The 43,303-nt window shown below is 62.0% G+C and carries 34 protein-coding genes (1 of these 34 only partly in view); 15 read left to right on the forward strand and 19 right to left on the reverse strand.

The window, feature by feature from the left end:
* The 9 genes from PV375_RS04245 to PV375_RS04285 all read right to left on the reverse strand — a co-directional run.
* A protein-coding gene (locus tag PV375_RS04245) for a response regulator transcription factor (RefSeq protein ID WP_332106271.1) crosses the window boundary here: on the reverse strand, window positions 1-140 show its beginning. 544 nt of this gene lie to the left of the window's left edge; the window shows 140 of its 684 coding nt (coding positions 1-140); it begins with the start codon at window positions 138-140; its stop codon lies off the left edge, out of view.
* Between the two features lie 16 nt (window positions 141-156).
* Window positions 157-1,812 (reverse strand): cytochrome c biogenesis protein DipZ, encoded by a 1,656-nt coding sequence (locus PV375_RS04250; protein ID WP_332106272.1) that lies wholly within the window; start codon window positions 1,810-1,812, stop codon window positions 157-159.
* A 35-nt stretch (window positions 1,813-1,847) separates the two neighbouring features.
* Window positions 1,848-2,081, reverse strand: coding sequence for a hypothetical protein (locus PV375_RS04255; RefSeq protein WP_332106273.1), 234 nt, complete (start codon window positions 2,079-2,081; stop codon window positions 1,848-1,850).
* 65 nt (window positions 2,082-2,146) lie between these two features.
* On the reverse strand, window positions 2,147-4,198 hold the full coding sequence (locus tag PV375_RS04260; RefSeq protein WP_332106275.1) for a D-alanyl-D-alanine carboxypeptidase: 2,052 nt from the start codon (window positions 4,196-4,198) through the stop codon (window positions 2,147-2,149).
* A complete protein-coding gene (locus tag PV375_RS04265; protein WP_332106276.1) occupies window positions 4,191-5,036 on the reverse strand; it encodes a serine hydrolase in 846 nt (281 codons plus the stop codon). The genes PV375_RS04260 and PV375_RS04265 overlap by 8 nt, the downstream gene beginning before the upstream one ends.
* Complete coding sequence (locus PV375_RS04270; RefSeq protein WP_332106277.1) at window positions 5,033-6,703, reverse strand: ABC transporter ATP-binding protein; 1,671 nt, start codon at window positions 6,701-6,703, stop codon at window positions 5,033-5,035. The genes PV375_RS04265 and PV375_RS04270 overlap by 4 nt, the downstream gene beginning before the upstream one ends.
* Complete coding sequence (locus PV375_RS04275; RefSeq protein ID WP_201517863.1) at window positions 6,703-7,614, reverse strand: ABC transporter permease; 912 nt, start codon at window positions 7,612-7,614, stop codon at window positions 6,703-6,705. The genes PV375_RS04270 and PV375_RS04275 overlap by 1 nt, the downstream gene beginning before the upstream one ends.
* Window positions 7,611-8,654, reverse strand: coding sequence for an ABC transporter permease (locus tag PV375_RS04280; protein ID WP_332106278.1), 1,044 nt, complete (start codon window positions 8,652-8,654; stop codon window positions 7,611-7,613). The genes PV375_RS04275 and PV375_RS04280 overlap by 4 nt, the downstream gene beginning before the upstream one ends.
* A 9-nt stretch (window positions 8,655-8,663) precedes the next feature.
* The gene (locus PV375_RS04285; protein ID WP_332106280.1) at window positions 8,664-10,490 is read right to left on the reverse strand and encodes an ABC transporter substrate-binding protein; all 1,827 of its coding nucleotides are present in this window, start codon (window positions 10,488-10,490) and stop codon (window positions 8,664-8,666) included.
* Between the two features lie 437 nt (window positions 10,491-10,927).
* Here PV375_RS04285 and PV375_RS04290 point away from each other — a divergent pair, with 437 nt between their 5' ends.
* Genes PV375_RS04290 through PV375_RS04305 form a run of 4 tightly spaced genes read left to right on the forward strand, consistent with a single transcriptional unit; the run spans window position 10,928 to window position 14,731 of the window.
* On the forward strand, window positions 10,928-11,614 hold the full coding sequence (locus PV375_RS04290; protein WP_201517860.1) for a MurR/RpiR family transcriptional regulator: 687 nt from the start codon (window positions 10,928-10,930) through the stop codon (window positions 11,612-11,614).
* Between the two features lie 35 nt (window positions 11,615-11,649).
* Window positions 11,650-12,738 carry a dipeptidase gene (locus PV375_RS04295; RefSeq protein ID WP_332106281.1) on the forward strand — a complete coding sequence of 363 codons (1,089 nt, stop codon included), beginning with the start codon at window positions 11,650-11,652 and terminating at the stop codon, window positions 12,736-12,738.
* Window positions 12,739-12,740: 2 nt separating this feature from the next.
* Complete coding sequence (locus PV375_RS04300; protein WP_332106282.1) at window positions 12,741-13,457, forward strand: type 1 glutamine amidotransferase; 717 nt, start codon at window positions 12,741-12,743, stop codon at window positions 13,455-13,457.
* A complete protein-coding gene (locus tag PV375_RS04305; RefSeq protein WP_332106283.1) occupies window positions 13,454-14,731 on the forward strand; it encodes an NAD(P)/FAD-dependent oxidoreductase in 1,278 nt (425 codons plus the stop codon). The genes PV375_RS04300 and PV375_RS04305 overlap by 4 nt, the downstream gene beginning before the upstream one ends.
* Before the next feature lie 78 nt (window positions 14,732-14,809).
* Here the strand turns inward: PV375_RS04305 and PV375_RS04310 are convergent, their stop codons facing one another.
* From PV375_RS04310 to PV375_RS04335, 6 genes are read right to left on the reverse strand one after another with little or no spacing between them, the layout of a single operon-like run.
* Window positions 14,810-15,121 carry an antibiotic biosynthesis monooxygenase family protein gene (locus PV375_RS04310; RefSeq protein ID WP_201517857.1) on the reverse strand — a complete coding sequence of 104 codons (312 nt, stop codon included), beginning with the start codon at window positions 15,119-15,121 and terminating at the stop codon, window positions 14,810-14,812.
* Between the two features lie 53 nt (window positions 15,122-15,174).
* Window positions 15,175-16,251: an FUSC family protein gene (locus PV375_RS04315; protein WP_332106284.1), complete on the reverse strand. Its 1,077-nt coding sequence runs from the start codon at window positions 16,249-16,251 to the stop codon at window positions 15,175-15,177.
* A gap of 40 nt (window positions 16,252-16,291) precedes the next feature.
* On the reverse strand, window positions 16,292-16,645 hold the full coding sequence (locus tag PV375_RS04320) for a cupin domain-containing protein (RefSeq protein WP_332106285.1): 354 nt from the start codon (window positions 16,643-16,645) through the stop codon (window positions 16,292-16,294).
* A 50-nt stretch (window positions 16,646-16,695) separates the two neighbouring features.
* A complete protein-coding gene (locus PV375_RS04325; protein ID WP_332106286.1) occupies window positions 16,696-18,066 on the reverse strand; it encodes an NAD(P)/FAD-dependent oxidoreductase in 1,371 nt (456 codons plus the stop codon).
* Between the two features lie 31 nt (window positions 18,067-18,097).
* A complete protein-coding gene (locus PV375_RS04330) occupies window positions 18,098-19,762 on the reverse strand; it encodes a hydantoinase B/oxoprolinase family protein (RefSeq protein WP_332106287.1) in 1,665 nt (554 codons plus the stop codon).
* Window positions 19,759-21,798, reverse strand: coding sequence for a hydantoinase/oxoprolinase family protein (locus PV375_RS04335; protein ID WP_332106288.1), 2,040 nt, complete (start codon window positions 21,796-21,798; stop codon window positions 19,759-19,761). Before PV375_RS04335 ends, PV375_RS04330 begins: the two co-directional genes overlap by 4 nt.
* A 109-nt stretch (window positions 21,799-21,907) precedes the next feature.
* Here PV375_RS04335 and PV375_RS04340 point away from each other — a divergent pair, with 109 nt between their 5' ends.
* From PV375_RS04340 to PV375_RS04350, 3 genes are all read left to right on the forward strand, one after another.
* The gene (locus PV375_RS04340; RefSeq protein WP_332106289.1) at window positions 21,908-23,635 is read left to right on the forward strand and encodes an ABC transporter substrate-binding protein; all 1,728 of its coding nucleotides are present in this window, start codon (window positions 21,908-21,910) and stop codon (window positions 23,633-23,635) included.
* Between the two features lie 75 nt (window positions 23,636-23,710).
* Window positions 23,711-25,045: an APC family permease gene (locus tag PV375_RS04345; protein ID WP_332106290.1), complete on the forward strand. Its 1,335-nt coding sequence runs from the start codon at window positions 23,711-23,713 to the stop codon at window positions 25,043-25,045.
* 251 nt (window positions 25,046-25,296) lie between these two features.
* On the forward strand, window positions 25,297-26,796 hold the full coding sequence (locus PV375_RS04350; RefSeq protein WP_201613349.1) for a CoA-acylating methylmalonate-semialdehyde dehydrogenase: 1,500 nt from the start codon (window positions 25,297-25,299) through the stop codon (window positions 26,794-26,796).
* Window positions 26,797-27,060: 264 nt separating this feature from the next.
* Here PV375_RS04350 and PV375_RS04355 read toward each other — a convergent pair whose 3' ends face one another.
* Both PV375_RS04355 and PV375_RS04360 read right to left on the reverse strand, forming a co-directional pair.
* Window positions 27,061-28,182 (reverse strand): class II histone deacetylase, encoded by a 1,122-nt coding sequence (locus tag PV375_RS04355; RefSeq protein WP_311479170.1) that lies wholly within the window; start codon window positions 28,180-28,182, stop codon window positions 27,061-27,063.
* Window positions 28,183-28,370: 188 nt separating this feature from the next.
* Complete coding sequence (locus tag PV375_RS04360; RefSeq protein ID WP_201517852.1) at window positions 28,371-29,288, reverse strand: siderophore-interacting protein; 918 nt, start codon at window positions 29,286-29,288, stop codon at window positions 28,371-28,373.
* 70 nt (window positions 29,289-29,358) lie between these two features.
* Between PV375_RS04360 and PV375_RS04365 the strand changes: the two genes are divergently transcribed.
* From PV375_RS04365 to PV375_RS04375, 3 genes are read left to right on the forward strand one after another with little or no spacing between them, the layout of a single operon-like run.
* A complete protein-coding gene (locus PV375_RS04365; protein ID WP_442903925.1) occupies window positions 29,359-30,180 on the forward strand; it encodes an ABC transporter ATP-binding protein in 822 nt (273 codons plus the stop codon).
* 56 nt (window positions 30,181-30,236) lie between these two features.
* Entirely contained in the window at window positions 30,237-31,265 is a 1,029-nt protein-coding gene (locus PV375_RS04370; protein ID WP_332106292.1) for an iron-siderophore ABC transporter substrate-binding protein, read from the forward strand.
* A gap of 6 nt (window positions 31,266-31,271) precedes the next feature.
* Window positions 31,272-33,365 (forward strand): iron ABC transporter permease, encoded by a 2,094-nt coding sequence (locus tag PV375_RS04375; RefSeq protein WP_332106293.1) that lies wholly within the window; start codon window positions 31,272-31,274, stop codon window positions 33,363-33,365.
* Window positions 33,366-33,375: 10 nt separating this feature from the next.
* Here the strand turns inward: PV375_RS04375 and PV375_RS04380 are convergent, their stop codons facing one another.
* The gene (locus tag PV375_RS04380) at window positions 33,376-34,869 is read right to left on the reverse strand and encodes a PucR family transcriptional regulator (RefSeq protein WP_332106294.1); all 1,494 of its coding nucleotides are present in this window, start codon (window positions 34,867-34,869) and stop codon (window positions 33,376-33,378) included.
* A 128-nt stretch (window positions 34,870-34,997) separates the two neighbouring features.
* Here PV375_RS04380 and PV375_RS04385 point away from each other — a divergent pair, with 128 nt between their 5' ends.
* The 3 genes from PV375_RS04385 to PV375_RS04395 all read left to right on the forward strand — a co-directional run bounded on the left by PV375_RS04385 (window position 34,998) and on the right by PV375_RS04395 (window position 38,700).
* On the forward strand, window positions 34,998-36,308 hold the full coding sequence (locus tag PV375_RS04385; RefSeq protein WP_332106295.1) for an aspartate aminotransferase family protein: 1,311 nt from the start codon (window positions 34,998-35,000) through the stop codon (window positions 36,306-36,308).
* 64 nt (window positions 36,309-36,372) lie between these two features.
* Entirely contained in the window at window positions 36,373-37,755 is a 1,383-nt protein-coding gene (locus tag PV375_RS04390; RefSeq protein WP_332106296.1) for an NAD-dependent succinate-semialdehyde dehydrogenase, read from the forward strand.
* 390 nt (window positions 37,756-38,145) lie between these two features.
* A complete protein-coding gene (locus PV375_RS04395) occupies window positions 38,146-38,700 on the forward strand; it encodes a hypothetical protein (RefSeq protein ID WP_332106297.1) in 555 nt (184 codons plus the stop codon).
* A 308-nt stretch (window positions 38,701-39,008) separates the two neighbouring features.
* On the opposite strand, the gene PV375_RS04400 is transcribed toward PV375_RS04395, so the two are convergent.
* On the reverse strand, window positions 39,009-40,385 hold the full coding sequence (locus tag PV375_RS04400; protein ID WP_332106298.1) for an NAD(P)/FAD-dependent oxidoreductase: 1,377 nt from the start codon (window positions 40,383-40,385) through the stop codon (window positions 39,009-39,011).
* A gap of 232 nt (window positions 40,386-40,617) precedes the next feature.
* Between PV375_RS04400 and PV375_RS04405 the strand changes: the two genes are divergently transcribed.
* Together PV375_RS04405 and PV375_RS04410 are read left to right on the forward strand one after the other, a co-directional pair.
* Window positions 40,618-41,163: a TetR/AcrR family transcriptional regulator gene (locus PV375_RS04405; RefSeq protein WP_332106299.1), complete on the forward strand. Its 546-nt coding sequence runs from the start codon at window positions 40,618-40,620 to the stop codon at window positions 41,161-41,163.
* 139 nt (window positions 41,164-41,302) lie between these two features.
* A complete protein-coding gene (locus tag PV375_RS04410; RefSeq protein ID WP_332106300.1) occupies window positions 41,303-42,826 on the forward strand; it encodes an APC family permease in 1,524 nt (507 codons plus the stop codon).
* The last annotated feature ends 477 nt before the right edge of the window (window positions 42,827-43,303 follow it).

Consider the following 43,303-nt stretch of genomic DNA (forward strand, 5'->3'; position numbering starts at 1 on the left):
TCGATACCACCCGCGAGCACCCGCTCAAGCACACCCGGACCATCCCCACGCACCACCGACTCATGTCCGGCGGCGGCAAGATAATCCGCGACGACGGCACGCACAGTGGTGTCATCATCGGCGACGAGGATGCGAGACACCCCCAGATCATACGCATCACCCGAAGGTGAACGCATTTGCCGTCACACCCTTCGGAAAAGTCAGTGTCACCAGCAGACCCTGCTCCGACTGCTCAAACTTCACTAGCCGGTATAGTCGCGCATCCGACACCTTGGCCACACCGTCCATCACATCGGCACCGCCGGGCGGCCTGCGGCCCTCAACCTCAACCCGCACCTCGGCCCCACCATCGGCCTGCATCACCAAAAACATTTGCTGGCCAGTAAATCGGTACGACAGAGTGGCGCCATCACTGAGCGCGGTGATCGACTCACCCTCAACCCGCCACTTACCGCCGAGCGTCCACTGCGACACCCCAATGTTCTCGGGTGCGGCAGCGGTGAACTCGCGCTCCCCGGTTTCGTAGCGCCCCGAACCAATAAACCCGCTGGCTCGCGAAGCACCGAGATAGGTTTCGGGTGAGCGCTGCCGGGCGCCCTGTTCGCCGGCAACCGCGTCGGCGCGGTCACCTTGCGCGCCCACGAGTTCACGGATGCGTTGCTCGGCCTCATCGTAGCCACCCTCGCCAAAGTGCGACCACACAATGTTGCCGTCCTGGTCAATCAGGTATTTCGCCGGCCAATACCGGTTCTGGTAGGCGTTCCAGGTGGCGAAATCATTGTCGAGCGCCACCGGATATTTAATATCGGCGTCACGAACCGCTTTTTCAACGTTCTCGGGCACCCGCTCAAAAGCGAACTCGGGCGCGTGCACACCAATAATTTCAAACCCATCATCGTGATAGCGGTCATACCACGAGTTCAAATAGGGCTGGGTGCGGATGCAATTAATGCAGCTGTAGGTCCAAAAATCAACCAACACCACCTGCCCGCGCAACTGCTTGAGCGTCACCGGATCCGAATTAATCCACTCACTAATACCGGTGAGTTCAGGAGCCGCAACCGGCTGACCATCTGTGGCCTGCCGCGACTCGGCTTCGGGAAGCAGCGCCTCTTCAACAGCGGTGAGTCCGGGGACACGCTCGGCGATCCACGCCTGCGCCTGCCGGTCAACGCCGGTGCTCACCGCAAGCCCCACGATGATGAACATCACGGCAACTACACGCTGGAACCAGCCGCGCGGATTCGCCGCCCACCCGAGCTTTTTCACCAGTTCGCGGCCCAGCAGCGAGATCGCCAGCAGCATCGCCGCCATCCCGATGCAATAGGCAGCCAAATATACGGATGCAGCCAGCGGCTGTGCTGGCAGCACCGTTGCAATCACCCAAGCATAGGTGGGGCTGCAACTTGAAAACACCGGGCCGAGCGCGGCACCGATCAATAGCGGACCGGCCACGCCCTCATGGTCACCCGCTTTATCGAGCAGTTTGTTTGAACGTTCACCCAGCCGCAGTCGACTTTCGATCCACGACCAGGCTCCGGGAAACAGCATGCTGCAACCAAGTGCGATCACCAACACACCGGATGCGATCGACCACACGCGCGGGTCGATACCAATGAATGCGGTGGTGGTTTTGAGCAGCAGCGTAAACAGCAGCAGCGAAACAACAAGCCCGGCGGCGATGAGATACGGCCGGCGCTTTGACTCGGTCGCACTCACGCTGCCGCCGACGATCACGGGCAGAAATGGGAGCACACAGGGTGCGAGCACCGAGAGCGCGCCGGCGAGCAGCGAGAGTACGGCAATAAACATGAGAATAGAAATGAACTACACGAAACGGATCAGAACTAGTTACCGGCGTCTTCGGTCATCATCGAATCGTGATCGTGCGACATCGAATCGTCGGTCATCATGCCGTCTTCCTTCGACATCGAATCTTCAGTCATCATCGAGTCTTCGGTCATCATGCCGTCTTCGGTTTTGGGTGCCATTTTGTCTTCGGCACTGTCACCACCACATCCGGTGAGCAGCAGGGCAGCGGTAGCGGCGGTTGACAGGGCCAGGAGCATTTTTTTCTTCATGCTCCTAGCCTGGCCGGCGAATAATTATCGGCGACAGCGAAAATTCTTACGAAAGTGTGACGGCACTACTCGAGTGCGTCACCGTGCAGATGCAGCGCCGTCACCAGGCGGTCGACGGCGAGTCGAGCTTCACGGTCTACCGGTGTGTCCAGATCACACGCAAACACTGCAAACACGAGGTTGCGCTGACCCCGAGTTGTCACGATGCCGGCGAGGGAATGCACCGAGTTAATAAATCCCGTTTTCGCGCGCACCGAGTTACCAACCACGCGGTTCGCCCCGGTAAACCGCGCCGGCGACATGGTCTGGCTCGAGACCGTCAACAGCGGCACCAGCGACGCAAACGGTTCTTCACCGAGATAGCCGCGCCGCAGCAGTTCGGCCACAAAACGCGGGGTCAACCGGTTATCCTCGCTCAGCCCCGAGCCGTCCACGAATTCGCAACCGGATGCATCCAGACCAAGATCTGCAACCGCGGCCCGTATCTCGCGCTGCAACGAGTCCCACGAGGCATCGCCACCGCGCGCAATTGCCACCAACCGCACGAGCGCTTCCGCGAGCGCGTTGTCGGAGCTGCGCAGCATTTCACGCACCAGCTCGGTCATCGGCGCCGACTGGACCCGGGCCACTTCGTCTCCCGCACCTTCCGGAGCACTCCCCCGGGCAATATCCACATCCCCCAGCAGCGCGCCAAGCCCTGCCGCCACCCGCCCCACGGGGTTTTCGCTGCGCGCGCTGTCATCCATGAGCGGATCATCACGGTCACCGTCCACCTGTAGCGCGCCAATAAAGGGGATGTAGTTTTCGGGCGATCGGCCCGCCGGGTCCCATGTGGGGTGCCACTGGGATGCGGCAAATAGCTCATCGTCAAGCAGCAACCGTTTGAGCCCGGGCATATTCGTGCGCAGCTGATCGGCCAATGCATCCAAATGGGCCGGATGCGGATAAAACGTTGGCTCACCCGTTGCGGTGCGCGAGAGCGTCACATCACCGCCACCGATCAGTACCGCCTCAGTATCGCCGGCGCGCACCACGCGAGTGGGGATGCGGTGGTCGGCACCCAGATTCGCCAGCGCGAGGGTGCCGGTAACCGTTTTCATTACGCTCGCCGACGGGCTCGGCTCATCTGGCGACCGCTCCAGCAAGGGCGCGCCGCTGTCACCGTCAAGCACCAGATAGCGCACATCGCGCAGCGCGGCATCGTTTGCGGCCGCTGCAATCGCAGCGCGCGCATCCGCCGCCGAAACCGATGCCGAGACCGATGCCACCGCCGGCACCGCCGCGGCACGAGCCGCCGAGCGTTTCGGTCGCGGATCCTGCCAGCCAATCGCCTCACCGATCAGCTGGCCCACCTCGGCCATCGTTTCAAGCACCGGTCCGCGGGCATCCGCGCCCGCATCCCACTCGGCGAGCACCGCATAAGCCACACGTCTGCTTCGTCCCATCGCCACACCCACATCGGCTCGCACGGTCGAGATGGTGCCGGTTTTGTTCCACAGCCAAACGCCGCCGTCGAAACAATCGTGGTCGAGGCCATCGAAATCAAACACCGACGCCACCATCGACATATCGGCACTGGCACCGAGCCACTTGCGGAAAATATCGCCGCTGCCTGGCGAAAGATCCCGGTCGAGCTGCAGGCGCGACACAAAATCAACCATTTCGCTCGCGTTCGCCTCCGACAGCCGCGACGGGTGGCCGGGCGGAATTGGCCAGCGAATCGCGTCGTTCAGGCGGGAATGCTGATAGCCAAGTTCGCGGGCGTGCTCACGCACCGCGTCGATCCCCACCACGCGCAGCAGCGCGTTCGTGGCGTCGTTATCGCTCACCGCACCCACGAGCGCCGCCAGATCATAGATCGACAGCGCATCCTGTTGCAGTTTTTGCCACAGCCCCGAGCCGCCAATCACATCGCTCGGCAGGCGCGTCACCAGCTCGTCCAGCGACCGCGTGCCGGCATCCACCTCAGTCAGGATGCGGTGCAGCAAAAAAAGCTTGCCGATGCTGGCGGTGCTGAGCACCCGTTCGGGACTGTGCTGCAACAGCACCTGCTCGCTGTCGATATCGCGCACCAGCACCGACCAGCGGCAACCATCATCGGTGGGGAAATCAATCACTGGGGTTTTCTCCGGGGTCGTCACGGTCAAGATCGGTCACATAGTGGCGAATTTGCTCACCAATTTCGCGCATCACATCCAGCGCCAGCGCGCGCTGATCGGGCAGCTCTTCGGGCCAGTTGGCGGCCACCGCGTAGGCCACCGAACGTTTCGGCCCCCGCAACACACCAACATCGATGCGCGCCTCGGCGATCGTGCCGGTTTTGTGGCGCAGCACCATCGATTGATATTCGGGGTCAACATGCGCGAGCGGGTCGAGCAGCAGCGCATCGGCAACCATCGAGGTGTCAGCGCCCGATGCGAGCCAGTCGAGCACCTGCCTCGAAATTTCTGGCGACAGCACCTCGCCAAGGGCGAGCCGCCGCATCACATCCGCAAGTTCTGCAGCGGTGCCATATGAAGGGGTCCAGGGATGCTCGAGGCCACGATCATCGCGGATGTAGTCGAGCTGCGCGGTCTGGGTATAGCCGAGCTCCTCGGCGATCGCCCGCACCCGCTCGAGCCCGCACACATCGATGAGCGCGTTCGTCGCCAGGTTGTCGCTCATCGTGCCCACCAGCAGCGCCGCATCCGCAACGGCAATCGAGGGATTCGTGAACCGGTAGGCAAGGCCCGAGTCGGCAACATAGAGCGTTTTTGACAGGTCGATCAGTGCATCCGCAGCCACCGCACCGTCGCTGATCTGCCGCGCGAGTTCAATGAGCACAAACACCTTGCCGACGCTGGCGGTTTTGCTCACCCGGTGCGGTTCGTGCTCGGCAAGCACCTCCCCCTCGAGGGTGGTGATACGGATGCCCCACTCGATCGGCTCTGGAAGCTGCGGTAATACGATGCTCATTGCTGCGGTTCTGGCTTCACATCACCGATGCTCGGGGCTGCCGCCAACAGTGTCTTTGTGTAGCTGTGCTGCGGGTTCAGCAGCACTGCCTCGGTGGGGCCATACTCGACGAGCTGACCGCGGTGCATCACAGCCACCGAATCGGCAATATTCCACGCCAGCCCAAGATCGTGGGTGATCACCAGCGCCGCGAGCCCCAGCTGCCGGCGCAGTGAAAGCAGCAGGCCGAGGATTTCGCCGCGCACCGATGCATCCAGCGACGCCACCGGCTCATCGGCAATCAGCAGCTCGGGTTGTAGGGCGAGCGCACCGGCGATCACCACGCGCTGGCGCTGGCCACCCGAAAGCTCCTGCGGAATCGCACCGAAGAAGTCTTCGGGCGGAGTGAGCTCGGCCTCGATCAGACTCTGGCGCACCCGCTGCTCTTCATCACCGTCGTATCGCTGCACTCGCAATCCCTCGGCAACCGACTCATAGACGGTCAACTTCGGGTTGAGCGCCGCCGACGGGTCTTGAAACACCAGCTGCACGCGCTTGTGAAACTCGCGCAGCTGCGCTGGCTTTGTGGGAATCGGGGTGCCATCAAACAGGATTTCTGCGCCCGGATCGGGTTCTTGCAGACCGATCAGAGTGTTGGCCAGGGTGGTTTTACCCGAGCCCGACTGCCCCACCAGCGCCACGATCTCACCGCGTCGAATCTGCAGGTCAACCTCGCGGATGGCCGGCACTTTTCGGCCGCCGGTGCGGTAGGTGACGCTCACCCGGCGCGCATCCAACAGCACCGGTGCATCGTCGGGAACCCCCGCCCGATCCTGCGCATCCTCGTCGCTGCGCTCGTGGCGACTCACCGGCCGCATCCGCGAAGCCGGGTCGCCGATAGTGGGGAATGCGTGCGCGAGCTTCTGCGTGTAGGGCGCGCGGGGAGCGTGGCAAATCTGCCCCGCCGGGCCCACCTCGATGAGTTCGCCATTGCGCATCACCGCGATGCGATCACACGCGGTGGCCAACACCGACAGGTCATGGCTGATCATCACCAGCGAAATTCCGCGCTCCACCACGAGCTGCGAAATCATCGTCAAGATTTGCTCCTGCACGATCACGTCGAGCGCGGTGGTGGGCTCATCAGCAATGATGATCTCGGGATTACAGGCGAGGGCCATCGCGATCATCACGCGCTGGCGCTGCCCACCCGAAAGCTCGTGCGGATACACGTTCGCTTTTTCGGCCGGCAAATCAACGTTGCCGAGCAGCTCGACAACACGCTCCTTGCGCGCCGCCTCGGTTTTCCACTCGTCGGTCACGTGCAGCTCGAGCGCCTCAATAATTTGCTGACCCACCGTGCGCACCGGGTTGAGCGAGTGCATCGCCCCCTGAAAAATGATCGACGCCGAAGTCCAGCGCACCGCGCGCAACTCACCGAAACTCAGCTCGGCCACATCGGTGTTATCAAGCAGCACCCGGCCGGTGAGTTTCGACGATTTTGGCAGCAGCCGCAACACGCTCATCACCAGCGTCGACTTACCCGAACCCGACTCGCCCGCAATACCGAGCGTCGAACCCGCCGGCACGTCGAGGCTGACGTTTTTAACCGCGTGTACCTCACCACGATCATTCCGGCCCGAGGTGCGGTAGATGATCGATACATCCTCAAATTTCAGATCGGCCATTATCGCTTCCTCAGAGTCGGGTTCAGAATGTTTTCAACCGCGCGGCCAATGAGGGTGAAGGCGAGCACCACAAACAAAATCGCCAGACCCGGGATGAGGATGTACCACCAATAACCGTTCGAGGCACTGGAAGCATCCGTCGCGTTTTTCAGCACGGTGCCCCACGACTGCGTGAGCGGATCACCGAGCCCCAAGAACGCGAGCGTCGACTCGGCGATGATCGCCGAACCAACCATCAGCGTCGTATTTGCCAGCACCAGCGGCATCACGCCCGGCAACACGTGCTTAGTCAGCAGATGCCAGTGCCCGGCACCCAGCACCCGCGAACGCCGGATATAGTCGCGCGACTCAACGGTGAGGGTTTGGGCCCGCACCACGCGCGCCGTACCCGCCCACGAGGTGAGCCCGATCGCAATGATGATGGTGAGGGTGCCGCGCTCGAGCACACTCGACAGCACGATGGCCAGAATCAGCGACGGCAGCACCAGAAAGAAGTCGATGACGCGCATCAGCAGGCCACCCACCCAGCCGGTGAAATGCCCGGCCGCCATACCCACGATGGTGCCGATGACCATCGACATTCCGGTGGCGGCAAGACCCACCAGCAGTGACGATTGAGCACCCCACACCATGCGCACCCACAGCTCACGGCCCTGGTTGTCAGTGCCGAACAGGTGCTCAGCCGATGGTGGAGCGAATCGATCCGGGTCACCGATTTTGGTGACATCGAGCATCCAGGATGGGGCGATCACCGGCGCGAGAATCGCGATGATGCCCACCACGACCAGGAAGATGAGCCCCACCATCCCGGCCCGATAGGTGGCGAAGTCACTGCAAAACTGCCGGAATGCTTTCCAGCGACGGGCACGAGCAAACTGTGCCGGTGTGCGTGTGGCAGTCGCGGTGGTCATGCGCGCCTCACTCTCGGGTCGAGCTGGCGATAGGCGAGATCGGCCAGCAGGTTCATGACGATGATGATGGTTGAGAACACGACGAAGCTGCCCTGCAAGAGCGGCAGATCGGGGCCCTTAATCGCCTCGAAGGTGAGTTTGCCGAGGCCCGGCCACGAAAACACCGTTTCGACGGTGACGGCACCGGCGATCAGGCCACCGATATGCATAAACACGAGCGTCACCGTTGGCAGCAGCGCGTTCGGCACCGCGTGACGTTCGCGCACGAGGTCTTCGCGAAGCCCCTTAGCGCGCGCGGTGGTGAGATAGTCGGCGTGCATTTCTTCGATGAGCGATGAGCGCATCACCATCAAATACTGCGCAAACACCACCGCCACCATCGTGATCACCGGTAGTACGAGGTGTGCCACCACATCCCCAACCGCTCCGAGCGGATCGGTTGGCGCATTAGCCGAGCGCATCCCGCCGGTGGGGAACCAGTGGAGGGTGCCGCCGAAAAACATCAGCAGCAGCAGACCCAACCAGAAGGTGGGCACCGACCAGAACACGAGCGATACGCCGCTGGCGATGCGGTCGAACAGCTTCCCGTGTCGCCACGCAGCCCGCTGCCCGAGCCAGAGGCCGAGCGTGATGGCGACGATGGCGGCGGTGCCGGTCAACAGGATGGTGGGCCAGAAAAACTCACCGATGAGTTCAGCAACGGAGCGCTTATACACATAGCTCTCACCGAAGTTCAGGGTGAAAACATCACCGATGAACTTGATGAACTGTTCCCATAGCGGCTTGTCGAGCCCGTATTGGGCGCGCAGGCTCGCAATTTGTTCGGGGCTCATCGGCCGTTCCCGGGCGATCTTGGCGACTGGATCGCCCGGGAGCAGTTTGAACGCGAAGAACCCGAGCAGCACAACCATCACCAGGCTGATCGCCGCACCGCCGAGCTTGGTCGCCAAATAGCGCCAGAACGACGAGTCGCGCTGCGGTTCCTCCGCGTCGGCGGAGGTTTGGATCGCGGATGTTGACGGTGGTACTGAGTTCGTCATGGTCTTGCGCTATTCGATATCGGCCGACTTCTTGCGACGGTTCGCGGCCACACCGACACCGATGGCACCGGCAACCACGACCACGCCGAGAATCACCCACAGACCGGTCTGCGAGCTACCGGCGCCGCCGCCCTCGCCCACCGACTTCACGGTTCGGAAGCCCCAGTAACCCGACTGGTTAGCGATGATGCCGTTTTCGGTGGGCATCTTCGAAAAACCTTCAAAGCGGTCGGAGCGGTAGGCCTCGAGCTGGTTCGGGTAGTAGAGCACCACGCTGACGCTGTCTTCGTAGTTCATCGCCAGCATCTCGTGCACCAGTTCGATGCGCTTCGCCTCGTCGAGCTCAACCTGCTGCTGTGCGTAGAGCTTGTCGAACTCGGGGTTACAGTAGCCGTCCTGGCTCGTACCGCCGCTGCCATCAGGCTTGGTTGGCAGCTGGCCGCAGGTGTTGATACCCAGCTGATAGTCGGGGTCGGGGCCCAGCGACCAGCCCGAGAAGTACATGTCGTAGTTCGCGGCGTTCGCCTCGGTGCTCAGCGTGTCACCGTCGGTTGAGACCACCTTCACGTCGATCCCCACATCACCCAACCAGGGCTTGATGTATTCCGAAAGCGCCTGCTCGGTTGATGAGCTGCCGTCGATCTGCAGCCGGAGGCTGAGCTTCTTGCCGTCCTTTTCGCGCACTCCGTCGCTGCCGAGCGTCCAGCCGGCTTCGTCGAGCTTTTTCTTGGCGGCTTCGGGATCAAAGTCGACCAGCACCGGATCGTCTTCGGGCAGCATCCATTTTTCGTAGGATGCGGGCACAAAGCTCGTCGCCGGGGTCGCCTGCTCTTCCATCACGTTTTTAATGAGCGCGTCGGTGTCGATGGCGAGGCGAATGGCCTGCCGCACCGCGACATCGTGCAATGCCGGGTTGCCATTACCGTAGGGTTCGCCGCTGCGGGTCTTAAAGCCGGGGTTGAGGGCGAGCGAGCTATAGCGGCGGCCGACGCCCGAGTTGAGGGTGATTCCCTCCTCGTTCTCAAGCGCCCGGAACTGCGTTGGCGTCAGGCCCGAGATGAAGTCGATCTCGCCAGCGCGCAGCGCCTGAATCGAGGCGTCGGGGTCGGTGTAGTAGACGTACTGAATCCGGTCGAGCTCGGGCTTCCCATCCCAGAAATTCGGGTTGGCTTCGAGCACATACGACTGGTTGGCCGAATATGACTTGAGGATGAACGGCCCCGAACCGACCACATCCTTGTCATTGGCAAACTTGCCCGGGTCGTCAATCTTCGACCAGATGTGTTCGGGAACCACCGGAATTTCGGTGCCAGGCACGGCGGCCTGGGGCTGTTTCAGGTTGATGACGAGCGTATGGTCGTCGGGAGCCTCAACCGACTCAAAATTCGCGACCAGACTACCGTTTGCGGTGGCCATGACCTCATCGGTCATCATCTGCTCATAGGTCCACTTGACGTCTTCGCTGGTGATGGGCTCGTCATCCGACCACTTCATACCCTCACGGATGGTGTACACCCACTTGGCGCCACCCTCTTCCGATTCCCAGCTCTCGGCCAGCCCTCCGATGGGCGAGCCGTCTTCCTGCGAATACTGCACGAGGTTTTCGTAGATGTAGCGCAGCGAGTTGGTGGGGGTGAGGTAGATCGAAGTGAAGGGGTTGAATGAGTCGACAAAACCCGAGGTCGCAATGCGCATGGTCGAGGGGTCGGCCGGCGCGACGCTTTCAGCGGTTTCGGTCGCGAGCGCCAGGCTCGCCGGGGCTGAAGCAAGCCCCACCGCTGCGGCAATTGCGATGGCAGTCGTTCGGAAAAATGGCCTTCTGGATGCGGTTCGCATGGTGGGTCCTTCCACTCAAGTGGCTCCATTGCCACTCGATTGGGAAAGATTATGGCCACTCAACCGCGCTTGGTCAAGTGATATGTTTCACATCTTGCGAAATCGGAACGCATTTTTCGTGTCGCCAATGCCGGAATTCCCTACGGCTGAGCGGCAAATACGACACTCGCCGTCAGCTTGCACATGATGATCCCGCATAGATGCGTGACAAATAACCAACACCGAACAGCGCGCGCTGAAATCGCTCAACTTTTGCGCGCATCCACCAGGGATATCAGCAAAACTGTTCGCAATTCCTCAGCTTAGGAAACGTATCTTTTGCTTGCATCCCTCAGAACCCCCGATTATGCTCACCAACAACCTCAAATCGAGGCCGGCATAGGAGCCGGATACCGGAAACGGATACGTCACAGAAAAATCCAACGGGAGGAATCCCGATGACCGACACCGAACAGCGTAGTTCGACTCGGGAACGATACGACCGACGAGTGCCGCAAAACCTCAGCGCGGCCACTCTTGAAGAACGCATTATTGCCAGCGATACGCGGGCACTCACCCACACCTACGAACAGATCGCCGCCACCGAGTCAGCGCGTCAAGCAGCCGCGCTGGCACTCAAATCGCGCCGCCGATTTATCGCCGGCGAGGGCACGAGCTCTGCTTTCGCGCTGCTGCTTGCCACCGAACTTTCCGCCACGCTGTCGAATATTCACCTCATCGGATCCCACGCACTCTCACCACTGGTGGCGCTCACCGACGTGCGATCGACCGACGTGCTGGTGCTCTTTTCAATGCGGCCCTACCGCTCGATGATGCTGCGGTTGGCCCGCGAATTCCATCGCAGCGGCGGCAAAGTCGTAATCGTCACCGATAGCGCGGATGCACCGGCCGCCAAATATGCCGACCGGCTCGTGGTCGCCGACACCGGTGCATCCCCATTCATCGACTCACCCACCCCGATCGCCGCGGTCACGCACCTATTGGGCACACTCATCTCGGCAAGCGCCAAGGGTGCCCGGCGCCGCCTGAACGAGCGCGATCGCATCGCCAAACTGCTCGAACTTTACGAACCCGACAACGAGCCCGCAGCTAGCGATTCATCAGACGACCAAACAACCAAATAATTCCGCAATGGCGCGGACGCCAAGAGGGAGACGGAATGACCACGTACCCGGTTTTTGACGGCCACAACGACTTCGCATGGGAGGTGCGCAAACAGTTCGGCTACGCCACCGAGCATCTCGGCGGCAGTATTCCCACCACCCAAACCGATTTTGAACGCATCCGTGCCGGAGGACTTGCGGCACAGTACTGGTCGGTGTGGGTGAATCCCGACAAAATTCACGGGGCAGACCAGGTGACCGCCACCCTCGAACAGATTGATTTCATCCACCGGCTCATCGCCGCGTACCCCAACGAACTCGGCGCCGCACGCACCGCAGCCGAAGCACGCGAGGTGATGGCCTCGGGCCGGGTGGCCTCGCTCATTGGTGTCGAGGGTGGGGCGCAGATCGGCGGATCGCTCGCCGTGCTGCGCAACTACGCTCGGCTCGGCGCCCGCTATATGACCCTCACCTGGTCGCGCACCATCGACTGGGCCGACTCGGCCACCGACGAGGCGCTCCACGGTGGACTCACCGACTTTGGCCGCGATGTGGTGCGCGAAATGAACCGCATCGGGATGCTCGTTGATCTTTCGCATGTGGCACCGTCAACCATGCGGGATGCGCTCGAAGTCGCCTCCCGGCCGCCGATCGTGACCCACTCGGGGGCACTCAGTCTCTGCTCGCATCCGCGAAATGTGCCCGATGATGTGATCCGCGAAATCGGTGCGCGCGACGGTGTGCTCATGGTCGCATTTGTGCCGTCATTCCTCAGACAAGAGCGCCGCGACTGGGATGTCAACGGCGGCGGGGGCGAGGCACCGGCGGTGACGGTGCGGGATGTGGCCGACCACATCGAATACTTCCGCGATTTTGCCGGTGTGCACGCGGTGGGAATTGGCGCCGACTATGACGGCTCGGATGAAATGCCCGAGGGTCTCGAGGATGTTGGCTGCTACCAGGCGCTGTTTGCCGAACTTGCATCCCGCGGATGGAGCGACGCCGACCTGCGAGCGCTCGGCACTGAAAACGCGCTGCGAGTGCTCGAAGCCTCGGATGACGACTACACGCGGTTCATGGCGGGCGAAGCGGGCGAACCGATCGGTCGCACCGCGGCACTCATCGGCTCGGTTGAGGAGGAATAGCCGTGAGCAAAGTATTGATGGTGATTAATTCCACCGAATCGGGGCCGCGCCGGGCCGGCGAATGGCTGCGCGAAGCGGGCATCGAAACGGTCGATGTGGTGGCTGAAACCACTCCCCTGCCCGAAAACCTCGACGGCTTCGACGGCCTGGTGATGCTCGGCGGCGGACTGCTGCCCTACGAAGACGAAAATGCCCCGTGGCTCGCCACCGAGCGGGAACTCGCCCGGCAAGCGATCGACGCCGACCTACCCACGCTCGGCATCTGCCTCGGCGGGCAGCTGCTCGCACATGTTGGCGGCGGCGAAGTGCGCGGCGAATACGGCACCCCAGAAAGCGGTGCGGTGCTCATCACCACCACCGCAGCCGGCCGCAACGACCCGGTGCTCGGAGTGCTGGGTGAGGGCGCGCACATGATCGAAAACCACGTCGACCAAATCACTCAGCTACCGGCGGATGCGGTGCTATTGGGCCGGTCGACAGACGTTGAAAACCAGGCCTTCCGCATCGGCAAGCGAGTGTGGGGGCTGCAATTTCATCCCGAGGTGAACGCCGAACGAATCGCCCAGTGGGACGAGTCGGCGCTCGGTAAAAAAGGTTTCGACCGCGGAAAACTGGTCGCCAAGGCGCGCGCGGTCGACGGTGAAAACACGCGCGCATCGAAGGCGCTGATTGACGCGTTCGCCGAGCAGGTGACGCAATACGCAAAGGGGCAGCGATGAAAAAACAACACGTTGTGGTGGCCGGTGGTGGCCTGATCGGACTGTGCACCGCCTATTGGCTGCTGCGCGACGGACACCGGGTAACCATCGTTGAACGCACCAAGCTGGGTGCCGGCGCCGCAACCGGTAATGCCGGCGAACTCACCCCGCAAATGGTGGCGCCGCTGGCCTCGAGCAACACCGCGCGCGACATCATCCACGGAGTGTTCGCACACCGTCACTATTTGTCGATCGCACCGCTTCGCCTGCCGCAGCTGGCGCGTTTCGGAATGGGATTTCTCACCGCATCCGCCGGGCCGTTGCGGGCACGCGGCGATGCGGCACTGGCGCAGTTCACACCGCACCTGCTCGCATCCCTCGACCGGATGGCGGCCGATGGCATCGACACCTCGGGCGGGAGCACCGGATTTCTCATGACCGCCGAAAGCGAACCGACAATGCTCGCGGCGCACGCGGCCTACGCCGAGCGAGCCCGCCGTGGCTGGGGCGATCCGCCCGAAGACCCCATGTCGGGCCGTGAGCTGCACGAGGCGGAGCCAACGCTCACCGAACGCACTCAGTTCGGCTTCATGCTGCCGGGAGAAGTGTCGATCGACCCGGTGAAATTCGTGGCCAGCCTGATCGAACGCATCACCGAGCTCGGCGCGGAGGTGCGGCTCGGGCTCACCGTGCAGCGGCTCGGTGATGGTGCGAGCGTCGTGTGCGTCGACGAGGATGCGCGGCAGGTCACCGTGTCGGGCGACCGGGTGGTGCTGGCCACCGGCGCCTGGACCTCACAGGTGCTGCGACGCTCACGCATCCCGCACATCCCCGTGGTGCCCGGCAAGGGATACTCGTTCACGGTGCCGGTCAAGACCATGCCGCGCACGCTCGTGCACTCGATGGACCGCCACTGCGTGGTGATTCCGATGAGTGGCCGGCTGCGGGTGGTGGGCATCATGTCGTTTGATGGAGAGCCCGAGCGCTTCCACAGTGATCGCATCGAAGTGCTGCGCGGTTTTGCCGAGGGGCTCATCGAGGGTGCCGACTGGGATGGCCGCACCGATGAGTGGATGGGGCCGCGCCCGATGACCGCCGACGGGCTACCGCTGATCGGGCCGGCGACACCGAGCGGTGAGGTGCTCGTCGCATCCGGTCACAATATGCACGGGCTGTCGCTGGGGCCGATCACCGGGCAGATCATGGCCGACCTGATTGCCGGCAGGCAGCCGGGTGTGGCGAACTGGCCGTTCGATCTGCGGCCGTTCGCGGTGCGCCGCTCGGCGTTGAGCTAGGCGGCGGCCGCGGGCCTTTTTGCACGAAAGGGCACCGCTAGCGTGGTCGGCTGGCGGTGCCAGGTCGGCGCCCGAAAGCTAGGCGGTGGTCGGCTTCACGTCGAGCACCACATCGAACTCGAGCAGCGTTGCCCCGCTCGCGACCGGCTTGCCGTGCGAGCCGGCGTGCGCGGCACGCGCCGATCCATCGCGCCAGGCGACGTACGACTCCTCGTCATCCCAGTGCGTCACCACGAAGTAGCGGTCTTCGTTGGCGGTGGGGCGCAGCAGCTGAAAGCCACGGAATCCCGGGGTGCCGTCGATCGAACCGGCGCGGGCGTTAAACCGCCGCTCGAGCTCTTCGCCCTGACCCTCGGGAACGGAAATTGCGTTGATTTTCACGATTGCCATGCCCGCAGCCTAAGCCGCACCGCTGCAAAAGTGCTGACGCAGCGCATCCCGAACTAACCGACCACCTCGATCGCGGTGGTGTCTTGCCGCCTGCGCCAACGACGCACCAAATACACCACCGCCAGGCACACCAACCCGCCAATGAGTGTTTCGCGAGCGCGCGCCACAAACAGCACCTCGTAGTTGCTGGGCGCACCCAAACTCGTTGCCCCAATGGCGAGCGGCGTGATGAACGCCAGCGCGAATCCGTAGTGCTGCCCCACCACCAGCTCGGTGGCAAACGTGCAAAGCAAGAGCACGGCGATGACATAAATCGGATGCGGTTCGCCGCCATACAGCGCGGCCGCCAGCCCCACACCCACCAGCGTTCCCACCACGCGGTGCGAGATACGTTCAAACCCAAACAGGTGCGAGGGCGCCGAAAAAATCGCGGTGACGGTCACCACCGCCCAATAGTGGTGCGTTGCCACGTCGAGCGTCGCGGCAATCACCGCCGCCGCCCACGCCGCGAGCAGGGTGACCAAAATCATCCAACCGTTTTCGGCAGTGATCGCCTGCCGCAGGCGGCGATGCGGCCGCCGGTTCAGCTCCGGAACCCGCTCACCCAACACCGGGATGCGGCGCAGTAACGCCCCCGACATTCCCACCGCAAACGAAAACGCAACCACGCTCGCGGCAACCAGCACCGCATCCCAAAATATGGCCGGATCGGTCGGTCGCACACTGGTGCCGAGGTACGCGAAAGTGAAAAAGATCGCACCCATCGGGATCCACTGCATGATCGCCGTGAGCAGCACGCCCGCAGTGATCACCAGGCTCAGCCCGATGCCCGCCAGCCAGGTTGGTGTGCCGGCGATCGAGGTCGCCACCCCACCGACGATGGCAGCCAGCAGCACCGCACCCGATAGCAGCAGCGTGAGCCACCGCTGCCGATAGGGCTCGTTGCGGCCATACAGCGCGGTAAACGCGGCGAAGCTCGCATAAATCGCCAGGTCGAGGCGGTCGATGCTCGCCAGCACGATAAGCGGCACACCGGTTGAGACGGCGGCGCGGGTGGCAGCTCGCCAATCGAGTCGACTGAACTCGATACCGCGAATGCCGGATGCGCCCACGCCGCCCCTCTCTGTCACCGACTGTTTGTTGTCAGTCTAGTGACAGCGGGTGTGGCGCTCAGGGAGCGAGGTAAACCTTGCGCAGCTGTTCGCTGTGCACGGTCCAGCGGGTTTGCATCCCCTCGCTCAGCTGCAGCACCGAACCGGCCCGCAACTGCACCGCGGGAAGCTGTGGTTCGAGGAACTCGACCGTCGCGTCGCCCGCAATAATCACGCAGAGCTCGTCGGCTTCGGTGTCGTGCATCACGCCGCGGCTCATCTCCCACACCCCGGTTTCGAGCCCGGCAAAATCGCCGAGTTCGGTGGCACCGGCGGTGGTGCCGTCCTGCGGATCGTGCTCGGCGGGCACGGTTTCGTGGGCAACATCGAGTGCGAGCGCGTCAATCACGACGCCTGGTTTGAGTGAAGTCATGCGGGTAACCCTAACTGTTTGGTGCGGGGCGGCTGTTTGGTGCGGGGCGCCTAGCGTCCCGAAACGAGCGAGGCGATCTTGGCGATTGGATGTGTGCGCGAACTTTCGGATGCCGACTCGAACCGGTCGGCGGCACCGTAGGCCCCGTAGATGATGCGCGTGGCGATCCAGCGCAACGGCTCGGGTTCCCAGCGCCGCACCCGGTGGTTCACCCACGGCAGCTGCACGAGATCGGTGTCGTTTCCGAGCACGAGATCGCGCAGGGTGCGGCCGGCAAGGTTCGTGGTGGCAACACCGGTGCCCACATAGCCGCCGGCGTAACCGATGCCGGTTTTGTCGTCGAACACGCAGGTGGCGGCCCAGTCGCGGGGCACGCCGAGGGTGCCCGACCACAGGTGGTCGATCTGTGCATCCGCCGCTGCCGGGAAGAACGACACGAGCAGGTTTCGCAGCGTTTCAGCGGTTTGCGACTGGGTGCGCCCATCAACGTCGGTTGCCGAATTCCAGCGATACGGCACCCCGCGGCCACCGAACGCGATGCGGTTATCGGCGGTGCGCTGCGCGTACATGTACACGTGTGCGAAGTCGCCGAGCACTTCGCCACCGTTCCAGCCCAGCTGCTGCCAGGTGGCGTCACTGAGCGGTTCGGTGGCGATCATCGACGAGTTCATCGGCAGCCAGTCGCGGTGCGATGATTTGATGCCGGCGGTGAACCCTTCGGTGGCACGCAGGATGCGTTCAGCGCGCACGGCGCCGCGGTCGGTGCGCGCGAGGCCGGGTTCGATTTCGGTGACGCGGGTGCCCTCGTAAATTTTTACGCCCATCGCTTCGACACGTTCGGCAAGCCCGCGAGCGAGCTTGGCGGGATGGATGCGGGCCGCGTGCGGCTGCCACACCCCGGCGATCGCGCGGTCGATCTTGATGCGGTTTTGGGTTTCGGCGGTGTCGAGCCACTCGACATCGGTGTGCTGCCACTCGCATTCGGCGTCGTAGTAGCTTTTGAGCCGCGCCAGCTGCGCAGCCGAGCGCGCCACATTGAGTTCGCCGCCGCGCACGAGATCGCAGTCGATTCCCTCTTCTACGGTGATTCGCTCGACTTCGGCGACCGTTTCGTTCATGGCCAGTTGGAACCGCTGCGCAGCGTCGCGGCCGTGGCTGGCGACATACTGTTCGCGGCCGCCGGTGACGCTATTGACGAGCCAGCCACCGTTGCGGCCCGATGCGCCGAAGCCCGCGAAGCGTTGCTCGAGCACCGCGATGCGCAGGCTCGGGTCGGCCTGCTTCAGGTAGTACGCCGTCCACAGGCCGGTGAACCCGGCACCCACGATGGCGACATCAACGTCGATCGGGCCGGGCAGCGCCGGCCGCGGCGCCTGCATCCCAATCTGCGTCCACCAGTGCGAGATGTTTCCGTTGATCATGTGTCAATCCTCACTGTGCACCGCACGGTTCCTAAAGCCGGTCATTCCGCCGGTCATGTTCGAGCGCTTCCGCGTCTCGCAGTTGAGGATCACCATATCCGCCGCCACCAGCTGTTTCGACCCTGACAATCGTACCGACTTCAAGTTTTCGGGAATTCTTCGAAGGGGCAATCCACTCGGAACCGTCTGGCTCGACAACCGTAATAGTTGTCGGCTTCGCATCTTCGCCACCCGCGACACCACGTGGTCGAAAATCTTCGTGCGTTTGCTCAGAGTAAAATGTCACTCGCTGCGGATGCTCGAGAATCTCGTACTCGCGCCGGAGCCCCATACCTCCGTTAAACTGCCCTCGTCCTTGGGACCCCGGAATAAATTCATTCCTCAGGACGCGGATCTGGTAGTTCGACTCGACGACTTCAGCTGGCATGACGCCCACGTTCGACATGTACGTGTCAACGCCATCGATTCCATCGCCGTCCGAGGTGGCACCCGTTCCACCACCAACAACATCAGCCATGACGGCAGGCCGCCCAGTGAATGGATTTGTACTGCCCGCGTTAAAGCAAAAGAAACTTACGGTACTACTCGCCACAGCTTGGTCTGGCCACATATCAACAAGCGCTCGAATGAGCGTGTCCGCGAAGCGCTGGCATGTGTTATGCCGGATCGAAACAGCAGCCGGAGCAATGGGGTTCAGGACGATTCCCTTTGGCGCCACGATGTCGACCGCTCTCAACAACCCATCGTTCGCTCCCAGTTCCGGCGCCACCACAGCCCGAACTCCGTACACAATCCCAGCCCGTGCACTGGCCCAGGGGACATTCATAGCTCCCGCCGTTTGCGGATCGCATCCTGACAAATCAATTTCGAGTCGCGCGCCCGTCTTCCGCACCGAAACGTGGATGCGTGTCGGCGAGCCACCCTTCCCGTCATCATCCAGGAAACCTTCGGCCTCACCACATCCGTCAGGAAGGTTTTCGAGCGCGACGCTCACGCCACGTTCAACTGAGTCGAGCATTTCACTCATGATCAGCGCAAGTTTGTCGCGGCCGTAACGTTCGACCAGCTCTAGAAAACGTTCCCCGCCGAGATGACAGGCTGCTCGTTGAGCTCGAAGATCACTCACTGTACTCATCGGATCACGAATGTTGTCAGTAATCAGAGAAATTAGATCTTCATTTTCAACTCCCGCTACCGAAAGTCGAATCGGTGGGAATACGAGCCCTTCCCCGTAGAGGTCCTCGAGCTCCGGCCCCTCGCTACCAGGGTTGACACCCCCCACATCAATGTGGTGTGCAGCGGTACCGGACCACGCAAGCAGCTCCCCTTCGTGAAAGATTGGCGTCACAATGTTGATATCGGGAAGGTGCATTGCCCCCAGATACGGATGATTACAAATGAATACATCGCCGTCCTGAATGCGTCCATGCCAGCGATCGATTACTGACTTAACCACGAGTGACATGGCACCTAACTGAGCCGGAATGTAGTCGGCCTGTGCCACTAGGTCACCTTCTGAAGTGAACAGCGCGCACGAGAAGTCATCCATGTCACGAATGATCGGGCTATAGCTTGAACGCTTAAGCACACTTCCCATCTCTTCGGCAGCAGACTGCAAACCAGCTGCAGCAATTTCGAAGGTCACGGGGTCGATTTCCATTACTGCATCCGCCGCAGTAGCACTATTTTTCGTCATCGTTCATTCTCCGTAATGATGAGGTCACCCTGATCAGACACCACAATCACCTGATCATTGAGGACAAAAGTCGTTGAATCCATCTGTTGAATAATTGCGGGCCCATCAACTTTTGAGCCGACGGCCAATCGGCTGCGGTCAATCACTGGAACATCGCAATTGCCGACACCCGGAATCCGGACCTGTTTGCGGCCAATCTCAGGATTTCCGCTCTCAGTGTTCGTCTTTTGTCCAACGACGCGCCCAAGTGACCCAGTGACAGCCATTCGGACGGTTACGAGTTCAATGGTTTCGCCCCGGTTCGAATGACCATAGAGCTCTTCGTGCGCCGCATGGAATTTCTCAGCTGCGCTTGCGAGCGCACTTGGATCATGACCATCCAACGGGATAGTGAGCTCATAGCCCTGCCCCAAATAGCGACAGTCTGCCGAGGCTGTTGCAATAATTGAGCTCTCAGGTACTCCATCCGCAACCAACTGCTCGCGGCCGGTTGTAGCGGCATCCTCAAACCATTCAGCAAGCCACTCAAGGTTTTCTGAGTCAAGTGTCGAGAGCACTGTACGAGACTCGTCAAAGCGGAGACCGGCCACCAGCAATCCATCCGCAGAAAAGAGTCCCGGCTGTTTCGGCACAATAACCGACTTAAGACCGAGGTGGCGAAGAAGGAGTCCCGCATGAAGCGGCCCTGCACCACCGAATGGCACGAGCGAGAATTCTTTAGGGTCGAGCCCGCGCTCAACACTCACCTTCCGGACAGCCTGCACCATGTGAGCAAGCCCGATAGCAAGAATGGCTTCTGCGGTTTCCTCCGGGTCATAACCAAGGACGTCACCAACTCTCGCCATCGCGCTCTTTGCAGCATCCTTGTCAAGCTGCAGGCCTCCCGCAAGCTCTCCGCCGCCCAGAGTGCCGAGCACAACATGGGCATCGGTGATTGTTGGTTCAGTACCGCCTCGACCATACGACGCAGGCCCAGGAACAGCCTTCGCCGACAATGGCCCCACCCGCAGGCGGCCAGTCGAATCGGTCCAGGCGATGCTGCCTCCACCGGCCCCAATCGTGTGGATATCGATTGTTGGCGCGAGTAGGACGTGATCTTGAACATGCTGTTCGCGAGCGAATGGTGCGCGACGGTTCCTCACCAAGCAAACATCAGTTGAAGTGCCGCCCATATCCAGGCTGATGAGGTTGCCTACTCCATGTTCCTCAGCCAGGTTAATGAGACCAGCGACTCCACCTGCGGGCCCCGACAGCACAAGCTGGTGCGATTGCTGCTCCGCCCTTTCCGCAGGCACGCTTCCACCGTTTGACTGCATCACCATGAATGGAGATGTCAGCCCTGCAGCGCCGACTGCACCCTCAGCTCGCACCAGATATCGCCCCACAATCGGACGAAGAGCCGCATTGATGACAGTCGTCGCAGTTCGGGGGTATTCACGAAACTCTCGTGCCACTTCGCTCGACAATGAAATTGGCACCCCTGGTAGAGCGGCTGACAGTGCCTCACCGATACGGCGTTCATGTTCATCGTTCAGATAGCTGAAGAGCAGGCTCACCGCGACCGCCTCCGGGTTCAGAGCGACGACCTCATCCACAACACGCGCGATCTCAGCATCGGTAAGCTCCGTAAGAACCTGTCCTCGTGAGTCGATGCGCTCGTCGATCTCAATGCGTGCGCGCCGCTCTACGAGGTCTTTCGGACGCTCTGGACTCAGGCTGTACACACTAGGGCGACTAGCTTGCCGGTAGCCCATAACGTCCCTGAAGCCGCGGGTTGTCACCAATGCAATTCGCGCCAACTGATCCGTGAGAATAGCGTTAGTCGCCACTGTCGTCCCGTGACACAAAAGGCTGACCTGATCAATTGGCAACCCTGCCTCGGCGAGCGCCGTAATTGAATTAGACAAACCCCTCGACGGATCATCGGGCGTTGAGGCAACCTTCGCGACACGCACTTCTCCTGCAGTTGAGCGCGCAATGGCGTCGGTGAAGGTTCCGCCCGCGTCGATACTGACTGTCCACGTACTTGAGTCCATGGAATCCCTCCGGCTTACTCAGGCCCTTGCATCGTTGCAAGTGCTGTGCAGGCAATACAACCCAACCTGAGGATTGATTGCCATACGTCATTTGCCGTACTCTACCCAGATGACCTCCCCCGACTCACTTTCAAGGGTCCTTGAACACCGCGTCCCACTCGCCGAAACTGCAGACGCCAGCGATTGCGCCCCAGAACTCGCCGGGTTTGCCCGTGGCTTTCTGGTTGCAGGCCGCAGCTATGCGCGGTTTTTGTGGCGGAGCCAGTCGAGATGGTTTGCAATCTCCCTCCGCCGGGAACCAGGCGACGACACACATGGCGTCGTAGCTGTAGTTACACAGTCAAATGCCAAGCTTCCGCGTGGTATCACTGAGCGCGAAGCAGAGGTGCTGACCCTCATTGCACTCGGGTTAACCAACGCAGAGATTGCCGGGCGCCTCGGCACTCGACCCAGAACAGTGTCCACCCAGGTAGAGCGGCTCCTTCAGAAACTGAGCCAAGGCTCTCGAGCGGGGCTTGCAGCAATGGCAGTTGATGCCGGACTCATTGTCCTCCCAATCCCTGGCGGCACCGTCAACAACACTTCAATTGTGCAAGCAGAGATCCACCAAGCCGCCAAATCGCTTGCACCACAAAGTTTGCAGGTAACCAATGATGAGATCGGGTACACCGACCATAAACCTATTCGCATTGGCGCGATCGCACCGCTGATCGGCCCAGGCGCATCGGATGGCCTTGAACTGGTGAGGGGTGCCTCCATCGCAATCCGCGATCTCAATGCGCGAGGCGGGGTTGATGGGCGGCCAGTCCAACACGTAGTTCAAAAGGTCGACATACTCGACGAAGCAAGCGTTACTACCGCGGTGGAGAAACTTATAGAAGAAGGCGTTGACGCCATTCACACCAATTATGTCACGGCAGAAAGCCCCTCGGCTCTGGAAGTGATTGCAGACTACGGTAAACCGTTTCTCCACACAGCAACACTCAAGGCACATGTCGAACTTGTCCGCCGAAGGCCCGACCGTTTCGGAATGATTTTCCAAACCTGCCCCCACGAACACTTCTACCAGGACGCCTTTGTAGATCTCATTGGCTCACTCGAAGAGAAAAAGCTCTTTCCAAGCAGGACTCGAACTGTTCTTGCACTTGAGGCTGACAGCCCGTCATCCGACGTTGCCAACCACGAGCTCGCCCAACGCCTCAAGAAAATTGGCTGGACTCTCGGTCAGACCCTTCGCATTCCAATTGCAGACCCTGATTGGTCGGCGATCGTCGAAACTGTTATCGCCGCGACCCCAGATGCACTCTTCATTTCACATTTTCTGCCTGAAGTATCCGAGCTACAGCGAGAGCTCTCTCGTCGCGGGTTCCAGGGCCTAACGTTCTTCGTTTACGCAGCGTCCATTCGATCCTTTCAGGAAAACATCGGAGCTGCAGCAGAAGGGATCCTATGGGCCACGGTGACCGGCAGATATGACGACCCAATGGGGGAGCGCTTTCAACGCGAATTCACTCTTCGCTACGGAGAAGCTCCGGGCGCATCACAGGCAAGCGCTGCCTACGACCAAGTTATGCTGCTCGCAAATGCCTGGACTTCCGCCGGTTCCACCCAAGCCGACCGAACCATCCACGAGCTCCGCTCCGGGATCACCCGAGGCTTAAATGGTGTGTACTACCTAGGCGATCCCGGACAAGCTGCCCTTTGCTACCCCTACGAAACGGAAGACTCATCTCTCGGACAGGCACTGTTTGTCTATCAGGTGCAAAACGGTCAGCCCGTCGCACTGGCACCTGCCCCCAAGGGAGATTTGCGCAGGTTTCATTGGCCGCCGCACTGACATACGTTGAAATACGTATTTCGATTGTGTTTTACGTCTTGCAGAATCGGGCTAACTAGCCAACGGAGGCCCACAATGACCAGCAATGACGCTGCCCCACCCCTTCGGCGAGTTCTAGGACTAACGTCCACCGTGACGTTCGGGCTCGCCTACATGCTCCCTCTCACTGTGTTCACCACACTGGGTATCGCAAACGTCTTGTCCTCAGGCAACCTTGTTGCCGCTTATCTCATCACCTTGCTTGCAATGCTATTCACCGCATTCAGCTACGCGACAATGGTGCGACGATTTCCAACGGCAGGATCCGCCTATACGTTTGCCAGAAAGTCCTTCGGTTCACCAGTGGGTTTCCTCACCGGCTGGGCATTGATGCTCGACTACCTCCTATTGCCAATGCTGACCTATCTGGTCATCGGCATCTATCTCAACGCCGCCTTCCCCGCCGTTCCACAGTGGGTTTTCTTTGTGGGATCCCTTCTCCTTGTTACAAGCCTCAATATCCTAGGCATCCGCCTACTGACAAATGTCAACATTGCTCTGCTCGCGTTGCAGTTTATTTTCATTGCAGTATTTATTTTCTTGACGTTCGCTAACCTGAACGGAACACCACTCCCAAGCCTGCAAGAGGTTTTCCTCAACGATCAAGCAAACTTCACCGCTATCGTCTCGGCGAGCGCACTACTTTGCTTCTCATTCCTCGGATTTGATGCGGTATCAACTCTCGCGGAAGAGACTCGCGAACCGGAAAAAACACTCCCTCGCGCCGTCATTCTGGTAACCACGCTCGCTGGAGTTTTGTTTATGATTCTCGCAGCGGTGTCGAATATCGCCTTCCCCGATTACACAAGTTACACATCCGAGGACGCTGCCTCACTGGACGTGATTGCAGCTGCTGGCGGCCAAGCACTCACTGCGTTCTTCACTGCCGCCTACGTGGCAGGCTGCTTCGCCTCAGTTCTTGCCTCACAGGCGACAGTATCGAGAATCCTCCTGACGATGGGGCGCGATCGTTTGCTTCCCAAGCGTATTTTTGGCCTAGTCCACAAAAAATTTCAAACCCCAGTTGGAGCAATTCTCGTCGCAGCCGCCATTTCCTTCCTTGGGCTCCTATTGGACCTGACTACACTGTCAACTTTGGTCAGCTTCGGCGCGCTCTCCGCATTCACGATTGTCAACCTATCGGTCATCAAGTATCTGCTTATCGACCAAAAGAAGCGGGGCACCGCCGCGATCCTGAAGTATGGAGTTGCACCACTGATTGGTGTGCTGCTCACAGCTTGGCTGTGGACAAGCCTTAGCCTCGATGCTCTACTCCTTGGCATCGCATGGATTGGAGTAGGCGTGCTCTATCTAGCTGTACTCACTCGAGGCTTTCGCCGCCCCACCCCCGACCTTGCACTCGACTTATAATCTGCCCTGAGCACGACATAGGGGAGGGCGGTTTCCTGCTTGGAAACCGCCCTCCCCTATGTGTACAAGACTCCGTGAGACCACCTGCGGCACTTGTACGCCAGCCACATCTCGATCTGGCTGAACAGGTCACTTCGACCGCCTTTCAATGCCGGATTGTCAAACCAGGGGCCAGTTCATGCCAATTCAGCCAATGAGTGACCGCGCACCCAACCGTAGCGTTGCTGCATCCGATCAGCGAAGGAGCCGATATGACCGCCCTGCCAACCATTCCGCACTGGATCGAAGGTGCCGAAGTAGTCACCGACGACGCCCGCACCGCACCGGTGTTCGACCCCGCACTCGGCCGCGAAATCCGCCGCGCCGCGCTCGCCAGCGAAACCGAGGTCGACCGCGCTGTCGAAACCGCCCACACCGCCTATCTCACCTGGCGCAATGTGTCGCTCGCGAAGCGCACCGCCATCATGTTCCGCTTCCGCGAACTGCTCAACGAACGCAAGGGCGAGCTCGCCGAAATCATCACCGAAGAGCACGGCAAGGTTATCGACGACGCCCTCGGTGAAATCGCCCGCGGGCAAGAAGTTGTCGAGTATGCCTGCGGCATCACCTCGCACCTGCGCGGCCACTTCTCAGAGCAGGTGTCGACCGGGTTCGACATCCACTCGGTGCGCCAGCCGATCGGCGTCGCCGCGATCATCTCGCCGTTCAACTTCCCCGCGATGGTGCCGATGTGGTTCTTCCCCATCGCCATCGCCGCCGGTAACTCGGTGGTTGTGAAGCCGAGCGAAAAGAACCCGTCAGCCGCGATCTGGATCGCCAAACTCTGGAAAGAAGCGGGCCTTCCCGACGGCGTGTACACCGTCGTCAACGGCGACAAGGTGGCGGTGGATGCGCTTCTCACCCACGAGAAGGTCGCTTCGGTTTCATTCGTCGGTTCGACCCCCATCGCCCAGTACGTGTACGAAACCGGCACCAAGCACGGCAAGCGCGTGCAGGCGCTCGGTGGCGCCAAAAACCACATGCTGGTGCTGCCGGATGCCGACCTCGACCTGGTGGCCGACTCGGCCATCAACGCCGGATTTGGGTCGGCCGGCGAACGCTGCATGGCAATCTCGGTGGTCGTTGCAGTCGAACCGGTCGCGGATGCACTCATCGACAAGATCGTTGAACGGATGCAGCAACTCAAGGTCGGCGATGGACGTCGCGGCACCGACATGGGCCCGCTGGTCACCGAAGCCCACCGCGACAAAGTCGCCAGCTATATCGACATCGCTGCCGGCGACGGAGCGACCGTCGTGGTGGACGGCCGCGGCATCGAGGTCGACGGTGATGAGGCCGGCTTCTGGCTCGGCCCCACCCTGCTCGACCGCGTACCGACCAGCTCGCGTGCCTACACCGAAGAGATTTTCGGCCCCGTGCTGTCGGTGGTGCGAGTGCAGTCGTTCGACGAGGGGCTCGACCTCATCAACAACGGCGCTTTCGGCAATGGCACCGCGGTGTTCACCAACGATGGCGGGGCGGCGCGCCGCTTCCAGAACGAGGTGCAGGTGGGCATGATCGGCGTTAACGTGCCGATTCCGGTGCCCATCGCCGCCTATTCGTTCGGTGGCTGGAAACAGTCGATTTTCGGTGACACCAAGGCGCACGGCGACGAGGGCGTCAAGTTCTTCACCGCCCAGAAGGCGATCACCACCCGCTGGCTCGACCCGTCGCACGGCGGCATCAACCTCGGATTCCCGCAGAACGACTAGTGCACAGCCGCTCTGGCACTAGCTCGTAGCCGCTGAGGTACTAGCTCGTAGCCACTCCGGTACACCGAAGGGTTAGCTCGTAGCCACTCCGGTACACCGAAAACACTGAGGGCCACCGCTATAGCGGTGGCCCTCGCGGTTTTCGGTGTACGCGAGTTTTCGGCGAAGTCAGCCGTTCAGCATGCCGGGCATTTTCGGTGTACGCGAGCAAGTGATGCGGCCGCGCAGCACGCGCCGCGGCACAGCGAGCCGGCGTGAACCCAGCTAGCGCTGCGGCACCGCGGCAGCCAGTTCGGCAGCCTGCTGAATCACCTCGAGCTGATCGGCACGCAGCTTGTGCACCGGGTTGTTCGCCCAACCGGGAGCGAAGGGGTCGTCAATGCTGGTGCGGTGCCCCGAGATTTCCTCCATCACCGCAAGGCCACAGAACGGTACATACACCGCCGAGTAGCCACCCTCGTGAGAGAAGACGAGGCGGCCATCGCACAGTTCATCCGCCCATTCCACCAGCATCCGCGCCAGTTCACGGAAGCCGTCCGAGGTGACCGACATGCATCCGAGCGGGTCGAGCATCGACGGGTCGAACCCGCTCGACACCATGATGAGGTCGGGCTGGAACCGCTTCAGCGCCGGGTAAACCACCTGTTTGAACGTCTCGAAGTATGCCTCGTGGCCCGAACCGGCCGGCAGCGGAATGTTGATGTTCGTACCGGCGCCGTCGCCCTCGCCGGTCTTCGTGATCTCGCCCGAGTTCTCGGGGAAAAGCTGGTCTTGGTGGATCGAAATGGTGAGCACTCCCCCATCCGACCAGTAGATACGCTCGGCACCGTTACCGTGATGCACGTCGTAGTCAACGATCGCAACGCGCTCGACGCCGCGCACCTGGCGGGCATGCTCAATCGCAATCGGCACATTGGCGAGAAGACAGTATCCGCGGCCACGGTCGGGTTCGGCGTGGTGCCCCGGGGGACGCACCAGCGCATAGCCGTTGTCGAGCTCACCGCTGAGCACCGCATCCGTGAGGTCGATCAGCGAGCCGGCTGCGCGACGCGCGATTTCATACGAACCGACACCGAAGATCGTCTCGCCATCGCCGCCCTCACCGCCGGTGTGGTTACTTTCGCGCTCAAGTCGCTGCAGATAGGCGCCCTCGTGAACACGCAGCAGCTCCTCTTCGGTGGCGAGGCGCGTCGGGCGGCGAATCAGCTCGGCGCCGAGGCGGCTCACCTCTACCAGGCTCGCCAGCCGCGCCTTTGTCGCGGGGTTCTCAAACGCCTCGATCGGCTGCACAACGGGGCTCGGTGGCCAGATCGCAGCCGTATTGCCCGTGTTATGCCAGGCAAAGCTCTCGTCCCAGACATATCCAGTTCGCCGAATTGCGGCCATAGTGCATCCTCATTTCACTTCGTTGTGTCAAGTGGAACTATTCCACCCGCCTATCAACATCGACAACGTGCCAAGTTGGCAGTCGTAGGGGGTGTACGGCACTCTACCCGGCTCAAGATCACGAAGTATTTGCGTCGATGCAAGAAACAGCGAAACGGCACGACAACAGCGGCACAGGTGGCTTAATCTCAGCTTTCGGCGCGACCGAGACGCCAGTACCCCATGAAGGCAACCGAACCGCGGTCGATGTTGAGGTCACGCACAAGATATCTCCGCAGCGCTGTGATCGTTCTAGATTCACCTGCCAACCAGGCATAGTCCGCGCTTGATGACTGCTCCGGAACCTCCCACAGCGTTTCGCTCGCGTCGGATTCCTCGAATGGGTATGCCTGTCCCGGGGATGCTAGGTGATCGCCGCATCCGGTCGGCAGTCGACGGCTTCCCCACTCACGAATCGCCGCACCGAGCCGTTCACCATGGCTGGCGTCGTTCCTAGCGAGCCAAGAAATGTTTATCCCCGCGGATGTTGTCAGTGGCATTGCATCTGCAGCCGTCGGTACCTCGATGAATACGTCGCCTCGCACTGCTTGTGGCAAGGACTCAACAATGGCACAGATCGCAGGACCGGCAGTTTCGTCACCCCCGATGAGCACGTTCGTAGCGGCGCCCGGTTTCCATTCGAAACCGCCCCGATCCTTCGCACGCGCGTCTGGGCCAATCACCACCATCTGCTGACCTGGAACAGCGCTCGAGGCCCAGGCCGAGGCAGGGCCGTGGATGCCGTGAAGTACAAAGTCGACATCGATTTCGCGCAGTTCCGGCCGCCACGCTCGCACAGTGTAAGTCCGTAATGGATTGCGATCCGTATCTGGCAGCATCCGCCACCGCGTGTACCACTCACGAACCGGTGTGGTTTCGTCAAGCTGCCCAACATCAGTAACCGAACCATCAGGTAACGGGAGCATGAGTTTGATTCGTTGGTCGGGACCGTCAACACAAAAGTGCGCAAGCTCGTCGCCGGTAAACGTCACCCGCACAAAGTGTGGGCTCAGCCGAACGACGCGAGCAACGACAGTATTGAAGCAGTGGTAGGGCTGTACATTCACCGTTTCACTATATCCAGAATTAGGTTAGGCTTACCTAACTATAAACAGTTCCTCGTCTTCGCATGCTGATATCGCCGGCGACCTCAGTGCCGAAACACTGACCCTGAGTTACGGCCGCACCCCCGTCGTGCAGAACGCTTCACTGCGATTGCGACCCGGACTCGTCACTGCTTTGATCGGCCCCAACGGAAGCGGGAAGTCGACGGTGCTGCGAGCACTGGCTCGCCTGCACCGCATTGATGCTGGCCGTGTGCAGATCGGAGGCGAAGACACCACCGCTCTCTCCGCACGCGAGTTTGCCCGCACCGTGACGATGCTCTCGCAATCGCGCCCGCATCCCTCAGGACTCGCCATCCGCGACGTGGTGGCACACGGCCGCCATCCGCATCGTGGCCGGTTCGCAGGTCTGACCGACACCGATCGCGAAGCCATCGACCATGCCCTCCGCCTTACAGGCCTCACATCGATGGCCGACCGGCCAGTTGACGAACTATCCGGCGGTGAATTACAGCGTGTTTGGCTCGCCACCTCCCTGGCGCAAGATACCGGTGTCCTGCTGCTCGATGAGCCCACCAACCACCTCGACCTGCGCTATCAGGTTGAAACACTCGACCTTGTCCGAGATCTCGCCGATCGTGGCACGGCGCTCGGCGTTGTCCTGCACGACCTCAATCATGCAGCCGCCGTCGCCGACCAGGTTGTGCTCATGCATCAAGGTCGGGTTCGTGCCGCTGGAACTGCGGAACAGGTACTCACGAGCGAACATCTCTCGCACGCCTACGGGCTCACCATCGATACCGACTACGACACCGCGACCGGATGCGTCCGCATCGTTCCGCGTGGCCGCCATCATGCGCGATCCCGAAAGCCACTCACCACACTGTCCACCTAAGCCCTTTCCCTAATCATCACGCATCCGCCCAATGGATGCCTCTCTCTGGAGCCCAAATGCGCAAACCCTTCGCACTCGTCACCATCCTCAGCGCCATGACTCTCGCGCTCGTTGGTTGCGGCACAACGTCAGTCCCATCCCAGTCGGCGAGCCCGACGCTCGCAAGCAATGCAGCCGAATGCGCGAACGACACCACCAAGACCTCTACCGGTGCGGTTGAGCTCACCGACGACTTCGGACGAACCGTTCGCCTCGACAAGCCAGCCGAACGAGTTGCGGTGCTGGAGTGGCAGCAGATCGAAGACGTCCTCACACTGTGCATCACCCCCGTAGCAGTCGCCGACGCTAAGGGCTACAGCACCTGGGTGACCGCCGAAACTCTGCCCGAGGGCGTGGTCGATGTGGGCACTCGCCAAGAACCCAACCTCGATACCCTCGTCAGCACGCAACCCGACCTCGTAATCGTTGAAGCAAATGCCGCTGACGACCCGATTATTGGGCAGCTCGAAAAGTATGGGATTCCCGTGCTCGCCACAATTGGCGCAGACGCCAAAGATCCGATTGCCCGGATGCTGACGACGTTTGACCTCATTGCACAGGCAACGGGCCGTGAAGAACGTGCCGAAATCGTCACCGAAGAGTTCGAAACCCATCTGAAGGAGGCCGAGGCCGAGATCGCGGCCGCAGAGCCAGCAATCACCGAATTCGTCTACCTCGACGGCTGGGTCGATGGCGGCAACGTCTCGCTCCGCCCGTTCGGTAATGGCTCACTGGTCGGCGCGATCGGCACCCGATTGGGACTCAAGAACGCCTGGACCGGCGAAACCGACCCCGTCTACGGTCTGGGCACCACCGACATCGAAGGCATGACCACAATCGGCGATGCCACCATCTTGCACACCAGCACCACTGCCGAGGCCGGAGATACTTTCCTTGCCGCCGCAGCCGACAACCCCGCCTGGAAATCGATTCCTGCTGTAAAGGAAGGCCGAGTGATTCCCTTCCCCGAGGGCATCTGGACCTTCGGCGGCCCGCGCTCCACGAAGCAGATCATCGACGCCTACGTCGACGTCATCGCCAAGTAAACCGTCGTGCCGAAGCCTGCTGTATCGAGCACGCCGCTGACCAATACCGCGCAGTGGAGTGAACCCTCAGCGCTGGACTCCAAACCGAGCGAGTCTGATCACCGCTCAAGGTTTGTCACGAAAGCAGCTCTGGTGTTGTGCGGTCTGGTGCTATTGCTTGCGTTCACCAGCCTGTGGCATCTCACGCAGGGCACCAGCGGCGCACTGCTCGTCAGCAGCGACCTATTTCTCGGTTCCCGCCTGCCTCGCCTCGCGGCAGGCGGGGCCGTCGGCATCGCGCTGGGCGCAGCGGGCGTGCTCATGCAATCGCTGTCGCGCAATGCACTCGCTTCACCCGACACTCTCGGCGTTACTGCCGGCGCCTATCTTGCCGTCACTGCGGTGGCTGCCTTCGGAATCACCGTGCCGATATGGGCAACTGGCGGCGTCGCATTCATCGGCGGACTCGGCGCCGGAGCCCTGGTGCTCGGACTGGCGGGCGGTTCCGGATCATCAACCACTCGGCTCGTACTCGCCGGCTCAGCACTCGCGATGGCGTGTCAGGCGGCGACCTCGACCCTGCTCATCCTGTTTCAAGAGGAGACCAAGGGCCTACTTGCTTGGGGAAGCGGCAGTCTGTCGCAACTGAGCATTAATGCTTTCCTCCATTCTGCGCCCATCACGCTAATCGCGCTCACGCTTGCCCTGTTGCTCGCAAGAAACCTCGACATCTTGGCGCTCGGTGACGATTCGGCGTCAGCCCTAGGCATCCCTGTTCGCAAGACACGTATCGCCGGCCTGTTAATCGCCACCATGCTCACTGCCACGGCGCTCACACTCGCGGGACCAATTGGTTTTGTTGGGCTCGGTGCGCCAGTGCTCACCCGTCTCATGTCGCGGTGGGTGCCCGCGCTCAATCGGCATCTGCTCCTCATCCCGACTTCCGGCCTGATCGGTGCGATTCTCGTGATCCTCGCCGACGCGGTGTTGCGAGCGCTGATCGGTCCCGAAGGTGCCCTCGCGGTTCCGACCGGAGTGGCAACAACCATCCTTGGAGCAATCATCCTCGTGCTCATGGCGCGACGGTTACGTGACTCAGGCCCTACAAAGCAGCCCCCAAGCATCCGTTTTGGTGCACGCAGCCGTAGTCGTTTTGCGCTCGCGCTGACGCTGTGCATTGCACTCCTTGCCGGCACCATCATTGCCGGCCTCCTGCTCGGCAGTACCTGTCTACTCACCGGTGATGTTGCACTGTGGATGCAAGGCGAGGCACCCCCACAGATCGCATTCGCGCTCGATGAGCGTGCACCGCGAGTGATTGCCGCCATCACCGCCGGAGCAGCCCTCGCACTCGCCGGTACACTCACACAAGCTATAAGTCGGAATCCCCTTGCTGAACCGAGCCTGCTAGGCATCACGGGAGGGGCAGGGCTCGGCGCCGTGATCGTGACCACGAGCGCATCAGCGTCTTTATTCGGGATGCTGGTTGGGGCGATTATCGGCGCGTTTGCGGCCTTCGTCCTCGTCTACGTGCTCGCTTGGCGGCGGGGCATCAATGCCGACCGATTCATTCTCGTAGGAATCGGCGTCTCGTATGGAACGATTGCCCTGACCACGTTCCTCCTTCTGCGAAGCAACCCCTGGGATACCCCGAAGATTTTTACTTGGCTTTCGGGAACTACCTACGGTCGAATGTGGGAACAGCTGATCCCACTCACGATAGCGCTACTCATAGCACTGCCCGTCATCTTCGCCCAGCGTCGCGACCTCGACCTCGTTGCGCTGGATGAGGACACCCCTCGACTACTCGGCGTGGGGTTGGAGCGCTCACGCCTGCTCATACTCACGGTCGCTGCAATCTTGGCTGCACTGAGTGTGATCGCAGTGGGAGTGGTTGGCTTCGTCGGACTCGTCGCTCCTCACGCTGCCCGGGCCCTCGTTGGCGCACGGCACGACCGAGTTATCCCCGTTGCGTTGATGCTCGGGGCGGTGCTCGTAGGCGTTGCCGACCTTATCGGGCGTACCGTGATCGCGCCCGCTCAGCTGCCAGCAGGACTCATCGTCGCCCTGTTGGGCGCACCTTATTTCGTCTGGTTGTTGTGGAGATCACGCTCCCACTAGCTGTTGCGCCTCATTCTCGCAATTGCAGCGCCGTGTACAGCTCGGCACGCGCGCCGAAGTCTTCGAGGTCAAGCTGACAGATCACACCGAGCTGGTTGATACGGGCACGCAGCGTGTGACGGTGCATCCCCAGCTCACGAGCGGCGGGATCCCAGGCACAATTGTGCGCAAACCACACCTCGGCGCTGTGCAATAGCTCAGCAGCATCGGCACGATCGTGCAGCGGGGCAAACAGTCGCCGCGCCGCAACCGCACCATCGGCCGCCTCAAGCCAGGCGAGCATCCCCAACTCCGCGAGCGCACCAAACTCCACCGGCGCACCCGGCCGCGCCCGCTCCACCGCCTGTCGAGCCTGGCGCAATCCCTCCGAAAAATCTTCGAGATCCACCGGCGCCGAAACACCAATCATCAGCTCGCGGCCCTCGAGTGCCTCGGCGCTCGGCCGCGGATCACGCCCCGCTGTCTCAAACACGATCAGCTCGTCGCCCACCCGGGCAAAAGCGAACTCGGAACCTTCGGCCAGCACCTCCAACTCGCCAAGCGTTGATTCCCAGTTCCGCACGCCCCGCACCGCCGAAACCACCACCGCGCCCTTAGGCACCCAAGCCTCCAGTGCCCGCAGTGCCGCGAGCGCCGCATCCTTCGCCCCCGCCTGCAGCAGCGCCAGCACGCCGCGCCGCAGTTCGTGACGCGCCGCATCCAGCACGCGCGACTGTTCAATCGCAATGGATGCGATGCCGAGCACACTCGCGATCAGGTCATTGCTCTCAGCATCCAGCGTCACCGCCGTGCCGATCACGAGCGCTCCGAGCAGGTCACCGGTGCGGCCGATTGTTTGCAGGGTTATTTCGCCGTCGGCAGTCTCGATTTTTCGGCTCGCCCGCTTGGCTCCCCGCAGTGTCGCGGCCACCGACTTCGAAAGCTCATCGAGCAGCTCGGCCGGCGCCGTACGTTTGGTTTGCAGGCGTATCCGCCGCCCCAGCCGGTCGTACAGCACCACCCAGCAGTCGAGCTGCACCTCGAGTTCGCGCAGCGTCGCCGCCAGCCCGTTCGGTTGCAGTGCCGCTCGCGCAATCGCTCGCTGCGCACGAATCGAACGGGTGACGCGGGCGCTACGATCGGCAGCGATGGCATCGGCAACGTGGCGAATGATACGGATGAACGGCATCCGTTCAGACACAACAATCAGCGGCAGCTGCTGGTCACGGCAGGCATCGACAAGCGCCTGCGGCAGCTCTGGCGTAATAACCCCCACCGCGTATCCGAGACCGACGATTTCCGCATCGCGTAACCGGCGCACATAGTCGGTAACGGATGCATCCCCACCAAATTGCGAACCGTCGGTGAGCAGCAGCTGGCCCGGTTCCAGCCACGGGGTTGGGTCAATGAGATCGGATGAATGCACCCAGGTGAGTTCGCGATCGAGACTGTCGGCTTCGGTGTCGGCAACCAGACGCAGTTGCAGCTCGGGCTCGGCAATGAGTTCGCGCAGCGTGATCGGCATTGCACGATCCTATAGTGCGGATTTGTCGAAAAGCGCATGGATGCTTAACGGAATCGGCAGCGGAATCGCGGCGGTTTTCGCGCAACCATTGCCCCATTGCCTTTGGAGAACAGTTGCAAGGGAGCATCATGGCTGAACTCACCAACGCCTACGTCATCGAACATGACACCGGCCACGTCATGCACTCGTGGTCGGCGCAGCAAAAACTCGCGCCGCTCGCCTTCCGCACCGGCCACGGCGCCACCCTCATCGACTATGACGGCAAGGAATACCTCGACCTTTCGAGCCAGCTCGTCAACACCAATATCGGCCACCAGCACCCGAAAGTGGTTGCCGCCATCACTGAGCAGGCCAACGAACTCACCACCGTCGCCCCGGCGCACGCGAACGCCACCCGCGCCCGCGCCGCCGAACTCATCCTCGACCTCGCGCCCGAAGGATTCAACAAGGTGTTTTTCACCAACGGCGGCGCCGACGCCAACGAAAACGCGATCCGCATGGCCCGCCTCTACACCGGCCGCGACAAGGTCATTTCGCACTACCGCTCGTATCACGGCAACACCGGTGCGGCCATTGTCGCCACCGGCGACTGGCGCCGCGTCCCCAACGAATATTCGCGCGGCCACCTGCATGTTTTTGGTCCGCACCTGTACCGCACCCGGTTCTGGGCCGAAACCGAAACTCAAGAAACCGAGCGCGCCCTCGAACATCTCGAGCAGACCATCATCGCTGAGGGCGCATCGAGCATCGCCGCGATTTTGCTCGAATCGGTACCCGGCACCGCGGGCGTCCTCGTACCGCCACCCGGATACCTGCGCGGAGTGCGCGAAATCTGCGACCGCCACGGCATCGTGCTCATTCTCGACGAGGTGATGGCCGGATTCGGTCGCACCGGCGAGTGGTTCGCGTTCTCGGCACAAGATGTCGTGCCCGACCTCATCACCTTCGCCAAGGGCGTCAATAGCGGCTATGTGCCGCTGGGTGGCGTGATCGTTTCGGCGCCAATCGCCGCGAAATTCGACGATGAAGTGTTCCCCGGCGGGCTCACCTACTCGGGCCACCCGCTCGCCTGTGCAGCGGCTGTCGCCACCATCGAAGCGATGCGCGATGAGGGCGTGGTTGACAACGCCCGCCGCCTCGGTGACGAGATCATCGGGCCGGAACTGCGCGCCCTTGCCGAAGAACTTGACGTCGTTGGTGAGGTGCGCGGACGCGGCGTGTTCTGGGCCATCGAACTCGTGTCGGATGCAGCGGCCCGCACGCCCGTGTCGGCCGAATATATGGGCGCCGTGAAATCGGCCCTGCTCGACCGCGGCATCCTGCCGTTCACCGCCGACAACCGCATCCACGTGGTGCCGCCGTGCGTGATCGGCGATGACGAACTGCGCCGCGGCCTGGCGGCGATCGCCGAAGTGCTGCGCGAAACCCCAGTTTCTTAAGCTGGTTACCAGGCAAGGAATAGTCCCGGATGCGTACCGCACGCATCCCAACGAAAGAGAAAATATGTCTGCGAAATACCGCACCGAAAATCCGGCCACCGGTGAACTGGTGAAGGAGGTGCCGTTCGCATCCGATGCTGAAATCACCGGCGCGCTCGAGCGAGCCGCAAGCGCCGCATCCGAATGGCGCGCCACCCCGGTGGAAGAACGCGCCGCAATCGTGCAGCGGGTGAGCGAACTGTTCACTGCCAAGCGCGACGAGCTCGCGCGCATCATCGCCACCGAGATGGGCAAGCCGCTTGGTGAAAGCTACGGCGAGGTCGACTTTTCGGCCGATATTTTCCGCTACTTCGCCGAAGAGGGCCCGGGGCAGCTGGTGGATCAGGTGCTCAGCGAAACCGACACCGCGCGTTCGGTGGTGCAGCGGCGGCCGCTGGGCACGATCCTCGGCGTGATGCCGTGGAACTACCCCTACTATCAGGTGGCCCGGTTTGCGGCGCCGAACCTCGTGGCCGGCAACACCGTGCTGCTCAAGCACGCCGAAATCTGCGCCGAATCGGCCAGCGCGATCGCCGCGATCATGCGTGAAGCCGGTGTGCCCGAGGGCGTGTACGAAAACCTCTTCGCCACCCACGAGCAAATCTCAACAGTTATTGCCGACGACCGGGTGGCGGGCGTTTCGCTCACCGGTTCGGAACGTGCCGGCGCGATCATCGCCCAGCAGGCCGGGCAGGCGCTGAAGAAGGTGGTGCTTGAGCTTGGTGGCTCGGATCCGTTCGTGGTGCTTTCGCACGGTGACATTCCGGCGCTGGCACGGGATGCAGCGGCAATTCGCTTCGAAAACACCGGTCAGGCGTGCAATTCGAACAAGCGGATGATCGTGATGGCGGATGTGTACGACGAGTTCGTGGCCGAGATGGTGAAGCTCACCGGTGAACTGAAGCCGATCGACCCGCTCGAGAACACTGATGGTGGCGGGTTCAGCCCGCTGTCGTCGGAGGCTGCCGCGAACGGCCTAATTTCGCAGCTTGAGGATGCGACCGCGAACGGTGCGCGCCTGCTGGTTGGCGGCGAGCGGCTCGATCGCGACGGGTTCTGGGTGAGCCCGGCGGTGCTGGTGGATGTGACCCCAGTGGCACGCGCGTACCGCGAGGAGCTTTTCGGCCCGGTGGCGATGATCTTCCGTGTCGAGTCGGAAGCCGAGGCGCTTGCGCTGGCGAACGACACCCCGTATGGGCTCGGTGCGTCGGTGTATTCGACGGATGCGGCGCAGGCTGAGCGCTTCGGCGAGCAGCTCGAAGCCGGAATGGTGGGCGTCAACAGCCAGGCGCCGGAGGTTTCGGAGATGCCCTTCGGTGGCGTGAAGCGCTCGGGCTACGGGCGCGAGCTCGGGCCGCTGGGCATCGACGAGTTCGTCAACAAGCGGCTGTTCCACGTGGCGAAGTAGGCGCTTCGCGGCGGGGTGCGGGGCTGGCGCATTGGCGCAGCCCCGCACCCCGCTTTTATGCGCTGACATCCGCACATCGCCCTCCGCTCGCCCGCGCATCGCCCGCAGCCCGCCCGCAAATTCGCCTTTTGTGTGGGTTCGCGTTATCTGTACGTGGCACAACACGTACAGATAACGCGAACCCACACACATCCGCGAGAAGTGGGGTGGCGTGCAGGGCGAACCCGGCTTCGCGGCAAGCGGCGAGCACCCCAGACACCGGGCTGAGGCAGCGCGAGAAAACGACTGGAGCGAGGGCTCACAGCACCAGACCGTCAACCCTCAGTTGACAGGAGTGTCAACCAATGGTTGACTGCATGTATGGATCCATTGACTAGCATCCGACACTGCATGCAAGCAGTCAGCCTCGCCGAACACGAATTGGAAGACGCCGTCTCGCAGGCTCGAATCGCGGGACACTCGTGGGCAGACATCGGGCAAGCGCTCAATGTTTCACGCCAGGCGGCTTTCAAACGATTCGGCGCGGTGCGCAACCCTTTCACAGGAGAAACGATGTCCCCGCAATCAACCGCAAACCTCCCCGAGATTTCAGACAAGTTCATCCGCCATATCGCCAATGGTGAAGAAACCGCAACCACCGAAATGCTCCACCCGCTCACTCGAAAAGAGCTTCCGTGGAACGTCATTTCGGAGGTCTGGACTTCCATCCTTACCGAATTGGGCGAGCTCCAAACCACTACCGACCAGACGGTCGTATCCATCAAAGAGAGTCGAGACGAAGGCTCAGCGGAGGCACTTTCGACGAAGAGCACCGGCACATCAGTTGTCGTCTCGACACTCAAACACGAGGCCGGCGAACTCATGTCGCGCGTCGCGATCAACCGCGAAGGCGCCATCGTCGGCGTTCTTTTCCTGCCATTGGATGCGACCGAGTACCCGTTCTAAGCAGGCGCGTCCCGCGCGCATCCTCGCTCGCGCCTGCATCCGCGCCGCACGCGGGCGCCGCACGTGCCGCGGACCCCGCGACTACGCCCGCCTCGCGTGTGGCTTAGCGTCATTTGTATGTGGCACAACACACACAAATGACGCTAACCCACACGCATCCGCGAGAAGTGGGGCAGCGCGGCACGACGGCGAGCGGCGACAACGCGAGGAGCGGAGCGCCGAAAGAGCCGCGCGTGCCGCGACGAGCTACGACGAGCTGCGGCGGGGCGAGCTACGCCGCAGCGCCGCCGCGACAGCCGCCCGGAGCGCTACGAGTCGAAGCCGAGCCCGAGCGCATCCATGGTGCGCAGCCACAGGTTGCGGCGTCCGGTGCGGTCTTCGGCAGCCATCGACCAGCGGGTGAAGTTGATCCCCATCGCACGCACCGGCTCGGGCGGGAACGGCAGCATCCCGCCGCGCACCAGCGCCGACTCGGTGCGCTCGGTTGGCTCGCCCTCGAGCAGATCGAGCATCGCATCCGCACCGAATCGGGTGGAGGCAACCCCCAGCCCCGTGTATCCCAGCGCGTAGGCGATCCGCCCTCGCCCAGCCAGCCCTGCCTTCAGGCAGAATCGCGTCGATGTGTCGATCATGCCGCCCCACTGGTGCGTGAACTCCACGCCCTTCAGCTGCGGATACGTTTCGAAGAAGTTGCGCTCGAGTTTTGCGAACGTCTCTTCTCGCTGCGTCAGCGCCTCGCTGCGGCGCGACCCGAAGTGGTAGATCGCGTCATACCCACCCCACAGGATGCGGTTGTCGTCGGTCTTTCGGAAGTAGTGGAACTGGTTGCCGGCATCCGCGCATCCCTCACCGCCGGTCCAACCAATCGCTTTAAGTTGCGCATCGCTGAGCGGCTCGGTCGCGAGCACATAGTCGTAAACGGGCACGGTTGCGAACTTCAGCCGCGGCAAAAGCGCGGGATACACATTCGTTGCCAGCGCAACTCGCGCCGCCCGCACCTCACCATCGGCGGTCTGGATGCGCACCGCATCCCCACCATTCGTAACCCGCTTTACAACGCTGTGCTCGTACACTTCCACGCCCAGCTCGCGGCAGGCGTCAAAAAGCCCCACGGCCAGGCGGTACGGATCGACGGTCGCCTGTTCTTCCACACGCAGTGCCGCAATAAACGCGGGCGATGCGGTCACCTCGCCCACCCGGGCGCGGTCGTAGAACTCCACGTGCTGCCCGTATTTTGCCGCTTCTTCCGCACCTTCGCGCAGCCATTCGGCTTCCCATTCGGTGCGGGCGAAATTGAGGATGCCTTCCTCGCGCCAGTCGCAATCGATGCCGTGCCGCTTGATGTCGTCACGCATCCCGGCGAAGTTTTCGTCACCGAGGCGGTTGAGTTCACGCACCTCATCGGGCCAGCGTTCGACGCCGTTGCTCAGGCCGTGCGTGAGGCTCGGGTCGACGAAGCCACCGTTGCGCCCGCTTGCGGCGTGGCCGACGGTGGCGCCTTCGAGCAGCACGATGCGCCAGTCGGGGTGCCGTTCGGCAGCGTGCAGGGCGGTCCACAGTCCGGTGTAGCCGCCACCGATCACCGCCAGATCGGCCGTGGTTTCGCCCACCAGCTTGGGCTGTGGCGTGCGCGCGGGTGCGCGGTCGATCCACACTGATTTACGGATGCGGGTCTTCGTTGACATTCGCGGTCCTCAACTCTCGTTGTTCACGTCCGGAAAATTCATAACCGTCTAGACGGTACAGTATTTGCCAATTTCATCCAGGTCAAGAAACCGAGCACATCAACCCAACGGAAACATCCAGGGCGACGACCGCCAAGCCACTCAACGACCCAGGCCACTCAATAGACCAAGCGACCTAACAAGCCAAGCGACCTACAAGCCGCAATCATGCAAAGCCGAGTAGCGTATCCACATGCCTAAGCCCGCACCTCGAAACCGCCGCCGCGATCTGCTCACCGCATTCGCGCAGCTCGTCAACGAGCATGGAGTACGCGCTGCCACACTCGACGCCGTAGCCGACGCGGCCCAGGTGTCAAAAGGCGGCCTGCTCTACCACTTCCGCGATCGCGACGCCCTCGTGGCTGGGCTTTGCGATCATTTCACCAAACTCGTCGAAGAAGACATTGCCGAGCAGCTCGATTCGGGCATGTCTGCCCCCGACTGGTATTTGAGCACCTCAGCCGATTACGACTCGCCCCTCGAAACCGCCATGGCAGCGCTGATTCAGCTGGTGCCCGCCTACGAGGCAACAATTCGCCCGGTGCTCATCGCCGCCCGCGAGCGCTGGTTTGAACTCGTGGCCGATGAGCTCGGCGATCGCGATCTCGCCACGGCCGTGCTGCTACTTGGTGACGGCATTGCCTATAACACCGAACTCGAAGGCAAATCTACCCCGAAGCCACTGGTTTCTGAAGCGACGCGAAAGTTTCTTTCTGAGCTGATTAGCCGCGCCAACTAGCGGAAGTCAGCCAGCAGCATCCTCGCCCGCATTTGCAGTCGACCGTCCAGACGGTATAGTTTCTCGCGCTGCCTCTCGACCGCGCACCTCCGTGCCGGCCCGCGCGACAGCTCAGCTCCACAACGACGAGGAGGGGAACTTGTTCGGCTCAACGAAACCCACCAACATCACCGACACCGGCCACATTCACGTGGGAAAGGGCCTCAACAACAACGCCCTCGGCGTCGTCGGCTCAACCGTGATCGGCCTCGCATCCACCGCCCCGCTGTACTCACTGGCAGCGACACTCGGCTGGGTGATCCTCGCCGTCGGTGAACAGGCGCCGGTCGCATTCTTGGCCGCCGCCATCCCAATGATCTTCGCGGCGTTCGCCTATCAAGAACTCAACCGCGAAATGCCCGACTGCGGCACCACTTTCGTGTGGGGCGCCAAAGCCTTCGGCCCAATCGTCGGCTGGATCGGCGGCTGGGCCGTAGCCGTCTCGGCAATCATGGTGCTCGCCAACGTCGCCGAAATCGCCGGCCTCTACTTCTGGTACCTGCTCGGCAACGACGACATCGCAAACAACCGTCCACTCGTGGTGATCACCGGCTGCGCCTTCATCGCCGTCATGACCGGCGTATCGGCCATCGGTGTGCAGATTGGTGAGCGGCTGCAGATGGTGATGATGGTCATCCAGTACGTCGCCCTCGCACTATTCGGGATCCTCGCCTTCATTGGCGCGCTCAACGGCAGCTCACCGAGTGCCGTCGCCTTCGACCCCGAATGGTTCAACCCCGCAGCAGTCACCTCATGGTCGGGATTCATTGAGGCCGTGCTGCTGTGCCTGTTCATCTACTGGGGATGGGACACCTGCCTCGCGCTGAACGAAGAAACCCGCAACCCGCGCCGCACCCCCGGCCAGGCGGCACTGGCCACCATCGTCATTCTCATCGTCACCTACGTAGGTATTTCGGTGGCCGTGATGATGTTCGCCGGCTTCGGCGACACCGGATTCGGACTCACCAACGAGGCCAACCTCGATGATGTGTTTACGGTACTGCGGGATGCACTATTCGGCCCCTGGGGATGGTTCCTGATTCTCGCGATGCTGGTTTCGGGTGCATCCTCAACCCAGACGACGATTTTGCCCACCGCGCGCGGCACGCTCTCAATGGCCGTGTACGGTGCGCTTCCCGCGCGCTTCGCGAAAGTGCACCCGCGCTTCAAGACCCCGGCGTTCTCGACCACGGTCATGGGTATCGCGGCAATCGCCTACTACGCACTGATGTCGGTGATCAGCGAAAACGTGCTCGCCGACTCGCTGACCTCGATGGGCCTGGCGGTGGCGCTGTACTACTCGATTACCGCGTTCGCCTGCGTCTGGTACTTCCGCAAGACGCTGTTTGATAACGCCCGCAACTTCTTCATGCGCGGATTGATGCCGCTGCTGGGTGGCATCATGCTCGCCTATGCCTTCGTGCAGTCGGCGATCGACATGATCGATGTCGACTACGGGTACACGGTGTTGCTCGGCATCGGCGGCGCGTTCGTGATCGGCGTGGGCGCGCTCGCCTTCGGGTTCGTGCTGATGGGCGCGTGGGCGCTCAACCCCCGCTCGCGCGGCTTTTTCAGCGGTGAGCGTCTCAACAAAGACACCCCGGTGCTCGTGCCCGAAGAGTAACGAGCCGGCTGCGCGTGTGCGCGGCGGGCGAGTGGCGCCTGGCTGGGCTGGGGCCGCGGAGCGTCCCCGCCGCCGCGCCGCCGCGTCCGCGCCGCCACCCCACGGATTTGTGTGGGTTAGCGGCATTTGTATGTGGTGCACCACCCACAAATGACGCAGAGACACACAGAAGGCGCAAAAAACCGGGATGCGCGCGGTGCTCGGCCCGCGCCGCCACCGCCGCGCCACCGCGCCGATCCCCACCACTGGGGTACACCGAAAACGCTGGGAGCCACCGCTATGGCGGTGTACCCCGGCGTTTTCGGTGTACCCGGCCGGTTCAGCGCCAGCCCACCCCCTGGATTTGTGTGGGTTAGCGGCATTTGTATGTGGTGCACCACCCACAAATGACGCAGAGACACACAGAAGGCGCAAGAACGGGATGCTCGCGGCGCGGGCGGCGCGGGCGGCGGGCGGCGGGCGGCGAGCGCGGGCGGG

This window comes from Gulosibacter sp. GYB002, assembly GCF_036577665.1.
In the GTDB taxonomy this organism is placed as follows: Bacteria; Actinomycetota; Actinomycetes; order Actinomycetales; family Microbacteriaceae; genus Gulosibacter; species Gulosibacter hominis.

Bases quoted from the DNA above. Each gene is read 5' to 3' on its own strand.
- PV375_RS04250 (WP_332106272.1), bottom strand. From the start codon at position 1,812: ATGTTTATTGCCGTACTCTCGCTGCTCGCCGGCGCGCTCTCGGTGCTC.
- PV375_RS04290 (WP_201517860.1), top strand. From the start codon at position 10,928: ATGACCGACACCGAACAGCGTAGTTCGACTCGGGAACGATACGACCGA.
- PV375_RS04280 (WP_332106278.1), bottom strand. From the start codon at position 8,654: ATGACGAACTCAGTACCACCGTCAACATCCGCGATCCAAACCTCCGCC.
- PV375_RS04340 (WP_332106289.1), top strand. From the start codon at position 21,908: ATGACCTCCCCCGACTCACTTTCAAGGGTCCTTGAACACCGCGTCCCA.
- PV375_RS04270 (WP_332106277.1), bottom strand. From the start codon at position 6,703: ATGGCCGATCTGAAATTTGAGGATGTATCGATCATCTACCGCACCTCG.
- PV375_RS04385 (WP_332106295.1), top strand. From the start codon at position 34,998: ATGGCTGAACTCACCAACGCCTACGTCATCGAACATGACACCGGCCAC.
- PV375_RS04305 (WP_332106283.1), top strand. From the start codon at position 13,454: ATGAAAAAACAACACGTTGTGGTGGCCGGTGGTGGCCTGATCGGACTG.
- PV375_RS04310 (WP_201517857.1), bottom strand. From the start codon at position 15,121: ATGGCAATCGTGAAAATCAACGCAATTTCCGTTCCCGAGGGTCAGGGC.
- PV375_RS04355 (WP_311479170.1), bottom strand. From the start codon at position 28,182: ATGGCCGCAATTCGGCGAACTGGATATGTCTGGGACGAGAGCTTTGCC.
- PV375_RS04335 (WP_332106288.1), bottom strand. From the start codon at position 21,798: ATGGACTCAAGTACGTGGACAGTCAGTATCGACGCGGGCGGAACCTTC.
- PV375_RS04275 (WP_201517863.1), bottom strand. From the start codon at position 7,614: ATGACCACCGCGACTGCCACACGCACACCGGCACAGTTTGCTCGTGCC.
- PV375_RS04345 (WP_332106290.1), top strand. From the start codon at position 23,711: ATGACCAGCAATGACGCTGCCCCACCCCTTCGGCGAGTTCTAGGACTA.
- PV375_RS04380 (WP_332106294.1), bottom strand. From the start codon at position 34,869: ATGCCGATCACGCTGCGCGAACTCATTGCCGAGCCCGAGCTGCAACTG.
- PV375_RS04390 (WP_332106296.1), top strand. From the start codon at position 36,373: ATGTCTGCGAAATACCGCACCGAAAATCCGGCCACCGGTGAACTGGTG.
- PV375_RS04295 (WP_332106281.1), top strand. From the start codon at position 11,650: ATGACCACGTACCCGGTTTTTGACGGCCACAACGACTTCGCATGGGAG.
- PV375_RS04330 (WP_332106287.1), bottom strand. From the start codon at position 19,762: ATGACGAAAAATAGTGCTACTGCGGCGGATGCAGTAATGGAAATCGAC.
- PV375_RS04395 (WP_332106297.1), top strand. From the start codon at position 38,146: ATGCAAGCAGTCAGCCTCGCCGAACACGAATTGGAAGACGCCGTCTCG.
- PV375_RS04265 (WP_332106276.1), bottom strand. From the start codon at position 5,036: ATGAGCATCGTATTACCGCAGCTTCCAGAGCCGATCGAGTGGGGCATC.
- PV375_RS04320 (WP_332106285.1), bottom strand. From the start codon at position 16,645: ATGACTTCACTCAAACCAGGCGTCGTGATTGACGCGCTCGCACTCGAT.
- PV375_RS04255 (WP_332106273.1), bottom strand. From the start codon at position 2,081: ATGAAGAAAAAAATGCTCCTGGCCCTGTCAACCGCCGCTACCGCTGCC.
- PV375_RS04370 (WP_332106292.1), top strand. From the start codon at position 30,237: ATGCGCAAACCCTTCGCACTCGTCACCATCCTCAGCGCCATGACTCTC.
- PV375_RS04405 (WP_332106299.1), top strand. From the start codon at position 40,618: ATGCCTAAGCCCGCACCTCGAAACCGCCGCCGCGATCTGCTCACCGCA.
- PV375_RS04350 (WP_201613349.1), top strand. From the start codon at position 25,297: ATGACCGCCCTGCCAACCATTCCGCACTGGATCGAAGGTGCCGAAGTA.
- PV375_RS04400 (WP_332106298.1), bottom strand. From the start codon at position 40,385: ATGTCAACGAAGACCCGCATCCGTAAATCAGTGTGGATCGACCGCGCA.
- PV375_RS04285 (WP_332106280.1), bottom strand. From the start codon at position 10,490: ATGCGAACCGCATCCAGAAGGCCATTTTTCCGAACGACTGCCATCGCA.
- PV375_RS04325 (WP_332106286.1), bottom strand. From the start codon at position 18,066: ATGATCAACGGAAACATCTCGCACTGGTGGACGCAGATTGGGATGCAG.